We start from the raw sequence: 52,153 nt of genomic DNA, 5'->3' as shown, positions 1-52,153 counted from the left end.
TTTTGGGCTCTCCAAACTTGGCCTTGAATATCATAGGTTCAGATTCCTCAAAGGATTATAAAGCCCTTACCTAAAATAGGGTGGTGGTGCTATGATAGCTGAGGTTCTCACGATAGGTGATGAGCTTTTAACGGGGAATACCGTCGACAGCAACTCCGCTTATATAGCCCAAAAGCTGACCGAGAGGGGTTACCGGGTTAGGAGGATAACTACGGTTGGCGACGATGTTGAGGAAATAATGAATGTGATAAGGGAGATACTTGAAAGGAAGCCTTCAGTTCTCGTGATCTCTGGGGGTTTGGGGCCAACTCACGATGATGTAACTATGCTCGCCGTTGCAAAGGCCTTAGGTAGGGATCTTGTACTGTGTGAGGATTGCTTGGAGAGGATAAGGCAGTTCTATGAAGAGCTTCACAGGAAGGGGTTAATTGATGATCCAACGCTTAACGAGGCGAGAAAGAAGATGGCCTACCTCCCAGAAGGTGCAACTCCGCTAAAGAACACGGAAGGAGCTGCTCCTGGGGCCTACATAGAATATGGGGGAGTTAAAATTTTCGTTCTCCCCGGGATGCCCAGGGAAATGAAGGCCATGCTCGAGAGGGAAGTCCTCCCCAGGATAGGGGAGAGGAAGTTCGTCCAGAAGAAGTTCCTGGCAGAGATAACCGATGAGAGCAAGCTTGCTCCCATACTGAATGAGGCAATTGAGAGGTTTAAGGTCAAGATTCACTCCTCCCCAAAGGGTTTCGGTAAGTTCATTGGGATAATAATATTCGCCGAGGACGAGGCTAAGGTTAAAGAAGTGGTTGAGTTCATGGAGGGCAAGGGAATAAGGTTCATGGAAGGCTGGTAGCCATGCTTCCGGACAGCGTTCTTTCCATACTCAAGGAGATGAGGGAGGAGAGAATAAGGGGAGCAAGCTGGTTAGCAAAGAGAGGTGCTGAAGCCTTTCTAGTTCTCGCGAGGGAAATGGATGAATCGCTCCTGGAAGATGCAATCAGGGAACTTAAGGAGGAGATCGTGAGGGTAAACCCAAGCATGGCTTCCCTCCATAACCTTGCAAGATTCTTTCCGGTAACCAATGATAGGGAGAAGATAATTGCAAGGGCTGAGGAGTTCCTCAGGAGGATAGAGGAAGCAAAGAGGGAGCTCGCTTCTATAGGAGCCCAGCTCATCGATCCTGGGGATGTGATAATAACCCACTCGCTGTCTTCAGCGGTCCTCGAGATATTCAAGCTGGCAAAAACCCGTGGAAAGGAGTTTAAGGTAATTCTTACCGAGAGTGCCCCTGACTATGAGGGATTGAAGCTCGCTGAAGAGTTGAATTCCCTTGGGATAGATTTTGAGATAATAACTGACTCACAGATGGGCCTGTTCTGCAGGAAGGCTACGCTCGCCCTGGTTGGGGCCGATATGGTAACTAAAGATGGCTATGTTGTTAACAAGGTCGGCACTTATCTTCTGGCTCTAGCCTGCCATGAAAACAATGTTCCATTCTACGTCGCCGCCGAAACTTACAAGTTCCACCCAACTCAAAAAGCCGAAGATGTAGAGCTGGTGGAGAGGCCCCTTAAGAGGGGTAAATTCGAAGTTAGGAACGTTCTCTTTGACATAACCCCTTGGAGGTTCATAAGGGGGATAATAACTGAGCTCGGTATTATAGTTCCGCCGAGGGACTTGCAATGAAGCTCAGGGGAGATGCGAGGGAAATCTACAAGGCGATAAGAAAAATAATCCTTGAGAAAATTAAGCATGAGGAAGCAAAAAAGTTCCTTGACGATTTTGCCCCGACATCTAATAGGGAAGAGATCCTGCGAAGGCAGGAGTACTTGAGGGAAGGAATGGAAAAGGTCAGCGAAGATGTTAGGGGGTACATAGAAAGGATAAGGCCGATAAGGTTTAGGAGGGACTACCTGCACGATAGGATACTCATAGTCAGCGAAGAGGAAGTTGAGGAAGCTGAAAAGCTGAGTCTCTGCATGGTCTCAACGGAGCCAGTTGAAGGTTACGATTTAATTCTAAGTACAACTGGTTACGGCATTGAGGTAGAGTTAAAGCCCTATGATATTGCCCCCGAACTTTACGTAATGCCCCTGTGGGAGAACCGAGATGTTCTCAAGGCTTTAGCTAAGCTGTTCCCTGAAGGTGTGGCTGGAAAGATACTCGAAGCCTTAGAACCACTTAAAGATGTTATGAGGAGGAAAGAGAGCATTGAAAGGATTGGGGAGATAATAACTGAGGAAGAGAGAAAACTAAACGAGGCCATAGAGGAGAAGCTTGAGAGGTTCAAGCTAACGCTGAGCGGTAGGGATCTCGTTGAATTTTTAAAGGCTTTAAAGTCTGGAGACGTTGACTTTCTCCTCTCGAAGTTCTCAAGCCTAAACGATGAGATACTCGAGGAGATAAGGAAAGCTGAGGAGAGAATAAGCGAGAAGTTGGGAGTTTACGTCGAGGTCTTCCCCAGGGAGTACCCCATAGAGGTTAGCCCTGATGTTATTGAGGGAATAAGGAGGGAGCTTGAGAAGGAAGTGAAAGTTGAGCTGTACTTCAAGTCTAGGGAGATAGTTGAGGAAATTCTTCCCCTTCTCCCAAAGTTAAAAGACGAAATTAGGAGGGCTTATGAGCTCGAGTTTTTCCTCGCCGTAAAGGAGTTTTCCCGGGGCTTTGTTTTCCCCAGGATAGAGGGAGGTGGAATAGGGTTCGTTGAGGGGAAAAACTTGTTCATAGAGAACCCACAGCCGGTGAGCTATTTTATAGGCAAGGTCAAAGATCCCTTTAAAGGAATTCAGGAAGCGAATATCGTGGTTTTGACTGGTGCGAACAGCGGTGGTAAGACATCTCTGCTTGAGCTCACCCTTCAGGTAGTTATACTTGCCCACATGGGCTTTCCTGTTCCGGCTAGGGAAGCTTGGGTTGAACCTTTGGATGAGGTCTTCTTTTTCAAAAGGAAGAGGGCAGTTTATGGGGCTGGAGCCTTTGAGAACTCGCTTAAAGCCCTTGTTAGATCACTAAAGGGTAGGGGGAAGAAGTTGATACTAATAGATGAGTTCGAAGCTATAACCGAGCCTGGTGCAGCGGTTAAAATCTTGGCCGAGATGCTGAGGATAGCACATGAAAAGGCCTTCTACGTGGTAATAGTTTCTCACTTGGGGGAAGATCTCAAGAAAGAGCTCCCCTTTGCTAGGGTTGACGGAATAGAGGCAAGTGGCCTTGATGAAAACTTAAATTTGATAGTGGACAGGCAACCGAAGTTCGGAATAATCGGAAGGAGCACCCCCGAGCTTATCGTTGAAAGGCTTGCAAAAAAGAGGAAGGGAGAAGAGAGAAAGATATTACTAAGAGTGCTGAGTAAGTTCAGAAACGAAACCTAATTAAGGCATACATAAATACCTACACAAAATCTACTAATAATTTTTGCACAAATTTTGATAATGGGGTGGTGAGTGATGGTAGTGAGAGTGTCCCTTATTTCTCCCGTTATCCCTTTCATACTAACAATAGTTCCAGCTGCTATGGGTAATCTAGTGGGAGCGACGGTTGGAGGGATAATTGGTACTGGAGTAGCAATATATTTGAACAAGAGAGAAGCAGTACCCGTGGTATCGGGGGATGTCGAAGAGTTAAGAAAGAATCTCGAGAAAAGAATTGATGAAGTGGTTGAGATACTCGAGAGGATAGCTCAAGGAGATCTAAGCGTTGAAGATACGGAGATAAGCGGCGAGTTGACCAGGGTTAGAGAAGCAATAGAAAAGGTAAGGAGTTCACTAAGCCAGCTTGTCTTAAACGTAAAGAACGCCGCCATAGACGTCAAGAACCACACCAAAGTCATCAGAGAGAACATCGATCAAGTTGCAGATGCAATTAACCAGGTCGCGGAGGCCATAAACCAGGTTAGCATTGAGGCACAGAGGGAGCAGGAGAACATAAACAAGATGACTGATACGATGAGGTACATTGACGAGATCGGTAAGGAGACCGCGTCTACAATGGAGGAATTCGAGGCTTCAATGAGAGAGATGGCCAGCCTAGCCAAGGAAGGTGGAGAGAAGGGAAGGGAGGCAGTAACTCAGATAGAGGAGATAAGGAATATGATGGCCAAGATAGAGGAGACTGTAAGGGGAGTTGCAGAGATGGGTAAGAACATCGAGAACATAACCAACGTCATAAGCAACATTGCGGAGCAAACCAACCTACTCGCCCTAAACGCGGCAATTGAGGCTGCAAGAGCTGGAGAGGCCGGAAAGGGATTTGCGGTAGTTGCAGATGAAATTAGAAAGCTTGCCGAGGAAAGCAAGAAGGCCGCTGAAGATATAAGGGACTTGATCAAGCAGATCGTCGACAAGATCGGGGAGAGCGTTGAGGTAACTAAGCAAGGTGCTGAGGTAGTTGGAACTTCAACTGAAGTCATTAGGGAGAGCGTTGCCTACCTAACCCAGATTGCTGATATGATGGAGGAAATGGAAGCTAAAGCTGCGGAACTCAAGGAGAAGGTGATTCAAGAAGGAGAAAAGATTGATGAAGGTCTAAAGTTCCTTGAGAACCTTGCGGCAAGTGCCGAAGAAACTACTGCTGCAGCTGAGCAAGTCAGCGCTGCAGCTGAGGAACAGACCGCAGCACTTAATGAGGTCAGAGAGAGCGTTAAGGAGTTGGAGAGGCTCGTTAATATTCTTATGGAGCACATCGGTAAGTTCAAGTTAAGTCGAGAGCATGAAGAGCAGGTAAAAGAAATAGCTACGTGAGCCAGCTCCTTTCCCTGTACCTTCCTCTGAGTTCTATTTCCCTGATCTTTTCCTCTATTTCTCTCCTCTTCTCCTCCCCCCTGACCTCGGCGTACCCTTCTAGGATGGCCTTGAATCCCTCCTCAAACCACCTGTAGTGCGTGCTCTCCATGGCCCTCTTGAGCAAATGCAGATCAACCCCCTGGGCCTCCAGAGTATCGTCGAACTCTGCGAGGCCGAAGTCTATGAGATAAATCTTTCCTTCCCTCATTATCATGTTTGAAGTAGTGAGGTCGCCGTGAACTATTCCAGCCTCGTGTAGCTTCCCTATCTGTCTTCCAATTTCCCTGCATATTTCAAGCCTTTCTTTAAGTGAAATCTTCTCTAGGAGCTCCTTTAGCCTTTCCCCCTCAATGTACTCCATTACTATTATCATATTTTTCGTGTCCACCTCAAAAACATAGGGAACGTTGACGCCGAACTCCTTGGCCCTATGAAGTATTCTTGCTTCCCTTATAGTCCTCTCCTTCCTCAGCTTGGTGTCTATCTCTTCTATTCTATACCTCTTCCTAATCCTCTCCTTCACAATAACCCTAATTGGGTAATCGAAATAAAGCTCAGAAAACTCCGCGAGGTAAATCTTGGCTTCGGCACCCTGCTTTATGAGCTTCATTCCGATCTCCAAAACCCTTATATTTAACCCCAGCTAATAAAGTTTGAGGGATTATGAAGAGGTCCCAAACGGCTATAGAGTACCTTTTGATGCTTGCGGCAACACTGATTCTTGTGGTTATTGTGTATAGGGTAGTTATGGACAGTATGAGAACCCTGAGTAATTCGGTAGATGAGTACGTGAAGGTTATGCGCAAAAAACTACTTGAGAACCTATAATCAGCGGAGGTGAAGTAATGCTCCCCCTAATCCTGGGCACATTAGTGGGGATAGTTACTTCTTACACGGACATAAAAACAAGTTACATTTATGAGGAGCACTTCTTCCCCACGGTCTCCTTGCTATCAAAGTGGTGGTGTTCAAAGAAAGGTTGCGAGTATGAAGTCAAAGGGCCCTTCATCCCTATAGTGGAGATTGGGATACTGTACTACCTAATCCTCGGAGTAAAGAATGGAAACCTTCTTCAAGCTTTTTCAGGCATAATAGGCCTTTTTATCGGAGTTCTATTGGGAATGTTGCTCTATTATACGGGAGGATGGGCTAGCGGTGATGTAATAATTCTAGCTGCATTTTCGGGACTTTTGCCCTTTGCTCCTCTCTCTGTAAGGTATCCGGCCCCCTACTCAACCATGCTTCCCTTAAATGGCCTGACTATCCTATTCAATTCCCTCCTCTTGATCTTCCCACTATTGTTCATCTACGCGCTCTTTGGCTTGGTAATTAAGGGGAAGGTTAAGCATTTGATCCTATTGTTCAGGGAAGGCCTAAGGACAGTTGTAGAGGTTACCCTATGGATAACATTCTCAATCGTTGTCTTTGCGTTCATTCAGGTAAACCTTGGCATCACGATAAATCCGGTAATAAGGTGGGTACTAACCTTTCTTCTCCTAGCCATCTTCGCCAAGGTGAGGATTGTGGGGGATGTTCTTGGCCTAGGTGCTATAGTCTATGGCTTCTACCTCCTGGGTACCTCTTTCCTTTATCCTCTTGCAAAGCTTTTCTTAACATTATATGCATTTAAGCTACTTTTCTCGGCGGTTAGGCTCTTAAGAAAGGAAGTTCTCGTTGATGTAAAGAGGGTTGAGGAGCTCAGGGAAGGAGATGTGTTGGGGGAGAGGATAGTTAAAGTTGGTGATAAGATCGTTAGGGACAGGCAGGACTTCTTCGAGAAGCTCTCAAGGTTGCTTAAAGAGGGCAAGTACGAGAGCATTGAAGGTGAGGAGATAGCTGGATTCAGTGTTGAGGGCCTAACAAGGGAACAGATTGAGAAGTTGAGTGCTTTAGTTAAAGAAGGTAAGCTTAAGAACGAATTCCTGGTTAGAAAGGCCATGCCATTTGCTCCAGCCCTATTCTTGGGCTTTCTCACAAGCTACTTCTTTGGGGACATTCTTTGGTGGTTGATCCTGAAGGTCTCAGGCTTAGCATAGCATTTTTAACTTTACTTGAGAAGTTTAGCGCGATGAGAGTTTACCGCCTCTACCTTAGGGATGAATACTTGGAGATGATCAAGTCTGGAAAGAAAAAGATTGAAGTTAGAGTTGCCTACCCTCAGCTCAAGGGCATGAAGAAGGGGGATAAAATTATATTCAATGATACTATTCCAGCTGAGGTCTTAGAGGTCAAGCACTATGAAACATTCCGCCAAGTCCTTAGAGAGGAACCAATAGACAAGATTTTTCCCGACGAGCCAAGCTTTGAACGGGCCTTGAGGAGGTTCCACAATCTCTATCCTAAGTGGAAGGAGTACCGCTATGGAGTTCTCGCGATAAAGTTCAGAATCCTGGGGAGGGATAAGGAGTGAAGAACCTGAAGTTCGACGGAAGGTACAAGGATGACATACTCTCGGGAAGGAAGAAGGCCACGATAAGGCTGGGCAAGAAGATAAACCTAAGGCCGGGAGAGGAGGTTTTAGTTCACGCTGGAGGCTACGTCCTGGGAAAGGCCAAAATCACTAGGGTTGAAACAAAGACAGTAGCCGAATTAACGGATGAGGATGCAAAGAAGGACGGCTTTAGGAACAGGGAAGAGCTAATTGAGGCCCTAAGACAGCACTACAAGTTCGTTAAGCCTAACTCCCCCGCAACGATAGTGGAGTTTGAGATGGTTAAAGTACTTGACAAGCCAATTCTCTCGGCGGACTATCCCTATGAGGGCAACAATCCGATTGAAATTGCCGAACTCGCGTTAAAGCACTTGGATAACCTGAGCTTTGAGGAAGTTGCCCTGTTGAAGCTGTTCTTGAAGGAGGGCAGCCTTAGGAAGGCAGGGATGAAGCTTGGTGGGCTCAATAAGAGGTACAAAATAAGGGAAGTCCTAAGGAAGGCCTATGAGGAGCTGAAGAAGAGGGGCATTATGGAGCCTAAGATTTGAGGTATTCCTTTATCCTCATGATGACCTCCTTGTAGGGAATCTTACCCTTTCTCATGAGGATTACTTCCTTACCGATCTTGGAGAGCTTCTCAGCTAACAGCTCGTCGTTCGCTATTATTATCAAAGGCTCATCTAAAGCCTTGAGCTTCTCCAGCTTCCTCCTTATATACTCCCTCGTCCAGAAGCCGGCTATCTCGATGTACACTTTCCTCCCATTCTTCTCGACCAAGAAATCTGGAATGTAAACGTAGTCTCCGGCCTTAAGTATCCCAGGTTCATAAATTACGTTGGCCCCCAGGATCCTCCTAATCTTCCCGGCGAACTCCCTCTCGAGGGAAGAGTCATACTCCACATCAACTTCCATCCTGGGCAGTAAAACTTCATCCTCGCTTGAGAGCTCGAACTTATAAACTCTTTTATCCTCGAGCACCTCCGCAAATATCCACCATTCTTCGGCCTTTACTATCCCTGGGATAAGCTTTGCAAGTGAAGTTCCGTACTTCCTCGTGAGCTTTAGGAGGGAGGCTGGTCCAGTTACCTCTATCTTATCTCCGTAAATCTCGTACATTAATCCGAGCCTCTTTATGGCCCTAAAGACCTCTTTAAAGTTCGAGGAAATCTTAAAGGTCATCCTTAGGGCGTTGAACATAAGCGTTTGCAATAAGGAGAGGTTGTACCTCCTTATGAGCTCTTCCGGCGAGATATCGGGAACCTCCGCTAGTATCTTCTCCTCATCAAGGTCAGCGAACATTGCCCTTTCAACTTCCTCAACTTTAACTCCAAGACTTTTGGCAACCTCATGGAGAGCCTTGGCCCTCTCAAGCTCGCTTGTAACGTAACCCCTACCCCAAAGCAGCTTTCTAACCTTTACGGGGTCGAGAGGTGTTGGCCTTTCAAACCTGCACTCCCTTTCTATAATCTTTGCGAATCCCCTGACCTTTCTATAGTTTTCGGCCCTTTCCATATGACTTAACTTCTCCTGTAGCTCTCCATAGCTTTGACCAACACTTGATTTGAAGGCAACTATAACTGCTTTAGCTAGTTTTAGATGATCCTGGGTTGCAAAGTTTAGGTAAATCCTACCTCCCCTTCTCCTCGCATCTAGGAGATCCTTTGGAAGCATGCTAAAAGTTAAATTTGCCATAGTTAAAGGTTGTGAGGATGAAGCTCTACTATGAGAAGGGGACAATAAGGATAGAAGGGCAAGTTTATGTGCCTCACGCTAAGTGGGATCCCAGGTGTAAGTGCTACAGGGCCCTAGCTTACAGGTACAGGGACATAGTCGAGTTTCTAACCCAGGAAAAGATTGAATTCGAGGATCATGTCTTCGATAACGCAATTCCTTCTCCCGTTTATGATGACGTTGAGTTCGAGCTCAGGGATTACCAAGTTGAAGCCGTCGAGAGGTGGATGAAAGGTAAGAAGGGAATAATAGTCCTGCCAACGGGCTCTGGAAAGACGATAATTGCCATGGAGATCATAAGGAGATTGTCTCTCTCCACGTTAGTTGTCGTTCCCACCCTCGCCCTCCTGGAGCAGTGGAAGGAGAGGCTCAGCATTTTCGGTGAGGTTGGAGAATTCTCGGGAAAGAAGAAGGAGTTGAAACCTATAACGGTCACGACTTATGACTCAGCCTACATAAACGCTGAAACCCTGGGGGATAAGTTCTTCCTTATAGTGTTTGACGAATGCCACCACCTTCCCTCAGAGGCCTACAGGAATATAGCCCAGATGAGTGCTGCTCCCTATAGGTTAGGCTTAACGGCATTCCCCGAGAGGGCAGATAACCTCCACACCTTACTACCCGATCTCATAGGGCCCGTCGTCTACATGAGGAGGACGAGCGAGCTTAAGAAGTATTTGGCCCCCTACGAGGTCGTCAGGATAAGGGTTCCCCTAGCCAAGGAAGAGAGAGAAGAGTACAGGAAACAGTACGGCATTTACAAGAAGTACGTTGAGGAGAGTGGAATTAAAATTAGGGACGTTGAAGACTTTCAAAGAATCATCATGAAGACTGGGGTCGATAATAAGGCGTTCAAAGCCTTAAGGGCGCTGGAAAGGGCTAGACAGATAGCCATGGGATCAAGAAGAAAGATTGAGAAGCTCAGGGAGATACTTGAGAGGCACAGGGGTGAGAAGATAATAATATTCACGAGGTACAACTCCCTCGTTTATGAGATCTCAAGAAGGTTCCTCATTCCTGCTATAACCCACAAGACGGACAAGAAGGAAAGGGAGGAGATACTTAGGAAGTTCAGGAAGGGGGAGTACAAGGCTATAGTGAGTAGCCAAGTTCTAGATGAGGGGATAGATGTTCCTGATGCAAGCGTTGGAGTTATAATAAGTGGCACCGGTTCCCCTAGGGAGCTCGTCCAGAGGTTGGGCAGAATATTAAGGCCGGCCCCAGGGAAGGAGAAAGCAATTCTCTACGAGCTCATAACCCCAGGAACTTCGGAGGTTCACATAGCCAAGAGGAGAGGGAAGGGGCTTGAGCTCATGGGCTAATCAACTACTTCAATCTCAACCTCTTCTCCTTCACTGTTATATGCCTTGACGCTCTCGTACGTGAAGGGAAAGGCCACTATCAGGTGAACCCCTCCAAACTTGGAAAAGAAGTGCAGGTCTCCCTTGGACGGGAAGGGAAAGGGAGAGGGATGGGAGTGAACGGTTCCTTTAATGCTCTCATCGTGAGGAAGCAAGGTTAAGTCGAAGTACACGGACTTACTCCCGAAGTACCCCTTAGGGACTATTAGGACTTCCTCAAAAACTCCATTCTTTTCCCTCAGCAATCCGGCGAACTCATTCGGGTAAAATGACCTTGCAAGCTCGAGGAGGTAGTCAAGGAGCTCTCTCCTTATTTTTACTTTCACTTTGATCACTGCTCTCAAACTTTATAAGACCTAGTTAAAAAGGTTAAGTGGCGAGAGTGAGATGGGCGAGGAGAGAATGGATCTTGGAATTGAGTTTGAGACTACTGAGGAGATTCCCGTCCCCGAAAGGTTAATTGATCAGGTGATAGGTCAAGATCATGCTGTTGAGGTTATAAAAACTGCCGCAAAACAGAGAAGGCACGTCCTTTTAATAGGAGAGCCCGGAACGGGTAAGTCAATGCTTGGCCAGGCAATGGCCGAGCTATTACCTACGGAGAACCTTGAGGACATTCTCGTCTTCCCAAATCCAGAAGATGAAAATATGCCAAGGATAAAGACGGTTCCGGCCTGCCAGGGGAGAAAGATAGTTGAGGAGTACAGGAAGAAGGCGAAGGAGCAGGAAAATATAAAGTCCTACCTATTGTTCTTCGTGTTCTTCATAGTCGCAATGGCAATATTCGTGAGCAGGGGAGATCCAAACACAATCCTGCTGGGAGTTTTCGTGATTCTCGTAGCTTTGATGGCCGTAGCAAACATGAGGTTTAAGACTCAGGCTCTAGTTCCAAAGCTGTTGGTTGACAACTGTGGAAGAAAGAAAGCGCCCTTTGTCGACGCTACAGGAGCTCATGCGGGCGCTCTCCTTGGCGACGTGCGTCATGATCCGTTTCAGTGTTTTAGCGGTTATGAGACCGTATTTTTGAGAATAAATGGAGAAGAAAAGAGAATTAAGGTAAAGGAGTTCGTTGAAGAGGTTTTAAGATCACCATCTGGTGAGGGATTTGACGGAAGTATAAAGATAACCTATAAAGACCTCCAGAATGACAACGTTGAGATACTTACCGATAAGGGTTACGTTAAGTTGCTCTACGCGAACAAGAGAGAGGGAGAGCAGGAGATACTGAAGATAACAAATCTGGAAAAGGACTACTGGCTTTCTGTAACCCCAGATCACAAGGTCTACACTAGGGAGGGAATTAAGGAAGCTCAAGACCTGACTGAGAACGATGAAATAGTAAGGAAACCTGTAGTGATTCTTGACGAAGTCGACATTGGGAGAACCTATGGTGAGGAAGAAAAGCTTAAGGACTACAGAAGATGGGAGGAGTTTAAGGCCGAAAATCCTGGGGTTGGATATAAGAGAGCGGCAAAGGTTCTCAACATAAAAGAGAGCACCGTGAGATGGTGGGACTCCGGTTCAAAGCCCCAATCAGTTAAGCTTGTTGAGGAACTTAGGGCCCTCAACTTGCTACCTCTCAAAGATGACGATCCCAGGCTTCAAAAGATAGCCCTCATCCTGGGTGCCCTCTTCAGCGATGGAAGCATTGACAAGAACTTGAACACCCTAAGCTTCATCTCCAGTGAGAGGGAGGCAATAGACAGGTTTGTTTCAATATTGAAGGAGCTGTTTGGAGAGTTTGAGTTCGAGATTAAGGAGAATAGAGACTCCTACGGGAAGAGCATACTCTTTAGAACGTGGGACAGGAGAATAATAAGGTTCTTTGTGGCCTTGGGTGCCCCAGTCGGAAACAAGACTAAGATTAAGTTGACCCTACCATGGTGGGTTACACTAAGGCCTTCACTTTTCATATCATTCCTTGATGGTTTCTACAGTGGTGACGGCTCAGTTCCAAAGTTTGCTAAGTACCCTGATGGCATAAGGTTCCATGGAACAATGGAGGTAGCTCAAATAGCAGAGAATCCGAGGGATAAGGAGGAGTTCTTCGAGGAGATAGCTTGGTACCTTAGGTACCTTGACGTTGATGCGAGGGTGAGGGTCGATGCCCTCAACGACGGTAGGTACAAGGTCAGGTTGATGCTTTCGCACTCCCTTGAGAACGTGATGAAATTTGCTGAGCTTATTCCTCTGACACTTTCTCCCTCGAAGGGAGAGAGGCTCCTTAAAGAAATTGAAAAGTACCTTAGCGAGATAGGAGGCTCAAAGTACTCCGAAAGAGAGGTCGAACTGCAGAAGTGGTTCGAGAGGATAAAGAACGGCGAAAAGAAGAAGTTTATCGTCATAAAATCAAAGACTCCTATTACATACAATGTAACAACCGAGACCGGCAACCTCCTAGCTAATGGTTTGCTAGTTAAGAACTCCGGAGGTTTGGGAACCCCAGCCCACGAGAGGGTTGAGCCGGGAATGATACACAGGGCCCATAAGGGAGTCCTCTTCATAGACGAGATCGCAACCTTGAGCCTGAAGATGCAGCAAAGCCTACTTACTGCAATGCAGGAGAAGAAGTTCCCAATAACTGGGCAGAGCGAACTCTCAAGCGGAGCAATGGTTAGAACTGAGCCAGTCCCCTGTGACTTCATCCTCGTCGCGGCAGGTAACCTCGATACGATAGAGAAAATGCATCCTGCTTTGCGCTCGAGGATAAGGGGTTACGGTTACGAGGTCTACATGAGGACTACGATGCCCGACACCCCCGAGAACAGGAGAAAGCTAGTCCAGTTCGTAGCCCAGGAAGTCAAGAAGGACGGAAGAATTCCGCACTTCACGAGGGATGCCGTGGAGGAGATAATTAGGGAGGCCCAGAAGAGGGCTGGAAGGAAGGGTCATCTCACCTTGAGGCTCAGAGACCTCGGTGGTGTTGTCAGGGCTGCGGGTGACATTGCGGTGAGGAAGGGCAAGAAGTACGTAACCAGGGAGGACGTTCTCGAGGCTCTCAAGCTCGCTAAACCACTCGAGAAGCAGCTCGCGGATTGGTACATAGAGAGGAAGAAGGAGTACCAGGTAATAAGAGTTAAGGGCGGTGAGGTAGGTAGGGTCAATGGCTTAGCTGTAATTGGAGAGATGAGCGGTATCGTCCTTCCAATAGAGGCTATAGTCGCTCCAGCGGCGAGCAAGGAGGAGGGCAAGATAATAGTCACAGGAAAGCTTGGTGAGATCGCTAGAGAGGCAGTTCAAAATGTTTCAGCTATAATAAAGAGGTACAAGGGTGAGGACATAAGCCGCTATGATATCCATGTCCAATTCCTACAGACGTACGAGGGTGTCGAAGGTGACTCAGCAAGCATAAGCGTTGCCACCGCAGTAATCTCTGCATTAGAGGAAATCCCGGTGAGGCAGGACGTTGCAATGACGGGTTCTCTGAGTGTGAGGGGTGAAGTCCTGCCAGTTGGAGGTGTAACTCCAAAAATTGAGGCGGCAATAGAGGCTGGAATAAAGGAGGTAATAATCCCCAAGGCCAACGAGAAGGATGTCTTCCTAAGTCCGGACAAGAGGGCAAGGATTAAGATAATTCCTGTTGAGAGGATTGATGAAGTGCTTGAGATAGCCCTTGTGGAGAGCAAGAAAAAGAGGGAGCTGATTGAGAAGATAAGGAAGAGCCTTCCCATGGGGGTTGCCGAAAATGCTGGTGGCGAAGCCGTGCACGAGCATGGGGGGAGTTCTGGTTCAGCTGTACCTCTGGAAGGAGATAAAGCTTGACATATCAAAGCTCGCAAACGAGATGAAAGCTAAGGGGTACAAGGTGAAGACCTTAATCCCCGGGTTAATGCTCGTCGTTGAGTTCGAGGGTTATGAGGTCAGCGTTTACCCAAGTGGCAAGATAATAATTAAGGAACTTAAAGATGAAAAGAAGGCCGAAGAGATGGCGAGGAAGATATACGAGATGGCGGGGGTAAGTATTGAAGATTGAGCTTCTCCTTCTCTCGATAGTTTTTATCTGGGATGGCTACTTCTTCCTCCGCTATATCTTGGGTCTACTTAGGGGTTACAAGACGGTGAAGTGGAGTCCTACAGTTTCCGTGGTAATCCCGGCCTATAATGAGGAGGAGAACATAGAGAGAGCTATAAGAGCAGTTCTTGAGCAGGACTATCCCGTCAAAGAAGTCATAGTTGTGGATGATGGGAGCGAGGATGGAACTTACGAGAAGGCTAAATCCATTAATGATCCCAGGGTTAAAGTCGTAAGGGTTAAGCATGGAGGAAAAGTCTGGGCCCTTAATCAGGGTATCAAGCTCGCAACTGGGGAGGTAATAGTTACTACCGACGCCGATTCCTTTATGGCGAAGGATGCCGTAAGGAGGTTGCTTGAAAGGTTTTATTCTCCAGATGTTTTAGCTGTCGGTGGCCAGATAAGGGTTGTCATTGAGTCCTTCCTTACTCTAGTTCAGGACATAGAGCACCTAAGGATCGCAATGTACAGGAGGGCGAGGGAGCTTGAGGATCTAACTTTGGCACCTGGGCCCCTTTCCGCTTACAGGAGGGATGCTTTGCTTAAGATAGATGGGATAGTAAATAGTCAGGTTGAGGACTACGCAACGACTAAGACTTTAAAGAAGCTTGGCAAGGTTGTCTACGCCCCGAAGGCGAAGCTTTTCACTCGAATGCCGATAACACTTCGTGAGCTGTGGGAACAAAGGAAGAGGTGGTTTCTCGGGGATCTAGCTCACCTAGAGCCTAAGGATTATGCAATGCTATTCCTGGGAGACTTCATTGCTCTTTTAGATATAACCCTCCCAATAATTTTTCTAACAAAAGGTGAATATATATTCTTGCTAGCTTTTATAGTATTTGAAGTCTTTACAATGCTTCTTCCAATTATATTTGAGGGTGGAAAAGTCATTGAAGCTCTTCTTTTCCCGATAGTGCTTTGGTTCTTGGCCCTCTTCTATTTTACGTTGCACATGTATGGCTATTTGGCAAAGTTGAGCACAAAAACTTTTAAACACTTTTATTGAAATCACGTCACTGGGAGTGGTATAATCGGAGGGAGGCCCTATGAAGTTCTCAGTTCTGAAGCTTGATGTAGGGAAGAAGGAAGTGGAATTCAAGGAATTCGAGAAGGAAGATGTCTACGGTATAATCGACTACGGAATCCACGTTCACAACGAGCTCAAGACGTACGAAGTAGATCCCTATGATCCAAGGAACGTTGTAATAATGGGGAGAGGTCCCTTTGCCGGTTCAGCCCTCCCAGGATCTCATAGGTTGATGTTCTTCTTTAGATCACCCCTTTATGGAACTCTCTTTCCCTCGGCAATGGGTGGCGCGGCCTATCAGTTCCAGCACGTTGGTGTTGACTTCGTTGAAATTCACGGTAAGGCGGAGAAGCCCGTCGTTGTAATACTTAAGAACGATGGAGAAAACCTGAGCGTTGACTTCTATGAGATGGAGCTTGAGAAGGTCATGGAAATATGGAAGGACTACAAGGGCGAGGAGGGTGTTTATGCATTAACACAGTACCTCCTCGATAACTTCGCCGAGCAGTTTAAGGGGATGGAGTTCAGGATTGCCGTTGTAGGCCCTGCCGCCCTGAACAGCAACTATGGAGCAATATTCTCCCAAGCACTAAGGAATGGAAAGAGGATGGTTGGTAGCGAAGACTGGGCAGCGAGAGGAGGTTCAGGTAGCGTCCTTTTGAGGGCGCACAATGTTGTCGCAATAATCTTCGGTGGAAAGAAGAGGAAGAGGGAGTTCCCCGGGGAGAACATAGGTGACTTCAAGAATGCAAAGGGCATCGTTGAAGGAGTTCACAAGAAGCCCTACAATGAAGTCATAACAAATGCAACCGTCAAGTACAGGTTCAATCCTAAGCTCAACACCGGTGGTACCTTCGGCGGGAATTATCCGGCTGAGGGAGATCTAGTTCCGATCCTCAACTGGCAGATGCCCTACATCCCCAAGGAGGACAGGATAAAGATCCACGAGCTCATAATGAAGCACTACTGGGAGCCCTTCAACGAGGAATCAATAAAGCCCAAGAACTGGACGATGTGTGGGGAGCCCTGTCCTGTTGTCTGTAAGAAGCATAGAAAGGGCCATCATGTCGAGTACGAACCTTATGAAGCCAACGGACCTCTCAGCGGTAGCATTGCCCTACACGCTAGTGACATAAGCGTTCACGCTGTCGATGCTATGGGCTTTGATGCGATAGAGTTTGGAGGAACAGCCGCATGGGTTCTTGAGCTCGTCTATAGGGGATTGCTCAAGCCCGAGGAAGTTGGAATTAGCGCTAAGCCTGAATTCAGCAAAGATGCATTAATCCAGAACCCTGTGGAAACAAGTGAGCTTAATGCCAAGCTTGTCGCTGAGCTAGCTCATGCGGTTGCCTTCGCGAAGACTGAAATAGCTAAGATAATCGGTCTCGGCAAGAGGAAGGCGAGTGCAATTCTTGATGAGAAGTTCAAGGATAGGCTTAACTATGGCGAGTCATTCAAGGACTACGCCGTCTTTACGCCACTTGGAGAGGACGGAGAGATCAACCCAACGATGTACTGGGCAATTGGAAACTACATTCCATTACCAATACAGGGAAGGTACTGGACGTTCTATGAGTTTGGTGTCTTCCTAGAACCTGAGGAATTAGCAAGCAAGATCGTCTCCTCAGCCCTCTGGGAGTTCTGGTATGATAACATCGGCTGGTGTAGGTTCCACAGAAGGTGGCTGAAGCCTGTTCTTAAGGCCCTTTTCATGGAGGCTTATGGGATCAACGTTGATATGGAAGAGCACGCCAAGAAGCAGCTAAGGAAGCTAATAGAATACGCCAAGAGGGCTGGATACACTCCAGTCTTCTGGGATAGCATGAGGGTAATCGATCTGGTAGCTACCGGTAGCAAGGAGTTTGGTAACGAGAAGTGGGCCAAAAAGTTTGAGAAAGATAAGATAGGAACCGCTAGGGAGTACCTCAAGAAGGTTCTCGATGCGTACAGCCAGATACTTGGCGTTGATTGGAACATTTAATTTAAATATCCTTTATCTTTACCATTCTTGGTGATGCTATGATCAAGGCGGTATTTTTTGACTTCGTTGGGACTTTACTCAGCAATGAGGCTGAAGCTGAGACTCACCTTAAAATAATGGAAGAGGTCGTAAAGGGAACCAATATAGATCCAAAGGAGCTTCTCGGAAAGTATGAAAGGCTAACGAGGGAGGCCTTCTCAAGCTATGCAGGAAAGCCGTTCAAGCCAATAAGAGTAATAGAAGAGGAGATCATGGAGAGGCTTTCCCAGGAATATGGAATAAAGTTCCCTGAGAACTTCTGGGATATCCATTTAAAGATGCACCAAACTTATGGAAGGCTTTACCCAGAAGTGGTTGATGTCCTTAAGGAATTAAGGAGTAAGGGCTACCATGTTGGCTTGATAACGGATTCTGACAATGACTACCTTAAGGCCCACCTCGAAGCCTTGGGAATTCTTAACCTGTTTGATTCGATAACGACGAGCGAGGAAGCAGGCTTCTTTAAGCCCCATCCCAGGGTCTTTGAAGTTGCATTAAAGAAAGCTGGAGTCAGGGGAGAAGAAGCCATATACGTCGGAGATAATCCAGTTAAGGACTGTGGAGGGGCTAGGCAGTTGGATATGCTCTCAGTTCTAGTAGATAGGACGGGAGAAAAGAGGGAGCTTTGGAAGGAGTGTGAGTTCGTAGTTTCCGATCTAAGGGAAGTAATAAAAATAGTAGAAGAATTTAGCGGTCAGTAACGGCAGGGTTCATCACCTTTCAGGGGTAGCAAATTTCATCATTCCAACCTTTTCTTTGCTTCAATTATCCTCTGTATAAACGTTATCCATGCGAGTATTGCAACTAAGTATACCCCCACCCATACAGCGTTCAGTAGCGCTGTTACTATTATGATTATCAACCTTTCCCCCCTCTCCGCTATTCCCACGGCCAAGGTTCCAGAGCCGGCGAGCTCTGCTCTACATCTAGTATAGCTGACCATGTAAGATCCAATAAGGGCCAAAAAAGCTACCCTCCAATCTACTAATTCTCCCAGGGCTATTCCGAACAAGACTGCAGAATCGCTTAGCCTGTCTAGGGTTGAATCGAGGAAACCTCCAAACCTCGTAACTCTCCCGGTAAGCCTTGCAAGGGAACCGTCGAGGGCATCTACAAACGAGCCGAATATTAGTATTATCCCGGCGATAATCTGGTTGCCAAGGTAAAACTCATAGGCAGATAAGAGGGTTATTAAAAGGCCAACGATGGTCAGCTGATTTGGAGTTATCCCGACTTTAGCCATTGGACTTGCTATCTTCTCTAAGTACTTTCTTGTTACTGGTCTTAGCCTGCTCAGCATCTTCTTTAACCTCCACTACCTTCTTGCCCCTTGCCTGTGGGATTATCTTCAGCTTTGCGTTTTTAAATTCCTTTCTGAGCCCCTTGCCCTCTAGTAATCTGTCAAGGAAGACTGCCAAAGCTGCAACTTCACTGTGGGGCTGATTTCCTATGGCCACATTGTAGTCTGCTAGCTCGTAAACCTCCCTGGGAACTTTCTCGGCTCCTACTATTATCATGAAATCATGACCTTCCCTCAACTTCTCTTTCAGTTCGTCGATGACGTCATCTATGTGCAGTCCGTACATCGTTAGGTGAACCTTAATGCCATTAAACTCCTTCATTCTCTTCTTCCAACTCCTATCGAACTCTATAAAGAAGGGACCTCCCCATCTCCTGACTACGTCCTCAACACTCTCCTTTACCTTTTCATCTTTTTCCTCACTTATTATAACTACCCCATCGGCCCCAAAAGCCCTAGCAGTTAGAGCTACGTGGGTCGTTATCCTTTTGTCCCTCTCCGGCCTATGGCCAAGCCTCAGAACCACTATCATCGATAATCACCTGTACGTCATAAGGAGTTTCTCCCAGTAAACTCTAAAGTCTTCCTCCCATTTTATGTCATAGTAGAACTCATAAAATGCCTTAATCGTTCCACTGAGTTTTTCTACGCTAACGGTGTTTAATAGATTCTCAACCTCATCTGGGCTCCCAGAGGTAAATAAGAATAGTGCGAATATTCTTTCATTTTCAGAGTCGAGGAGTGCCAATAGCTCCTTTACCTTCATATAAGTCCTCTTGTCTAACCTGTTGTAGAGGGCATTTAGCAGGCTTTTCTTGGTTATGCCTAGGTATAGCTGTGTCAGTTGTTCGTGGTTATGGGGATCTCCTCCAGGTTCTATCGCAACAAGTTTGTTGTTGAATATCCCTATTTCTTGATAAATTGTCGGGAACCACCTGCTTGAAATGAATTCCTCTCTCGTCCCAAAGAACATGTGCTTGAAGTCTATAACGTACCATTTTCCGGAGATATAGGCTTCAACAAACGGGAATTCCGTACAATCTACGCCATTGTACACGCTAATTACCCTTGCCGGCACGTTGATTGATCTTAGGTAGGCCACCATTAGGAGGTTCGCCTCTATGGGCGATAGAGTTGTCGAATTTTGGAGTACCTGGGGGTTAAGGATCGAAACCCCCTTGTCTTCGAACGTGAAGTGCGTGAAAATATAATTAAAGATTGCTTTTGCTGCCTCTATATCGGACTTTGAACCATTTATTATGGGCATTATACTTTCCCTGAGTGCTTGCCTGTTAATTATTGATGTTGATCCATAAACGTTCTCCCAGTACCTGTCCACGATCGAGTCCATAAATACCCATTCCGATATATTCCCGTACGCCTCCCTTATTTCTTCCTCAGATAACATCCAGGGTTGCCATAGAACGGTAATCTCTTTTTCTGAAACCTTCTTTCCTATCCCCATTTGAGAACCGTACTCAAGGATAACAAATATTCTCGCCCTTTCAAATTCTGGGGGAGTCTTAACCTTAAGTAAAAATGTGTATGTGGAATTTGGGGGCACTGTGACTGATCCTTTTGGAGCCTCAATTATCTTCAGACCCCCTGCGTTCACCTCCAAGTTAATCACCCTAATGTCGGACTGAAGGTTATTGGTGACGGCAATTGGAATTGTTATTATCTTACCCCCGTACGTCTGATTTGGAGCTAGGATCCTTATATTGACCTTAGAATTCTTATCCGTCTTATTCACGACTTTTATCCTCGTCTCGTATATGTTTCCCCTCCAAGTTCTGTGAAGTTCATCCACTATATCTAAGTACACTTTGAGCGTGTAAGTTCCCGGGATTGCCGGTCCCTTAATAGTCCATATCAACTTAGTTGACTCTCCGACTTTAAGGGGGGAAGTAAGTTTGGGGGATCCCACTAGTATGAAATCATCACCCTCTATCTGAAGGTTCGCTGCCAGAATGCCAACCTTCCCTGTATTATTAATCGTTACTATTAAATGGAAAATGTCCCCTGGGCCTATAACGTTCGTATCAAGCTCAAACTTAACCTCAGCAGGGGGCTTTATCAGACATCCAAATGATAGTGATATCAATATTACCACGATAAGCTTTAAATGTTTCATAACTTCACCATATGATTTTTGGAGTGATGTTTAATAAAGTTTGTGAAGTTAAAGATACCGAGGGTGTGTTAACATGATAACCATAACAACGGACTTCGGCCTGAGAAACCCCTATGTAGGTGAAATGAAGGTTGCAATGCTGAGGATAAATCCAGAGGCAAAAATAGTCGATATCACGCATTCCATAACTAGGCACTCAATAGTTGAGGGCTCGTTTGTGATTGAGCAGGTTGTTAAGTACGCACCCCCAGGAACTATTCATGTTGGAGTTATAGATCCTGGGGTTGGAACCGAGAGGAGGGCAGTGGTAATAGAAGGAGAACAGTGGTTGGTAGTTCCCGACAATGGTTTGGCAACGCTACCAATGAAACATATAAAACCGAAGAAGGCCTGGGAGATTGATTTTGAAAGGATAAGGAAGTTTACCGGGTGGAAGATTAGCTCCACATTCCATGGTAGGGACATTTTTGGTCCAGCTGCTGCTTTGATCGATAAAGGTATCGGGCCGGAGGAATTTGCAAAAGAAATTCCTCTAGACAGCCTCCTAACTTTGAATCTAAAGCCGGAAGTTAATGATAATGTGTACACGCTTACCGTAATATACGTGGACGACTTCGGGAATGTAATACTCAACCTTGAAAATTATGAGAGGCCCAAGGAAGTCGAGCTCGTAGATTTTGGGTTGAAAATACCCTACCTGGACACCTACGCTCAAGCGGAAAAAGGAGAGCTCTTAGCACTTCCTGGGAGCCATGACTACCTGGAGATAGCCGTTAACCAAGGATCGGCCGCTGAGGTCCTGAACCTAAAGGTTGGAGATAAGGTTAGAGTTAAGCTATGGAGGTGAGAGTATGAGGGGTCTCTTCGTTGGAAGGTTTCAACCCGTCCACAATGGCCACATAAAAGCTTTAGAATTCGTCTTCTCTCAGGTGGATGAAGTGATAATTGGGATAGGAAGTGCCCAGGCAAGCCACACCCTTAAGAACCCCTTTACGACGGGAGAGAGAATGGAGATGCTCATAAGGGCCTTGGATGAGGCGGGCTTCAAGAAGAGGTACTACCTAATTCCCCTCCCAGACATAAACTTCAACTCCATATGGGTTCCGTACGTTGAAGCCATGGTTCCAAAGTTTGAGGTTGTATTCACGGGAAATTCACTAGTTGCCGAGCTTTTCAGGGAGAGAGGGTATAAGGTTATAGTTCAGCCAATGTTCAGAAAGGACATACTCTCCGCAACCGAGATAAGGAGGAGGATGATCGAGGGAGAGCCCTGGGAAGATCTCGTTCCCAAGAGCGTGGCCGAGTACATAAAGGAGATTAGGGGGGTTGAGAGAATTAGGATGCTCGCGACTAACTTGGAATCCTCGGAGAAAGAGCTCTAGGCCCCAATAAGGATTCCCGAGTATTAGGTGGTTGATATGGACGATATATATAGAAGGCTGAAGGAGATGTTAAGGGCCGATATAATAGACTTAGAGTTCGATGGGGAAAAGATAATAGTTTACGTCCCAAAGGATCAAGTTAGGATTGCAGTCGGGACTGGAGGTGCAGCGGTTAAGGCTGCAGAACTCGTCCTTGGCAGGAAAATCGAGGTGCGGGCGAGATGAGAAAGAGAGAACTTGAGGATTTGGCTATATCTTTCATCGTTTTATTGCTCATATTCTCAGACTTTAGGCCTAGGTTAATGCTATTCGTAGCTCCGGCCCTCTTCACGGCATTTGTCCTTCACGAACTTGCCCATAGACAGGTAGCGAGGCACTATGGGTACGTAGCATATTACAAGAGGTGGGACTTTGGAATAGCGGTGGCACTCGTTCTGGGGATGCTTTCCAAGCTCTTAACGGGATCTTCCTGGGTTTTCGCAGCCGTAGGTGCCGTGTACATCTACGCTCCCTACCAGTACTGGCAGGACAGAAGGAGCGAGGGTATGATAGCCCTGGCAGGTCCGTTAACTAACATTTTGGTCGCAATCACTGCTATAGCAATCCTTAAGGTAGTCTCAATGAATCCCTATGCTTGGCTACTCTTATCGTACATGGCCCACGTTAACGCTTGGCTAGCCTTCTTCAACCTCCTACCTTTTCCACCACTTGATGGGTTTAAGGTGTTCAAGTGGAACCCTGGTTACTGGGCGGTTCTTGAAGGCCTATCATTCATGCTTTACCATGTTTAAATGCTCCAACCTCCCAATCTTTCTAAAACCTTTTTAGCCATTTTAAGTCCAATGTTAACGCTTTCCTCTATTCCTTTCCCTTTAACCAAACCAGCCAAGAATCCACCCGCGAACGCATCCCCAGCTCCCGTTGGGTCTACAACCTTAGCGGGCAACGCTGGAAACTCTTGAAATTCCCCGTCATATACTAAAACACCTTTATTCCCCCTGGTTATCACAATAATCTCCGCACCCCAGGAGTGAAGTTCTTCTGCGGCCTTCTTAACCTCCTTATGTCCCGTGAGGATCTCAGCTTCGACTTCATTTGGAAATATCACATAGCTTTTCGATATTATCTCCTTAACGAGCTCCTTCTCTTTCCTGTAGTCTTCGTAGTAAGTTGGACTGAAATCCAAGCTTATCTTCCTCTCACTCAGTCTATTCACGAGTTTTAATTGTTCCTTTAGAGGAGTTGGGGCTATATGGAAGATCTTTGCCATTAGGTAATCCTGGGGAATTGAAACTTCTCCCATCCTCTCTGCAACTCCCACTTCAACTGGAGCTTCAACGCTTCCATCTTCCCTATAGATCATCCAAACGTGGAGCGTTTTACCAGGCAAAATCTGGACTCCTCTAACGTCCACATGCTTGGAGAGCTTCTCCAGCCATTCCCCTGGGAAATCCGTTCCTATCTTAGTCACTAAGCCAACCTTTGCGCCCGCTAGGGAGGCTGATATCGCTACATTGGCTCCAGCTCCTCCTGGGGTCTCGATCTTCTTTCCATCAGGTAGAATTATCGTGTCTATTGATAGATGACCTACAACGACAAGCTCTACCATTTTCCTTCCCCGTAGAACGTTTAGATTGACATTGAAAAGATTTTAAAGAGAGGCATTAAGAGTGTTTTGGTGGTTCCATGGAAGAAGTCTTCCAGAACGAGATAATCAAGGAGATCTTAGCTAAATACAGGAGGATTTGGGCTATAAGTCATGCACAAAGCGTTCTTAGCTGGGATCTCGAAGTAAACATGCCCAAAGAGGGAATTATGGAGAGATCAGTGGCCCAGGGAGAGCTCTCAGTCCTCTCCCAGGAACTCCTACTAAGGCCAGACTTCGTTGAGCTGGTTGAGAAGGCCAAGGATCAGGAGCTCAACGAGTACGAGAAGGGAGTAGTTAGGGTCCTCGATAGGTCTATTAGAATAACCAAGTCATTCCCACCCGAGTTCTTAAGGGAGGTAAGCGAAGTTACAGCCCAAGCCACAAAGGCCTGGGAGGAGGCTAAGGCCAAGGATGATTTCTCGAAGTTTGAGCCCTGGCTCGACAAGATAATTGACTTGGCAAAGAGGGCCGCTGACTACCTGGGCTATGAGGAAGAACCCTATGATGCTCTCCTTGACTTGTATGAGGAGGGACTAAGGACTAAGGACGTAATTAGGATGTTCGATAAGCTTGAGAAGGATCTCAAACCACTGCTCGACAAGATATTAGAGGAGGGCAAAGTTCCCAGGGAGCATCCCCTAGAGAAGGAGAAGTACGAGAAGGAGTGGATGGAGAAGGTTAACCTCTGGATCCTCGAGAAGTTCGGCTTCCCGCTTGGCACAAGGGCTAGGATAGACATTTCAGCCCACCCATTCACTACGGAGTTTGGAATCAAAGATGTGAGGATCACCACGAGATATGAAGGCTTCGACTTCAGGAGGACTGTCCTCAGCACGATCCACGAGTTTGGGCATGCCCTCTACGAGCTCCAGCAGGACGAGAGGTTCATGTTCACCCCCATCGCGGGAGGCGTTAGCCTGGGAATACACGAGAGCCAAAGCAGGTTCTGGGAGAACGTAATTGGAAGGAGCAAAGAGTTCGTCGAGCTACTCTATCCAGTGCTTAAGGAGAATCTCCCGTTCATTGAGGAGTACACGCCCGAGGATGTCTACCTGTACTTCAATATGGTGAGGCCTGACTTCATAAGGACTGAAGCCGATGTAGTTACGTACAATTTCCACATAATCCTGAGGTTCAAGCTCGAGAGGATGATGCTGAACGAGGGAGTTAAGGCCAAGGATCTTCCTGAGCTCTGGAACGAGGAGATGGAGAGACTCCTCGGCATAAGGCCGAAAACGTACAGGGAGGGAATACTTCAGGACATACACTGGGCCCACGGTAGCATAGGCTACTTCCCCACTTACAGCATAGGGACGATACTCGCGGCACAGCTCTACTACCACATGAAGAAGGATTTGGACGTTGAGGCAAAAGTTGCTGAGGGAGACTTCGAGCCGATAAAGGCATGGCTCAGGGAGAAGATACATCGCTGGGGCTCAATTTATCCGCCTAAGGAGCTACTTAAGAGGGCCATCGGAGAAGAAATGGATGCAGAGTACTTTATCAGGTGGGTTAGGGAGAGGTACCTCTAACCTTTATTTCTCTTTTTGGAGGGTGTGGACAGTGAATGAGAATTTTACAGATGTTACAGTAGAGTGGGCTCGAAAGTACATTGAGCGTTATCCCGAAAAGAGAGATAAAGTCATTGAGGGGCTTTGAACTACGCGAGGGGATATTATAAGGTTCTCACCGGAAAAGAATTGCCTCAAGACCTTGTGTTGGTTGTAGAAGAGAGGCTTAGGAAAGAATTTTAATTTTATGTGATTAATTAATGCTAGGTAATGCTTAAATATGATGCATGTGTTCAGTGTACTGGGTGCAGTAAAGTGGTGAAAACTATAACGATATCCGATGATGTGTATGAAGAGCTGGTTAGGATAAAGGGGAATAGATCATTTAGTGAATTACTTAGGGATCTTCTCAGAGAGAAGAAGGGGAATATAGATATTTTGAAGCATATTTGCGGTATCTTCAGTGAGGAGGAGTACGAGGAAACAAAGAAGAGGCTTAAAGAAATTGAGGAGGAGTTTGAGAAATGGGGGCAGTCCTTGATACGAACATAATACTCGAGCTTGGTAGAAAAGGTGGAGGAAGAGATATTTTCGAGAAAATATCATCTATTGACAATACTTTTTACATAACTTCTATAACAAAATTCGAAGTTCTTATAGGGTTCCCCAGAAAGGACGAACTAATGTGGTTGGAGTTACTTCCTGAGCTTCCTTTTGACGGTAAATGTGCTGAAGTGGCCTCTTATATACATAGAAAATTACGAGAAAGGGGAACTCCTTTATCCCTCCGAGATCTGTTTATAGCATCCATAGCAATCGCCAATAATTTGGCGTTAATAACAATGGACGAAGACTTTACCGTCTTGAGGGATATGGGATTCGAGATCCATCTTATAAAGGGGGAATTTTAATGAAGTTTAGCCACTTCATAAAATCTTTTAAGGAACCAATGATAGCCCTAAGCAACGCCCCCTACAGGGGAGGGCTAACCAAGGCTAACGGCTTCTTCTTCATGATGGTTCACGAGAACTACTCCGGAAACTACAAGAAAGATTGCAGAAGGTTCGAAGAGGAGCACAACCTCAAGAACTTCGTTGGCTTCATGACTGCGGCTGATGTGGAAAAGGTACTCGCGGTGGCAAAGAAGGGTAGCGTCACAGCTTACGTTACGGCCGGAATAACTAATCCCGCAATAGCCGGTGATGAACCTCCCCCTTGGAGCCCGGGAACCATAAATATTGCCTTGGTAATAGAGGAAGGACTAACGGTTGGAGCTCTCGTGAACGCGGTGATGACGGCTACGGAGGCAAAAACCTACACCCTCTTGACGATGGGCTATAAAGCCACTGGAACGACGAGCGATGGAATCGGGGTTTTCGCGTTTGAAGGGGATATTGAGTGGGCCGGAACTGCAACTAGACTTGGAATAAACATTGGAAAAGCAGTGAGGAAAGCTTTGGAGGAAAGCATAAAGAAGTGGTGCGAACTCTAACTCTTCGTCCTCATAAGCTTCTCGTACAGCTCTTCAACCTTTCTTGAGACGTCCTCAGGCGAAAATCCTGCCTTTACCGCTAACCAAGTGGCTCCTCCAGCTCCAACACCTTCCTTCACGTAGCCTCTTTCGTAATCCTGGAGCCCTTTGAACTTGCTATTAGAGAAGTCCAAGTCGGCCGAGTAAGTTATTATCCCTATCTCCCTAGCGGTCTCGACGAAGGTCGCACTTTTATCCTGAACTATCCACTTGGTGGTGGCTATCATGAACCTGTCCATGTCCTCCCCTAGAGCCTTTAACACGGCAGCAACAGCCAGCATCTGGGTTCCCCCGGCGAGCACTACGCTCTTTCTGAATCCTAGCGATAATCCAACAACTGTTGCGATCATTGGATCTCCGAACTGCCTTATCGCTTCTATTGGCTTATCCTTTAGGCTCCCTTTTTCCATTCCGACTCTCTTGAATCCCTCCTCTATTACCTTCCTCTTAAGTTCCTGGGGATTTGATGGCGAGGCTGAGGATGTTTTTGCTTCGTAACCTAGGGCCCATAGAACGGCCTGAGCGGTTGTTGTTCCTCCTGGGGTTGACTCCCCTATTACCAGCTCCTCTATGTTAGCCTTGTTCAGCTCTTCCCCAAGTAACTTGGCCCTCTCAATTATTTCCTCAACTTCTGGAAGTGCAGGTTCTCTCCTGAAGTCCCTCCCAACCTTGTCGCTGATGTGAACGTGGGGAAGCATCGGAGGCAGGTAAGTTCCTCCCCTAACCACGAGAATCGGAAACTTGGCAAGTTCCTTTGCTGCCTTGGTTATTATGGCTGGAGTTGGATGCCCCTCGGGGGTTACGGGTATCGCGTCTATAATCTTGGGCTTTTCATAGAAGAGGTACTCAGCATCTGCAGGAGGAGTAAGCTTTGTCAGCTCGGGAGTTGCTCCCGCAACGCTTATCCCAGGAATTAAGCTTATCTCAGTGTTCCCCAGGACTAGAACGAAGAGGCTCTTCATCCCACCACCGTTGGAGAAATTATCCAAGGATTTATATTCTTTGCTATAACTCATTTTGGGATGGGGAATGGGTAAGGCTTTAATGATCCTGGGGACTTCATCTGGAGCTGGAAAGTCCCTCTTGGCCACTGCCCTATGCAGGATTTTCTCGAATATGGGTTATGACGTTGTCCCCTTCAAGAGCCAGAACATGAGCCTCAACTCCGCGCCAACGATAGAGGGAGGGGAGATAAGCAGAGCCCAGTATTTGCAGGCAATCGCCTGCAGGAAGAAGCCCTCGGTAAAGTTCAACCCCATCCTCCTCAAACCAGAGGGGAACATGAGGAGCCAGGTAGTCTTCATGGGGAAGCCCATTGGAAGCGTTTCAGCAAGGGATTACATGCTGTCCCGGAAGGAGGAGTTGTTTAGGAAAGCAATGGCCGTTCTAGATGAGCTCAAGGAGAAGCACGACCTCGTGATAATTGAGGGGGCCGGGAGTCCCGTTGAGATAAACCTCAAGGACTACGACATAGCGAACACCAGGGTTATGCTCCACGCCAAGGCAAAGGGGATTCTCGTTACGGACATAGACCGGGGAGGCAGTTTTGCATCAATAGTTGGCACGATGGAGCTCCTAAAACCGGAGGAGAAGGAGGCGATAATAGGCTTCGTCTTCAACAAGTTCCGCGGAGATCCCTCACTCCTCGAGCCGGGCTTTGAGTACCTAGAGGAACGCTACGGGAAGCCAACCCTGGGGGTTATTCCCTACGTGGAGCACCGCCTTCCCGAGGAGGATTCTCTCGTGGAGTTTCCAAAGGTTAAGGGCGAGCTCCACATTCAAATTATAAAGCTCCTCCACATGAGCAACTTCACAGATTTTGAACCCCTGCATTGGGCCAATGGAGTTGACTACGTAACTAGGCCTGAGGAAATTAAGGGTGATCTGATAATAATCCCAGGGAGTAAGAATACCGTTGAGGATCTGCTCTGGTTAAGGCGAGAGGGTTTCGAGGATGCTATAATAGAGGCCCACCGCGAGGGTTCGTTCGTGGTTGGAATCTGTGGTGGCTTTCAAATGCTTGGGGAGAAGATAGTTGACAACGTTGAGTCCAAGCGTGGGGTTGTTAAGGGCATTGGTCTTTTGCCCGCAAAAACAGTATTCTCAAAGGTAAAGAGGACGAACCACCTTAAGGCTGAAATCCTGTGGGGGCCTGCCAAGGGTATGAGCGTGGAGGGCTACGAGATAAGGTTTGGTAGGAGCACCTCCAAGAGGCCTTTCTCCATTATAACTGCCGTAAACGGGGCAAAGGCTCTGGAACCCGAGGGTGCCGTTGGCGAGAGGGCGTTTGGAACATACCTCCACGGAATCTTCCACAACTTCTCCTTTACTGAGCGTTTCCTGAACTTCCTTAGGAGGGAGAAAGGTTTGGAGCCGGTATCAATTGAGGAGTGGAGCATAGAGGAGGAGATTGAGAGGTTTGCCAGAATCGTTGAGGAGAACCTTGACATAAAGGGAATTTTAGAAAGGTTAAGCCTATATTGAGTATGGAGCTTTCCTGAAGTCTTCGTCCATCGTGACAATTGTAAGTCCTTTTAGACTGGCTACCGCACATTGATATGTACCGTCAAAACCATTTTTCAAATGTGAATCAACCACAAGGCGATTCAACAATGACATTTGGCAATATGTCTTGGAGGAACTCTAAAAAAGTGTTAGGTTGTCCTAGTCTGGAGAGGATAATTCCAATGGAATGCAAGGTAAAATCGGTAATTGTGAGCTCTCCAGAATGTTCTTTTAGGAATTGTTTGGCTATTTCAGCTTTCCTCTGTTTTAGCAATATTTCAAGAAATACGTTGGTGTCAAAATCAGATATATTTACTCGCCACTCCAAGGCTTTGTGCTGGAGCTCTACTGAGCTCATATTCACGTCTTTTAACTTGCCTTCCCACGTAAATTTGAATTCGTGTCTCTTTTGTTTTCTATACTTTATTTGCATATTCTACGAGCTCTTTTGAGCCTCAAGAGGCAGTTGTGTGAAAATTTTTTAGATATCCTCCATTATTGCCACTTACAAGACTTTTATTCTCCTACTTCCTTAAATCCCTCACTGGACAATTGTCATAATTAAAAGCGTTCCCGCCCTAGTTATTTCGGCAACTGCACCTATGCAGTCTCCGTTAAGCCCTCCAAAGTTCTTAAGGGAAATGTGTATTGCATAAGCTCCTAAAACTAAGCCTAGAAGTGAAACTGTGGCCCTGGGATAGGACACTAAAATGAGGATCACAAGGATGATGTATAGGGCCGTTCCGACTACCATGCTTCTCCTGTTCATACCTTCCATGAAGTACGCTCCAAGTCCCTTTCCCAGGGGCCTCTTTGTCGCTAAGGCCAGTAGCATCGCGTACTTCGAGTTCAGCTCTCCCAAATACAGGGAGTAGAAGGGAGCCCTTTCAAGCGAGTACACCTGAACTAACAAAACAACAACTACCGCGAAAATACCGGCTATCCCTGTATTTACGTCTTTCATTGCCTTTATCTTCCTCTCCCTGTCTCCCTTGACCATTATCCCGTCGGCCCAATCCGCAAGGCCGTCAAGGTGAAGCAGGCCAATGGTGAAGTAGAGGGCCAAAACCGCAAGCAAATTCCCCATCGGCAGTTTGAGGTACAGGATTAGAGTTGGCAGAAGGGAGGTTATAACGGCAACGAGCGGAAAGGCCCAAACTTCCTCCCTGGCCTTTTCAAAGTCACCTTTAATTGGAATCCTCGTCAGGAATGGAGTCAGGTTTCGCATAGTCACTCAACCTCTTCCCCAGCGGACTTCATAATGCGCCTGATTATTGCATCAGAGATCCAGAATCCTTTCTCTCTCAGTTCCTTTAGAACAGGAAATACCTGTTTAATAATTCCTCTCTTTTTTGCCAATAATATCACACCTGCAGTTCCAATGATATTGAGGCCAAGATCCTCTGCAAACTTCCTGGCCTTTAAGTCATCAAGAATGATAATATCAGCATTCAGCTCGAGGGCTAGTGCAATGGCTTCTGCTTCTCCTTTTCCAAGTGAGTAAGAGAGTACTTTCACGAATTTTTCGTCTGAAACTGGTCTTACAATAACCCAGCTTGGGAGTTTTTCTCCGAATTCTTCGGCTACAGCGGGCGGTATTATTATCTCCTCGAAGAGTTTCCGCAAAATGTCAAGATGTCTTATATTTGATAGTCCAATAAGCGGGCTTGTATTGGAAACAACGATCATACAAGACCCTCGACAGTTTTTACGTCTTTTTCTGCCTCTTCTTCAGTGTAGTTAATTGGGATCTTTCTCTTTCTTAATTCATATAGGAATTCCCTAACAGTGAGACCAGCAAATTCAGCAGCTTTTCCTAGACTAAGCTTTCCTTCCCTATATAGTTCAATTGCGGCAAGCAACATTATTTCTTTCTCAGGCTTGGGTCCCAGCAGTCCTTTAATGTCCTCTGGTATTTCCATATTGTTCACCTAATCTTTGTTGTGACGTGTAATTTTATCAGCTTTTATCTTCAAAGAGCTTAGTCATGCACCCAGCTATTAAACCTCCTATCGCATCGTCGAGGAACGGTGGGAGCTCCTTTAATATACCCGGTTTTCTTGTATCGTAGTAGAAGAAGTTGAAGAGGGCGAACTTTCCCCCGATGTACTCGGCTATGTTTATCCCTATCAGTTCGTCCGCAATGAGATTAACGGGATCCCCCTCAACTTTGAAGTTCTCCTCAAGGAGGATTGCGGAAAGCAGGAGGGCTTGAACGTTTATATCTTCAAGGTACCTGAGGAGTAGGGAGTGTAGCTTTTCCTTGATTTTATCTTTGTCTTCCCCTATGTAGAGCTCTAGGGCAGTGTCTATGATTGCTTGTATGGTTATTCCTTTCTCCTCAAGTTTCCTTAAGATCATATTCATTTTCATGGCTTATTCCCCTAGAGTATCTTTAATAGTTCAGGGGGAGAATAAACGACAATCTTGTCTTTAAGGGCGTTCTTTAGTTTTAAATCTCCTGTTAATAAGGGGACTTTAAGTGCTATATAAGGAATACCTTCAGGGTCGGGAGTTATCGCTTTAGCTTCCTCTACTCCCAGCCTCACGATTTCATCCGGAACGGCAATAATTTGTGACTTGATTATATTGAAAATGATATCATATTCTTCTTCCTCTTTCTTCTTAAGCTCCCGCCAGAAGTAAGAGGGAACAAAGAATCTAACAGCTTGTGTAATATGGTTAACAAGGAATAACCTATACGAAACTCCTTTGTTATATAGAGCGGAGAATACGACATTATAATCTAAAGCAACATCCATCTAAATCACTCCATAATATTTTGCAACTTCCCTTGCTACCTCTTTTTTGAGCTTTTCTGCTTCTTCTTCGTCAGTTATTTTATCTTTTTATTATCTCTTCAAACTTTCTTGCCTCTTCTATGGGCTTTTCTAACTCCTCGATGACATCAACGATGAGCTTTCTCTCAAGGGCTTTTCTTAAGTCTTCGTCCCATTCATTTGGGATAGTTAACTTAAAGACTATTTCTCCCATTTTATTTTCACCCTGCACTATTCTTAATTTGTTATGTATATTTACGCTTTGTCTCTCTTAACTGCAATTTTAATAAATGGTGCCCATTTTTCCATCATGGACATTTTAATCTTCGCGCTACTCTGGGATCTGCTCTTGGGGGAGCCTCCCACCAAACTTCACCCGGTCGTGTGGTTTGGTCACTTAATTAGTGCACTTGACAGAAGATGGAAGCGTAGAAGTCCTGCCCTTGACTTCCTCGCTGGATGTTTAGTTGCGTTAGCCGTTATCGCTTTTGCCTTTGCTCTTTCGCTCCTTCCTGGGCATCTTCCGTCCCCCCTGAACTACTTCCTAGCGACTTACCTCCTTAAGTCCTCATTCGCCATAAGAAGCCTCTATGAGCACGTGGCAAGGACGATTACCGAGGATGTAGAGGAGATGAGAAGGGCAGTATCCATGATCGTGAGTAGAAATGTTAAATCACTTGATAGGCCCCACTTAATCTCGGCCTCAATCGAAAGCCTTGCAGAGAACTTGAACGATTCCGTAGTTGCCCCCCTGTTCTACTACCTCCTGTTTGGCCTTCCTGGGGCCCTAATCTACAGGGCGGTGAACACTTTAGATGCGATGATTGGTTATAGGAACGAGAGGTACGAGTACTTCGGTAAATTCTCTGCGAGGCTTGACGATGCCTTGAACTTCATCCCTGCGAGGATTACAGTTCTGCTCTTCCTTCCCTTTGGCCCCAGGAAGGTTATAAGGCACTATAAGCTCGCCAAGTATAAGATAAACTCGGACAAGCCGATAGCCGCGATGTCGGCTATCCTTGGGGTGTGGCTTGAAAAGCCTAGCTATTACAGGTTCCCTGGGAGGGAGCCCCAGCTTGAAGACGTGAAGAGGGCCCTGAGGGTTTACTGGTTAGTTGTGGTTGAGTGGCTACTCTTTGTCCTGCTTTTAAAAGAGTTGGTAGTTGGATTACCAAAATATTTTTAAAGTCTTGGTAGTGCAATTACCAACATGATTGAACACTTCAATCCATGGTGGAGGGGAAGGTTCGAGGATGATGAAGACTACCGAAAGTGGAAGGAGAGTGAGATTAAATGGATACCCAAAGAAATTAGTGAGATTTCTCTTGACTCTTTCTCCCTGAATTTCCTGTTTGGGCCCAGACAAGTTGGCAAAACCACTCTCCTAAAACTCCTGATAAAAAAGCTTCTTGACGAAGAAGTTGACCCAATGGCGGTATTCTACCTGAGGTGTGACTATATTGAGGATTATAAGGAGTTAATTAATGTCTTGGATGAATATTTTGAGATGAGAGAAGTTGAAGGTATTGAAAGCTCTTACATATTCTTGGATGAGATAACGTTCCCAAGGGAGTGGTTTAGAGCGATAAAGCTGTACGTAGACATGGGCAAGTTTAGAAACGATGTCCTGGTTTTGACTGGATCCGTTAGCATGTACCTGAAGGGAGAAGTTGAGACTTTCCCTGGGAGAAGGGGGAAAGGAAGGGATATTATTATGTATCCTTTGAGCTTTAGGGAATTCGTTCGCGTAGCATCTCCTGAAGTCTACAAGAACATCCCGCGGGTTAGCGATCCCTTTGAGGCGGATGAGTGCATCGATGCTAAACCTTGGACTAATGAGCTTCGAATACTTTTCTCCCTTTACTTGAAGAGTGGTGGGTTTCCTAGGGCTGTCAAGGATGTTCTCAAGTCTGGCAGGGTCAGCGAAGAAACCTACGAAACGTATTTGGCGTGGGTTAGGGGAGATATCTTGAGGCTTGGAAAGAGCGAGTGGGTAGTTAAGAGGATTATAAAGGCGATACTTGAGAAGGCTCCATCTCCTCTTGGCTGGAATACGTTGGCAAAAGAAATTGACGTTGGTTCTCATAAGACCGTTTTTAGATACATAGAGTTCCTTGAGAAGGCTTTTATTGTGAAAGTTTTGCCGTATCTTGACCCAAACACGCTCGAGCCGAACTATAAAAAGGAGAAGAAGGTTCATCTGACTGATCCCTTTTTGTATCACCTCTTCTCAAAGTGGTGCCTTGTCGAGGAGCCTGGGATTGATAAGATAGTTGAGGGTGTCGTTGCCTCTCACCTTGCTAGGAGGTACGAGGTTGGCTATTGGAGGAATAGCAGTGAAATTGACATAGTAACTAGGGAAGGAGTTGGCTTTGAGGTTAAGTGGAGGAAAAATCCTGGGGCTTCAAAAGCTCATGTTGGGAAGATACGGGAGGTTATCACGCTATCCAAAGAAGGATTTTCACGGGATCCTCTAATGATTCCTGCTTATGTCTTTCTTGCATGCTTTGATGTATAGTCTCTCTAGAGTAAGATTTCGGGACTACAAGTTTCGTGTAAGTTTGAGTTGAAATACAAACTCAATATAAGAAACTGTTAAAAACTCTAGAAGTGAATATAAGGAAGGGGAGAGATATGGGGGTTGAAACATTGCTTGAAAAAAAGTTCTGGGAGACGAGGAAGCAACACAGGGAAAACATAATCGCGGCACTCAATGAGTTCATATCAGGGCCGACGAGGGAAGGTCTGATTAAACTGGCAAGTGAAATCTGGGCCCTGAGGTTTACCTACAGTGACATTGGGTGGTACGTTGATGCGAGAGTCTTAAAGTACATGGCCCTCGAAGAGCTGGCCAAAGCTTTCGCCTTGTTAATAGACGAAAGCGTTCCAATATCGGAGAGGCTCAAGGTGAAAATCCCTGGGTTTGGATCTGGAGCAGTTTCCGAGATACTGTTTTCCGTTGACCCTAACAAGTATCCAATATATAACAAGAAGTTCGTAGTTGGTGCAAAGGCCCTTGGCTATGAAATTGGGGAGCTGGAGCATGTTATCCGACTAACCCCAGGAATCCTCGAGAAATTAAGGAACGTTCACGAGAGAATTCTTCACGACTTCTCAAAGCTTTGGGATCATGTCCGGAGAGAAGTTGGGATGGAAATCCCAAAGTTTGATTTTACGGATGCTCTGCTCTGGAAGGTTGCCCAAGAGGAAATTTTGGTCAGCGATTTATTGCCTTGGAGGGAGAAGCCGAGCGTGCCCAATGAGGAGGAGATCATGGAGATTATGGGTATCCTGGGGAAGGGAGTTGAAAAGTACTTAGAGCTTGTTAATAAGGGAGAAAATAGAGAGAGGGCAATTGAAAAGGTAACGTTCTACGTCGAGGGCATGATTGAGGCTAGAGGAATTGGGAGGAACGTAGGGGAGGTGATAAAGGCTCTCAATGATCTAGTTTCGAACATTCTTGAAGTACTCTACTAAATCTCCGCTCTCTACTTTTGCTCCATCGACTTTGCTGGGCCACTCCCACAGCACGGCCTTTCCAAATTTCGTGTTTATCTCGATCGGTTTATATCCACTCTCTATCTCCATCTCGTTAATAGCCCTAAAGGTCTCTTCGTTAACCTCGTACACTTCAACTTTTATCCTTCCCTTTCCTCGAACTGCCTTTGGAAGGTATTTAAAGTAGAGCTCAAATCCCTCTATCCAGTCTTCACCTAGGAACTTGGCCCCCGTTAGGTACCCATGGAGAGGCATTCCCTTTCGTAGTGTTCCGTAGACCGCTATTCTCATGTCACTCACCGACTAAATTGCAAAAGTACTCGATGACCTCATCTATCTCTTGGGAGGGCTTTACTTTGCATTTTTCGTGGAAATACTTCCTTATCTCTTCACATGACTCAAGACCCGCCACCTGCCACACCAAGCTATCGAGCTGGATCATGGTTACTCCTTCAACTTCGATGTTCCTTAACACGAGCTCCCAGAACTTCCTGACATCTTTTTCATCAACTTCCTTCCCCAGGATTTTCTGAGTTATGTTCTTCACCCTGCTGTCTACGGGGATCGGTATTCCGGTAAAGTCGAAGTCTCTCCTTCCGGCCAGTATTAGGCACTCCCCAATAACCTTCATCGCAAACACTATGGTTTTAGCATCTCTCCTTTGGCTCATGGTCTTTGCTAATTCGTGCCATATCTGCTTGAAGTTTCTGGCGACGGAGTCCGGCGTTGAGTTCCAAAGCTTCTTTGCTAGACTGCTTTTAAGGAACTTGTGGAGTCTTTTGATCTTCGCGGTCTTTGCCATTTCTTTAAGGTAAAATTGCTCTAGTATTGGGATCAAGTCTTCGGGGTTCTCCGGGACAGGGTTTTTACTGATTATCTCGTGAAGTGGAGGCCAGTAATACTTTTCAGCAGGACCCTTAAGCCTGTAATCGTTGAGCGCGAGCATCGTCATTAGGGTAACGAACTTTCCGAACCCATACCTCTCGTACTGATCTTTGAACATAAGCTCAGGTTCACCATGCACAAGGCACTCCCAGAACTCCCCTGGGAGCTTTGAAAGTACCCTACCAACTTCGGCCGCCTTAGCCTCAAACCCTGGGGTCATAGTTCTCACCGTTATTGATTTCATAATTGAGTTTATAAACCTATCGCTTATTGAGTTCATCATTGAGTTGATAACCACAACATTTATAAACTCACGGATAGAGTATTGTACGGTGGTCACCCATGAGGTGCCTCTGCGTTGCCACCTGTGGGAGAAGGAAGATATGGGACGTCGATCCCAACGCCCCGAGGTTTGTTGAGGCTAGGAGTGCATACATTGGCCCGCTCTCAAAGTTGACAATTAAATACGCTCAAAAGTTTCATCCAAATGATTACGTGATCCTTTCAGCCAAGTACGGCTTCCTGTTACCTCATGAAAAGATAGAAAACTACGATGCTTACTGTAACAGAAATCCGTTGATCAAAATAAGTGAGCTCAAGCGCCAAATACATGAGAAGAGAACTTACTCCGGACTGCTATTGTCCGAGTACGACAAGGTAATAGTCCTCGGTGGTAGGTGCTACTGCAATTGGGTGAAGAAGGTATTTGGCGAAGACAAAGTCGAGTGTCCTATAACTGGTCTTGCCATTGGAAAAATGATGAAGAAAATAAGTGATGCAATAAAGTCGGGAGTTCCTTTGGTCTCTTGTCCTTGATTTTCTTTTACTGAAAAATTTATCAAGTTAGTTACCATGATGGTAACTATATGATGAAAAATTACTACTTGACTAGGGCTGAGCAGGAAATAATAAGGGTTATCAAGGGAGAGCTGACATCATAACAATTGAAGAGGTTAGGGCAATTTTTCCCGAGGTAAGCCGATCTATGATAAAGAAAAATCCTCCACAGCCTCGCCAAGAAAGGCTATCTCTTCAGGCTAAAAAGGAATAAGCAGGTGGAAGGTAATAGACAACCTCGGGAAAGCAGGATTTTGGAGTGGGCGTATGGATGGAGGTCTTGATGGCAAGGTAATTTTCACCAAACGGTTAGAGTTAGAACGTCGGAACCTTAATATAGTAGGTTGCAATATCTACTAGTTAGGTGTGGTGTACTATGGGCGTCACTAAAGTTACTAGAAATTACCAGATAACCATTCCTGCTGAGATCAGGAGGGCTCTCGGGATAAAAGAGGGAGAGCTCCTTGAAGTGTACCTTGAAGGAGATAAGATAATCATTAGAAGATTCGAAAGAAGAAGAAAAAGGCTTAGACTTGGAAAGAAACTTCCCCCAGAGGAAATTGAAAGGATCATAGAGGAGGGCATGAAAGAATGCGCGGAGTGATTGATACCAATGTTTTCATATATGACACCTTCGAAGATTCTGAGTTCCACAAAGAGGCAGAAAAAAATTTTAGAATCTCTCGATGTTTGGTACGTGCCAAGCATAGTTCTTCAGGAATTTGTTTGGTTTTTCAAAGGCGCTGAGTTTTCCGTTACTGAAACTTGGGAAGTTCTGAATGGTTACATTAGGGATCCGAGGTTTAGAGGGCTTAATGATACTCCAAAAGTTGTGGAAAATGCTCTCAGAATTTTAATTGAAGAGAATCTTTCCCTGTCACGCTTCAATGATGCGATAATATTAGTTCATGCCATCGAAAAAGGTGCTTTGGTGACCTTCGATTCGAAATTCAGAAAATTAGCCAAGAGACGAGGGGTTAAAGTTCTTCCATAAATCTTACCTCTTGCGAAACCTATATTAACTTGCAGGGGTGCAAGTTGTTGTTTTCCCCGTATCCAAAAACAAAAAGGGAAGAGCTATTTGACAGGAAAATGAGCTGAAGGATGTTATAGAGGCAGTTGATATGGGAGAAAGGCTTATTTTAATCTTGGGCCCCAGGAGACTCGGCAAGAGCTCACTGCTGAACGTCGTGCTTAATGAAATTGAGTATCCATCAATAAAGGTCGACGTTAGAGAAACCTACTCTGAGTTCTCCTCCGTGAATAGGTACGTGATTGGCAGGATGTTATTGTCATCACTAAGTGGCAGGAAGAGGCTCCTAGAGGAATTGGAGAGGAACGTTAAAGGCCTCTCAGTTTCTGGCGTTAGGATTGAGATAGCAAAGGATTTCTCAATAGTCGAGTTGTTTGAGGCACTAAACGAGTACGGAAGGTTTATTATAACGTTCGACGAGGCTCAGTACTTAAGATTTGGGGGAGCAACCCGCTACGATGGTGTTTTGGCCTACGCGGTTGACAACCTTGAGAACCTGACCTTTATCCTAACCGGCTCTGAGGTTGGAATGCTCTTTGACTTCCTTAGGTTTGACGATCCGAGAGCTCCTCTCTTCGGGAGGTACCATCATGACGTGGTTTTAAGCAGGTTCTCCCAGGATTTAAGCCTTGAATTCTTGAAGAGTGGGTTCAGGGAGGCTGGTATAAGGATTAAAGAGGAGGAGCTTGAAGATGCCGTTAACACCTTTGATGGCGTTGTTGGCTGGCTGACCCTCTATGGCTACCTAAGGGTAGCGAGAGGGCTAGATCACGGTAAGGCTTTAGAAGAAGTCTTCAGGGAGGCCAAGGCTATAGTTGAGAGTGAACTTTCGAGGCTCTTCTCTTACAGTCCCCGCTATAAGGTTATGCTCAAGGCGATAGCCCTTGGATACTCCCGGTGGAGGGATATAAAGGATTATGTAACGCTTAAGCTCGGCTATATAAACGATTCAAACTTTTCAAAGCTCTTGGAGAACCTCGTAAAGTCTGGTTACGTTGAAAAGAAGGGATGTAGGTACTACATTTTTGACCCGGTGATTGAAAGGATATTCAGGGGAGGGGTAGCATGCTCGAGCCGGTAAACTTCAAGGCCAAGCACGGCGGGGCTAAAGAAGAGGGGCTGATAGACTTCTCGGCCTCTGTGAACCCCTATCCTCCGGAGTGGGTAGAAGAGATGTTCGAGAGGGCCAAGGAGATAAGCGGAAGGTACCCTTACTGGGACGAGCTTGAAGAGAAGCTTGGCGATCTCGTTGGGGAGGAGGTGACGGTAACGGCCGGGATAACCGAAGCTTTGTACCTCCTGGGCCCAGCCCTCAAGGGTAAAACCGTGATAATTCCGAGGCACACTTACGAAGAGTACGAGAGGGTCTCGAGGATATTCGGGGCTGAGGTAGTTAAGGGGCCAAACGATCCTGGGGAGCTTGCCAAGCTTGTGACTCAAGGTTCAGTGGTTTTCTTCTGCAACCCCAATAATCCGGATGGGAAATTCTACAGGGGTAGGGAGCTGAAGCCTTTAATTGATGCCGTTGAAGATACAAATTCTCTGTTAATCCTAGATGAGGCCTTCATAGACTTCGTTAAAAGGCCAGAAAGCCCCGAAGGGGAGAGCATAGTGAAGCTGAGGACGTTCACAAAGAGCTACGGGCTACCTGGGATTAGGGTGGGCTACGTTATTGGCTTCCCTGAGTACTTCAGGAGCGTCAGGATGCCTTGGAGCATAGGCTCCACGGGAGTTGCCTTCCTTGAGTTCCTGCTTGAGGATGGGTTTGAGCACCTGAAGAGGACAATGCCCCTAATATGGAAGGAGAAATCTCGGTTGGAGAGGGAACTGGGAGTTAGGAGTGACGCGAACTTCTTCATAATGAGGGTTGGAAACGCTAGGGAATTCGTCGAGAGGGTTAAGTCTAGGGGCATCTTAGTTAGGGACTGCAGTAGCTTCGGCCTTCCAGAATTCGTAAGGTTCTCCGTTAGGAGGCCCGAGGAGAACGATATCCTCCTTAAGATTTTGAAAGATGTTATTCAACGTACCTAGCTTTAATCCCGAGTTTGAGTGCAACATCCCATTGCCTTTCATCACTTGTTAAAAGGGGGACTCCATATCTCTTCGCCTGGGCTAAATAGAGGGCATCATAAATAGGAATCCTCTCGCTCATTGATATGTCCATTGCCATGCCAAGGTAATTCTCGAACGGTTCAAAAATCACCACATCCTCCCTGAGCTTTTTCAAGGCGGTAAATATTATTTCGACTTCTTTTCTAGAAATCCTCTTGTATAGGGTGTGATGTTTCCAAATAGCATTTGAGATTTCAGCTAAGGCCAATGTTAAGGAATAGGGTTCATCTAGGAGGTATCCTCTAACTTTCTCCCAGTTTTCCTCCCTTAGTATGTACTTGGCAAGGGAAGATGCATCAATTACTATCACGATCCTCCCTCACGTATCTTTTTGCAGTTCCTTTTTCGGCTTTTGGAAGGTTTGAGAGCATTGCATCAATTTCCTCCAATGCTTTCCTCCTTTTGTACTCCCTGACCTTGGCCTCAATAAACTTCCTAATCTCCTCACTCCAGTTAATGTCAACTTCCTTCATGCTTTTCTTGAGCTTCTTTGGGATCCTAAAACTAACAACTTCCATAATACGACACCTGAATACATAATTGAATACACATATATAAACATTTTTGTATCACAACCTGTCCCTTTTTACGGGAGTGCAAAATGTTTCGGGCAGATTTTAAGGCCAAAGATATTTAAAGATGAAGTTTAATTCATGCACATGTACGAGCTCTATACGGTCTTGGCTAAGTATTACGACTCAATATACAGGAGGAGGGCCCAGGAGATATCGAGGGAAGTTGATTTCCTTGAGGAGATCTTCAGGAAAGACGCTAAGAGGGAAGTTCGAGACGTTTTGGATTTGGCCTGTGGAACGGGAATACCAACAGTTGAACTCGCTAATAGAGGTTACAACGTTACCGGCATTGACCTCCACGAGGAGATGCTTGAAGTTGCCCGCAGGAAAACAGATAAGGTCAAGTTCATTCAAGGAAATGCCCTTGAGATTAACTTCAGGGAAGAGTTCGATGCTGTAACGATGCTCTTCTCGAGCATCACCTATTTTAACGAGGAGGAGCTAATGGTACTGTTTAGAAAAGTTCATGAAGCTCTAAGGCCGGGCGGAGTGTTCGTAGCTGACTTCCCCCAGTGGTTCGTGGTGAGGAATCTGGGCCCCTTCGTGTGGGACGAGGTTCATGGGAAGGAGAGGCTTATAATCACGGACTGGAGGGAGGTTTTGCCTGGAGTGCAGAAGGTTAGGTTCAAGAGACTCGTGCAGATTTTAAGGCCGAACGGTGAAGTTAGGGCATTCTTCGTTAACGATGGGCTCAATATATACACTCCCAGGGAGATTAGACTTCTGGGAGGGGAGGTCTTTGGGGAAGTGAAGGTGTACTCTGACTATGAAAGGAAGCTCAGGGAGAACGCTAAGAGGTTCTGGGCCGTTATGGTCAAGTGACTCACTGAGTGAGAAGGAGCTTATAGCTATTTAGTCAAAATGTTTTTATTTACTGATTGATTTACCTAGTCTTAGTGGGAGGTATGCAGGAGATAGAGAAAGTTGTTTGGGAATTTCCTCTCTTTAAGACTTACGAGGAAAAGGAGAAGTTTTTTAAGGTGTTGGGGTTACTCGTTTCTCACCAAATAACATTTGAAAAAGCTGCTGAACTTCTCAAGCTTGATAGGGAAAAGCTGGCATTTCTTTTAGATCTACTTGGAGTTGAATACTCATTTTTAGATGAGGAAGAGGCCAAATTAGAAAAAGAGGCCGTCAAAAGGCTCTTGGAGGAGCTGGGAAGTGAAGGCAATCTTTAATACATCGCCTCTAATCTCTTTAGGAAAGCTGGGATATCTAGACAAAATTTTTGGAATCTTTAGCGATGTTATTATCCCGAAGGCAGTTTATGAAGAAGTTATGGTAAAGAATGACGAAGTTTCAAAGAAAATTAGGGAATTAGTTAAGACAGGAAAGATCAAAGTTCTTGAAGTAAATGCGGAGAATATCCCAGGCTTGCACAGAGGAGAAATCGAAGCGATTGTTCTGGCAAAGATAAATAATTGCTGGGTAGTTTTGGACGATTTAAAAGCTAGAAAAGTTGCTAGGGGTGAAAATGTTAAAGTCATCGGAACGCTGGGTATCTTAAGGCTTCTAAAAGATCTTGGCTTAGTCGAGTTTGAACCTAAAGAGCTTTTTAAAGAGCTAACTAAAGTTGGCTTTAGAATCAAAAAAGAACTGTTCTTTGAAATTCTTGGGGAGCAATCTTGAAAAAATCTTAATTACCCTTGCCCTTCAGGGTGGGGATACAGTAAACTGCCTAGCGGGCCTTGAATCAGCGAAAACCCTTCTTAGAATGGGTTTTGCGTGTCCTCCCGTTATTGGGAGGATGGTGCTGTTAGGCGTCCTCTCAACCGATAACCCCGAGCCCGGTTGGGTGGGGAGAGGTGACTTTAGGCCGGGCCCGCAGGCTGAACAAAGGTGATGTGTCCGCTATAACGGCGATGCGATAACTTCAAGAAAATCGACTTCCTTAAAGTCTTCATCGAAGGTAGCTATTCTCTTAATCCCGTAATATTTGCAGGTGGCAACTATTATTGCATCGTTGGTTAAAAGAGCGTATTTCTCCCCAATTTCTGCAGATAACCTTAGTATCTCCCAGTTGATTTCAACTACCCTCAAGAGGCCATTCTTTATCAGTTGCTCGATCGATTCTCTGACTTTTCCATAAACCCAGGCATATCTATCCAAGTGCTTTTTGAGATCATAAACACCCTTCAATCCACCCGAATGGCTAATGTGAACATAACTTTGTATACTGTTTCAGAGAAAACGATTGGGTTTATAACTAAGGTAAACCCTCTTTCAATCAACGACTTCACTAATGCCTTTGCTCTCTCATCACCGAGGTTTAATCCTACCAGAACAGAAGAATCTACAAAGACTTCAGAGTGATTCATAATAAGCCTCCTTAAGCTTCTTATAATCTATGCCCTCAACTTTCTCGATAACCATGGAATCCAAGATTTTCTCAACATCTATTATCTTGATGATGACCTTTGAGTGCTCTTTGAGCTTTAGCTTTTTCAGGGGCTTTAACACTCCATCCTCATAAATTGCCTCAATAACTTGCACAACTCCCACCATGAGGAATTCTATCATTGGGAGATTTAAGGTTTTGGGGCGTTCTTCGTTAACGATGAGCTCAACATATACACTCCCAGGGAGATTAGACTTCTGGGAGGGGAGGTCTTTGGGGAAGTGAAGGTGTACTCTGACTATGAAAGGAAGCTCAAGGAGAACGCTAAGAGGTTCTGGGCTGTCATGGTTAAGTGACCATCTCTCGGTTAAAATTCCGCCCATATATTATTCCCTCCTCCTTCTCCTAAAACGATTGTTGACCAAATTTCGAGTTTTTATCTTATTAACCCAGGTGAAAAAATATGCAGAAAGAAGTGTATCAAGTGTTGAACCTATTGGTTTCCCATCAGATAACGTTCGAGAAAGCTGCTGAGTTTCTCAAGCTTGATGCAGAAAAGCTGGCACATCTCTTGGATCTCCTCGGAGCTGGGTATTTATTTTTAGATGAGGAAGAGGCCAAATTAGAAAAAGAGGCCGTCAAAAGGCTCTTGGAGGAGGTTGAGGAGTGAGGATTAAACCAAAAACTTGAGCGTCTCTACCACCTTTCGTGGCATTCTCGATCTTGTTATATAGATCCCTTTACTGCCTTAATGCCTCACTTCTCGTTGTTTGATCTCTGTAAATCTACTACGCGGTTGTTGGCTCTACATTTCTGATTTTGCCTAAATTGTTTAAAATGTGGTCGCGTAACCTTTCTAAAAACTTTTTGAAATCTTCGACATTAAAGGAAACATTCAGCAAAAATAATTCATCTTTTGCTGAAGTGGTATCAAGGAACGACAATGAATCTATGGTCTTTTGAAAGTTAATGGAGTACCTTTCAAATTTCAGTGCAAATAAAAGCTTTTGAGCTATCTCCTCAGTATAATCTTCAACCCTTAGACCCGCTTCTTTTTCAAGATAATATAAGTCGTAGATGTCCCTGAATTTCAAATTCTTTCGAGTTAAAAGTGCCCTGACTTTCTCTGTTAGGATTTCTCGGAGATCATATGCAGAAACAACGACATCAGAATAATCTTCAAGGAACTCAAAGAAATATACTTTCTCCTAATCATTTAGTTTGACTTCTGAAAGTAAGGATTTAGCACTGACTTTTTAGGCTCAAAAAGGAGCGTTTCTACGAAGTTAACTTGAATCTTTATCATTTCGCGCATCACCTCTTCAGGATAATACAGCTTAAAGGTGATCATCCTTGAGCCTCCCCCAAATTCTACATAATTCCTGTCCCTCAAATCTGCTTTAAATTCTAGACTCCTTTTGTTGGCAATACCCTCAATTAGCTCTGCAAGTTTTATAGCTTCAGCTTTGAGTTCCCTTTCCCGGTTTCGTCTTGAAAGTTCCAGCCACATTTGAGGATTTCTACTTGTGAAATCCAGATCAACACTAAAGCGGTAGTAGCCGAGATAACATTTAATTAGGCATGTCCCTCCTTTGAAGAGATAGTTATCAGAAAAGTGATCGTTTGAGTACAACTCTCTCAAGATTGAGTGAAGGATTATATCCTTTCGTATAAGGTCTCTCTTTTTAATTCCAGTTTTTTGGACTATGAATTCAGCAAATTCCCTCTCGTTCATACTTTAAAACCTCCCTTTGTACGCTTTTTGGATATTTTTGTAAATAATTACACAAGATAACCCAGTTAATCTTGTCTTTGTATTCTACTAAAACTCCCTCTGCGCGTGGTTTGAGTTTCTTGTTGTACCTTGAGAGATATACGAAGTCCAAGATCGTTTTTTCAAGATCTGAGAACCTTACCTCATCACTTTTAATTATTCCAAAAGAGGCTAGATCAGGTTTTATTTTTATGAATTTGACGTTTTCTCCAAGAATTTCAACGGTTTTTGATCGAACTACTTTATCATTGAGAACAAATATTGTGTTGAAGTATTCGTGGGTTATGCCATTTAGCCTCAGGGCAGTGAACAACCCGTAGTACCACCTTAACTTGAGCTTGTTGAGGCCTTTGGCAATAGCTCTAAACACGTTAGGAGCCAGTTTTAACCCGATTTCTTCAATAGTTCTAACATAGTACACGCCCCTTAAGATTCTGATTATGTAGCCTTGAGATAGCATGTAGTTGACAAAATAGTCAATATCAATGCCAAACCTCTTACTAATATCTTTCAGCTCCTCTTTTGTAATAGCATTTCCTCCAAATCTTGAGACTACATACCTAATTGCAAGTTGTCTCATGTTTCAAGTTGTTAAACAACCATATAAAAAATTATTGATTGTTTAACAAAACACGGGTTCATTACTATATAGTGTTTAAATTAAGTGAACACGGGAACATCACATCTTAAAACTACTGGAGAATTTTGATCAGCTGAGTTTAGACTTAAATTCTGAGAAATACATACCAAATGGTCTTTGGAATTATTATCTCACCAAAAAGTTCCTTTAGGACTTTTAACTTTCCAATCTTGGCTAGGACTGTCAGAGACATTAATTCTACCATCATAGTAATCTCTCCAAGGTTTTCACATCTTCTCTTAGATCCTCCTCACTATACTGGAGAGGTATGCCTTTTGAAGCCAGAATCTCCATCATTTCCCATTTACTAACTCCAGCTATTTCGGCTGCTTTTCCAAGGCTAACTATTCCCTCACGGTAAAGTTCAATCGTTAGGTATACCTTCACCAGTTTTGGGAGTTCCGTTTCCTTCCGCACCTATTTTGTTGCAGGCAGCGACTGATAATTACAAACGCATCCCTGTGGTGCGGGAGGTTGATCTCAACCACCAGCATCACCGGGGTCACCGACCCCTCCACTGGTGGTTCATCAACCTCCGGGCCGAACGGAAACGGCCCCAGAGATTGTCTGTCTTCGGGAAACCCTCCGACGCAGTGCGTCATCACCGGGCTTAACCCACACACCCAACTACCTGTACAAAAACAAGAGTATATTTAAATATTACTAGAGAACAGCCTAAGGATTATGGCCAAGTCTTGGGGAATAAATACTAAGATTTCGCTCATCCTCTCTCCCTACCTAAATACCAAACAAATCAATGTTTAAATAAAAAGTAATTATTAAATACGCCCAGGAATACCAACCCCTATGCCCAAGCCCAAGGAGATAGTCCTGAAGAAGAGCGAGGAAATAGAGGGAACTCCAATCGAGGGTCCCTGGCTTGACGACACCGATAGTTTGGAGGAAGTCCTCGACTATTACGAGAGGATAGGCTTTCAGGCAACTCACCTTGGGAAGGCGATAGAGATATGGAGGAAGGTCGAGGAGAAGCGCGCCAGAGGAGAGGAGGTTAGGGTTTTCCTGGGCTACACGTCGAACATAATATCATCTGGCTTGCGCGAGATAATTGCGTGGCTCGTGAAGGAGGGTAAGGTTGACGTTATCGTGACAACAGCTGGAGGGGTTGAGGAGGACTTCATAAAGGCCCTTAAGCCCTTCATCTTAGGTGATTGGCACGTTGACGATTCCCTCTTGAGAGAGAAGGGCATAAACAGGATTGGTAACATTTTCGTCCCCAACGACCGCTATATAGAGTTCGAGAAGTACATGATCCCCTTCTTTGAGCGCATTCTCGAGATGGAGAAAGAAGCTGGAAGGCCTTTAACGGCCAGCGAGTTCATCTACGAGCTCGGAAGATACATGGACGAAAAGCTAGGTAAGGAAAAGGAGAAGAGCGTAATTTACTGGGCCTACAAGCGGAACATTCCAATCTTCTGCCCGGCGATTACAGATGGATCTATAGGGGACATGCTCTACTTCTTCAAGGAGGAGCGCGGTGATAGGGAGTTGATAATAGACATAGCCAACGACATCGTAAAGCTCAACAACTTAGCCGTTACGGCCAAGGAGACAGCGTCGATAATTTTAGGCGGCTCCCTCCCGAAGCACGCGATAATAAACGCGAACCTCTTCAGGGGCGGGACTGACTATGCAATATACATAACCACTGCCGTCCCATGGGACGGGTCTTTAAGCGGTGCGCCGCCGAGCGAGGGTGTAAGCTGGGGGAAGATAAAGGCTAAGGCCGATTACGTGGAGATATGGGCCGATGCAACCTTAGTGTTCCCCCTTTTGGTTTGGAAGGTCTTTAAATGATTGATAATGCAAGTCCAACCTTTTCCTCTATCCTCCTCGCCATTATTCCGTAGTGCTTCTCCCAGCCCTCAAGCTTTAATAGCTCGGACTTCCTCTTTAGGTCCTTTAGGATTCTCTCTGCTTCTTTCCCGCTTAAGTCCTTCCACTTCACCTCTACAAAGAGGACTTTCCTCTCCCTTTCGTTTAGGGCAACTATATCTATCTCCTCCCCCTTATGCCACCACCTACCAATCTTCGTTATGCGGAAGGGCAACTTTCCTTCCCTGCTTAGGTCTATCAAAACCTGCCTCGCTATCTCTTCAAACGCAAAGCCCAGGTAATCATTAAACTCAGCCTTAAAGTCCTCGATCGCACCTTCATTGAACCCACTCTCTATTTCCTCAAAATGGGGAGCGACGAACCGGAACCAGAAGGCGAAGTAAAGATCCTTGAACCTGTATATTCCCCTCTTCGCCTTCCTGCATACTGGGAATTCCCTCTTCAGTATTCCAATGTCCTCAAGTATCCTAAGGTACCTCGCGGTGTTCTTTGGCTCAATAAAGGAGTACTGGGCGATTTCATTGACCCTAGTTTTCCCCTTTGCGACCGCCTCAAGTATCGTGTAATAGGTTTCAGGCTCCCTCAATTCCTCCTCTAAAAGCTCTTTTGCCTCTCTAAACAGGAAAGAATTTGGATTGAAGAAGTTTTCAATTATTTCTTTCTCTACTTTGTTTCCCCTAAAGAACTCCAGGTAGCGAGGTATTCCTGAAGTCACCGAGTATATTTTGACCGCATCTTCGGGGCTTATCCCAGGAAACCACTCGAATATATGCCTGAATCTTAAAGGTTGAAGGTTAATAACCGCGTCGCTCCTGCCGTAGAGTGGAGCGGAATACTCGAAGAAACTTCTCCTAACAGAGGAAGCTGAAAGTATTAGCATTAAATTTGAGTTCTGCAACACCTCGTCAACTATGCTCTGGAATTCTGCTTCGATGTCTGAATACCTAAGGAGATAAGAGAACTCATCCAAGAATACTATTAGCCTTTTCTTAGTTTGGGATGCTATGAACTTAAAAGCGTCGTAGAATGTGGAAAAGTTTGGGGTTGGGATGTTGAAGTATTCGCTTATCGCGACGTTAAATTTTCTAAGGTTGTACTTCCAAACTCTTTTCTCAAATTGGACTGCGATAGCGTCTTTATCCTTTATGAACTCCTGAACTAGCCTACTCTTCCCTATTCTCCTCCTTCCAGTAACCAGAATCAGCTTAAAACCGTCCTCTCCATACAGCCTGTTCAGCGTTTCAAGTTCGTTCTCCCTATTGACGAATTTTCGACTCTTCATAATATAATCGTGAGTCGAAAAATTATAAATAGCTTTCCGTTAATTTAAAATGGTCTTCTTAAAGTCATCTAAGTCCCACACTAGCCACCTCTCCTCCCTTAATTCTCCCTTTCCTCTTATTCTCTTGGCAACTAAACCGTAAAACTTCTCCCATCCCTCCACTCCTATGAGTTTGCTCTTCCTCTCTAGATCTTTTAATATCCCTTTCGCTTCCTTTCTGGTTAGATCCTTCCACTTGACCCCAATGAACAGAGCCTTCTTCTCCCTCTCCTTTAATGCAACTATATCGATCTCCTCACTTTTGTGCCACCACCTTCCAATCTTAGTAAACTTGAAGGGCAGTTTTTTGGCCCTGTTTAGCTTAACAATGAACTCCTTGGCAACTTCCTCAAACCGGAGTGAGAAAACCCTCTGAAGATCATCTTCAACGTCCTCCCAGGAAATTATTCCGGCTTCAATAGCACCCCTATTCGGGTAGACGATTGAGAACCATGTCAGGAGCATTGCATCTGCTATCCTGTAGAGGCCCCTCTTCTCCTTCCTGCCCACGGGGAGCTCCCTCTCCACGAAGCCAAGCCTCATGAGGTTCTCAAGGTAGGGGTAGATTTTTCTGCCCTCAACACCTATGTAATTAGCTATCTCCGAGGGGCGCCTCTTTCCCGTGGCCATGGCAAGCAAAAGGGAGAAGTAAAAGCCGAGCTCCCTTAATTCCTGGGACAGAACGATGTAGGGCTCGTCATAGAAGAATCCCTGGGGCGACAGAAACTCTTCTTCGACGAGATCCTCTATTGATGTATACTTTGAGGCGATAAGCAGATAGGCAGGAACTCCGCCGAGGAGCATGTAAGCTTTAAGTCCGACCTCAAAGCCCCTGAAAAAGCGGAGGGAATCGAAAAGACTCAAGGGCTTTAACTTGAAGCCCGCGGTTCTCCTTCCATAGAGTGGGGAGGAGTAGCTCAAAACTTCCTCTTCCATCATGCCCATGAGCGAGCCGGAAATCACGAGCATAACATCCTTCGAGCTTAAATCATGATCCCACGCCCTCTGAAGGGCACTTAGAATTGTCCTATCGGCTTTTACTGCATATGTGAACTCGTCAAGAATTATCAAAGTTTTCTCCTCGATTTTCGAAGCTAGGTACTTGAAGAGCCTGTACCAGTCATTCAAACTCAGGAAAATTTCATCTCCAAAGAATTCTGCCAGTCCCTCACGCAGGGACTTAATCTGACTCTCCCTTGTTCCCTCTAAGAATGTGTGAAAGAAAGTCTTTTTTATCTCGTGAAAACTCCAATAAAAGCCTGGTTTTCCCGATTCTTCTCCTGCCGTATATGACAACGAAGGAGGGAGTATTCTTCCATTCCCTCTCCAAAATTTTGATTTCCCTCTCCCTGTCAACAAATTGACTAATCATGATTAGTACTAAGCCTGATTAGTACTTAAAGATTATGCCTTCAAATATAGAGGGGAGGTATAATTTCACGTCTTCAAATTCTTTTAGGAGGTAAAATGCATTTACATTTTTCTTTTGAAAGCCTCCCCTTTAGGGCGGGGATGCAGTAATTGGAGGTTTTAGTCCATTTAGGCAGAAACTGAAAATTGGAGCTCGATATATCATAGTTTATGGCCAGTTAATTTAATAGCAATATTTTTAATCATTAAATGCAAAAGCTAAGTTGGTGATATTAAAATGTCATCAACTACAAAAATCGTCCAAACTGAGGTTGATATGGAGACTTACGAAATTCTCAAAATGCTCGCAATAAAAAAGAGGATACCTCTAAAGGCTGTCCTGAGAGACATTCTTACTGAGTATGCAAAGAAATTGAAAGAAGACATTGAAAAGGAGATATATAAAGATCCAATTTGGAAGGGCATTGGGTTACTTGACATTGAAGATACAAAAGCCAGTGAGAGAGATGACTGGGGTGTAGTTGAATGGCGAAGCAAGTAAAGCCAGAGATGATTTATATGGACACAGGAGCCCTAATAGCATTTTTTAATACAAAGGATGAAAATCACGCTAAGGCCGTTGCATTCTTTAAGGAGAGCGTCACTAAGGGAATAAGATTCGTTGTAGGTCGTCCAGTTCTAATGGAGTTTCTTAACGGCACCTCTAAGCGAGTAGGGAAGAGGACTGCACTTGAATTAAAAAATATTATACTCTCAAGTGGGTTCATAATAATTGAAAATGAAACAGAGGAAGATTGGAATAAGGCTTGGAAAATCTTTGAAAAATTTGAAGACCATGATGGTATGGATCTAGTTGATTGTCTCAGCTTTGCGATAATGGAGCGTCTCAGGATAATAACGGCTTTCACCTTTGACCATGACTTCGAAATATATGGCTTCTATAGAGTCCCCTGATTCTTGAGTCCCATCAATTTTTGATTTAAAACAAAAGTTAAGGTTATAACTTCTGGAGGAGAAGTTAACTTCTGGGGGTGAAGTCTTGTACTTCGATCTAAGACCAAAAACAAAGAGAGAGGATTTATTCGACAGGAAAAGGGAGCTTGAAGAGTTCATAACTGCCTTAGAGTCTAAAAGGCCCTTAACGGTTATAACGGGGATAAGAAGGTTAGGGAAAACTTCGCTTTTGCTCGTGGGTCTTAACGAAGCCAATGCCCCCTACATTCTCGTGGACATGAGGGGCGTCAACCCGAGCTCGGAGTTTGACCTCTACAAGAGGATAGAGGCGGGCCTTAACAGGTTAATTAGGGAGAGAAAGGACATAAAAACTAAGATTAAAGAGATACTTTCCCACATATCTGGAATCCAAATTCTTGGTTCTGGAATATACCTCTCTTGGGGGGAGAGGGGAGTAGATCTCCTAGAACTATTTGAAACCCTCGAGAGGCTCGACGTTGTAATCGCGTTCGATGAGGTGCAGTACGCTAAGGGCCCAATCGGGAGAAAGTTAACCGGTCTAATAGCCCACCTCTACGATTACACCGAGCTTAGGATAGTTGTCACGGGAAGCGAGGTCGGCCTCCTCTACGACTTCCTGGGCATTGAAGATCCAAACGCCCCCCTATTCGGGAGGTACTTTGAGGAAATCACCCTCTCAAGGTTCAGCGAAGAGCAGAGCAGGGAGTTCCTCAGGATAGGATTCGAGCAGTGCAACGTTAACGTTGCCGATGAAACGATAGGAGAGGCAGTTAGGGCATTGGATGGAAT

General features: G+C 45.4%; 69 protein-coding genes, 1 other RNA gene and 1 pseudogene (2 of these 71 only partly in view). 39 read left to right on the top strand and 32 right to left on the bottom strand.

The features are described from left to right. Positions 1 to 34 carry the beginning of an alpha/beta hydrolase gene (locus P8X24_RS05285; protein WP_372914406.1) on the bottom strand. Its footprint begins 737 nt before the window's first position, so 34 of the gene's 771 nt are visible here — the first part of the coding sequence; it begins with the start codon at positions 32 to 34; its stop codon lies off the left edge, out of view. 57 nt (positions 35 to 91) lie between these two features. Here P8X24_RS05285 and P8X24_RS05280 point away from each other — a divergent pair, with 57 nt between their 5' ends. From P8X24_RS05280 to P8X24_RS05265, 4 genes are all read left to right on the top strand, one after another. Next, positions 92 to 850 carry a molybdopterin-binding protein gene (locus tag P8X24_RS05280; RefSeq protein ID WP_372914405.1) on the top strand — a complete coding sequence of 253 codons (759 nt, stop codon included), beginning with the start codon at positions 92 to 94 and terminating at the stop codon, positions 848 to 850. 2 nt (positions 851 to 852) lie between these two features. Continuing rightward, positions 853 to 1,683, top strand: coding sequence for a translation initiation factor IF-2B subunit alpha (locus P8X24_RS05275; RefSeq protein WP_372914404.1), 831 nt, complete (start codon positions 853 to 855; stop codon positions 1,681 to 1,683). Beyond that, a complete protein-coding gene (locus tag P8X24_RS05270; protein WP_372914403.1) occupies positions 1,680 to 3,368 on the top strand; it encodes an endonuclease MutS2 in 1,689 nt (562 codons plus the stop codon). The genes P8X24_RS05275 and P8X24_RS05270 overlap by 4 nt, the downstream gene beginning before the upstream one ends. A gap of 75 nt (positions 3,369 to 3,443) precedes the next feature. Continuing rightward, the gene (locus tag P8X24_RS05265; RefSeq protein ID WP_372914402.1) at positions 3,444 to 4,736 is read left to right on the top strand and encodes a methyl-accepting chemotaxis protein; all 1,293 of its coding nucleotides are present in this window, start codon (positions 3,444 to 3,446) and stop codon (positions 4,734 to 4,736) included. On the opposite strand, the gene P8X24_RS05260 is transcribed toward P8X24_RS05265, so the two are convergent. Continuing rightward, positions 4,729 to 5,388, bottom strand: coding sequence for a Kae1-associated kinase Bud32 (locus P8X24_RS05260; protein WP_372914401.1), 660 nt, complete (start codon positions 5,386 to 5,388; stop codon positions 4,729 to 4,731). The two genes, P8X24_RS05265 and P8X24_RS05260, sit on opposite strands and share 8 nt — an antisense overlap. A gap of 53 nt (positions 5,389 to 5,441) precedes the next feature. Here P8X24_RS05260 and P8X24_RS05255 point away from each other — a divergent pair, with 53 nt between their 5' ends. From P8X24_RS05255 to P8X24_RS05240, 4 genes are read left to right on the top strand one after another with little or no spacing between them, the layout of a single operon-like run. Next, positions 5,442 to 5,606: a class III signal peptide-containing protein gene (locus P8X24_RS05255; RefSeq protein WP_372914400.1), complete on the top strand. Its 165-nt coding sequence runs from the start codon at positions 5,442 to 5,444 to the stop codon at positions 5,604 to 5,606. Positions 5,607 to 5,623: 17 nt separating this feature from the next. Next, complete coding sequence (locus P8X24_RS05250) at positions 5,624 to 6,814, top strand: A24 family peptidase C-terminal domain-containing protein (RefSeq protein ID WP_372914399.1); 1,191 nt, start codon at positions 5,624 to 5,626, stop codon at positions 6,812 to 6,814. 32 nt (positions 6,815 to 6,846) lie between these two features. Then, the gene (locus P8X24_RS05245; RefSeq protein WP_372914593.1) at positions 6,847 to 7,188 is read left to right on the top strand and encodes an ASCH domain-containing protein; all 342 of its coding nucleotides are present in this window, start codon (positions 6,847 to 6,849) and stop codon (positions 7,186 to 7,188) included. Further along, positions 7,185 to 7,757: an ASCH domain-containing protein gene (locus P8X24_RS05240; protein ID WP_372914398.1), complete on the top strand. Its 573-nt coding sequence runs from the start codon at positions 7,185 to 7,187 to the stop codon at positions 7,755 to 7,757. Before P8X24_RS05245 ends, P8X24_RS05240 begins: the two co-directional genes overlap by 4 nt. On the opposite strand, the gene P8X24_RS05235 is transcribed toward P8X24_RS05240, so the two are convergent. Beyond that, positions 7,747 to 8,880, bottom strand: a complete 1,134-nt coding sequence (locus tag P8X24_RS05235; protein ID WP_372914397.1) for a DUF790 family protein — start codon at positions 8,878 to 8,880, stop codon at positions 7,747 to 7,749. The two genes, P8X24_RS05240 and P8X24_RS05235, sit on opposite strands and share 11 nt — an antisense overlap. A gap of 38 nt (positions 8,881 to 8,918) precedes the next feature. Between P8X24_RS05235 and P8X24_RS05230 the strand changes: the two genes are divergently transcribed. Beyond that, positions 8,919 to 10,262: a DEAD/DEAH box helicase family protein gene (locus P8X24_RS05230; protein WP_372914396.1), complete on the top strand. Its 1,344-nt coding sequence runs from the start codon at positions 8,919 to 8,921 to the stop codon at positions 10,260 to 10,262. Here P8X24_RS05230 and P8X24_RS05225 read toward each other — a convergent pair. Then, positions 10,259 to 10,627 (bottom strand): Mov34/MPN/PAD-1 family protein, encoded by a 369-nt coding sequence (locus P8X24_RS05225; RefSeq protein WP_372914592.1) that lies wholly within the window; start codon positions 10,625 to 10,627, stop codon positions 10,259 to 10,261. The two genes, P8X24_RS05230 and P8X24_RS05225, sit on opposite strands and share 4 nt — an antisense overlap. A 61-nt stretch (positions 10,628 to 10,688) precedes the next feature. On the opposite strand from P8X24_RS05225, the gene lonB reads away from it, so the two are divergent. Genes lonB through P8X24_RS05200 form a run of 5 tightly spaced genes read left to right on the top strand, consistent with a single transcriptional unit; the run spans position 10,689 to position 18,061 of the window. Beyond that, entirely contained in the window at positions 10,689 to 14,063 is a 3,375-nt protein-coding gene (gene lonB, locus P8X24_RS05220; RefSeq protein ID WP_372914395.1) for an ATP-dependent protease LonB, read from the top strand. Further along, a complete protein-coding gene (locus tag P8X24_RS05215) occupies positions 13,987 to 14,274 on the top strand; it encodes a hypothetical protein (RefSeq protein WP_372914394.1) in 288 nt (95 codons plus the stop codon). Before lonB ends, P8X24_RS05215 begins: the two co-directional genes overlap by 77 nt. After that, a complete protein-coding gene (locus P8X24_RS05210; RefSeq protein ID WP_372914393.1) occupies positions 14,264 to 15,319 on the top strand; it encodes a glycosyltransferase in 1,056 nt (351 codons plus the stop codon). The genes P8X24_RS05215 and P8X24_RS05210 overlap by 11 nt, the downstream gene beginning before the upstream one ends. 40 nt (positions 15,320 to 15,359) lie before the next feature. Further along, positions 15,360 to 17,321, top strand: a complete 1,962-nt coding sequence (gor, locus tag P8X24_RS05205) for a glyceraldehyde-3-phosphate:ferredoxin oxidoreductase (protein WP_372914392.1) — start codon at positions 15,360 to 15,362, stop codon at positions 17,319 to 17,321. Between the two features lie 38 nt (positions 17,322 to 17,359). Beyond that, positions 17,360 to 18,061, top strand: coding sequence for a TIGR02253 family HAD-type hydrolase (locus P8X24_RS05200; RefSeq protein ID WP_372914391.1), 702 nt, complete (start codon positions 17,360 to 17,362; stop codon positions 18,059 to 18,061). Here the strand turns inward: P8X24_RS05200 and P8X24_RS05195 are convergent. From P8X24_RS05195 to P8X24_RS05180, 4 genes are all read right to left on the bottom strand, one after another. Next, positions 18,052 to 18,107, bottom strand: an RNA gene (locus tag P8X24_RS05195) — C/D box small nucleolar RNA. The two genes, P8X24_RS05200 and P8X24_RS05195, sit on opposite strands and share 10 nt — an antisense overlap. After that, the gene (gene pgsA / locus P8X24_RS05190; RefSeq protein WP_372914390.1) at positions 18,100 to 18,660 is read right to left on the bottom strand and encodes an archaetidylinositol phosphate synthase; all 561 of its coding nucleotides are present in this window, start codon (positions 18,658 to 18,660) and stop codon (positions 18,100 to 18,102) included. The genes P8X24_RS05195 and pgsA overlap by 8 nt, the downstream gene beginning before the upstream one ends. Further along, positions 18,596 to 19,192 carry a tRNA (cytidine(56)-2'-O)-methyltransferase gene (locus tag P8X24_RS05185; RefSeq protein ID WP_372914389.1) on the bottom strand — a complete coding sequence of 199 codons (597 nt, stop codon included), beginning with the start codon at positions 19,190 to 19,192 and terminating at the stop codon, positions 18,596 to 18,598. Before P8X24_RS05185 ends, pgsA begins: the two co-directional genes overlap by 65 nt. Positions 19,193 to 19,198: 6 nt before the next feature. Then, the gene (locus tag P8X24_RS05180; protein WP_372914388.1) at positions 19,199 to 20,794 is read right to left on the bottom strand and encodes a transglutaminase domain-containing protein; all 1,596 of its coding nucleotides are present in this window, start codon (positions 20,792 to 20,794) and stop codon (positions 19,199 to 19,201) included. A 73-nt stretch (positions 20,795 to 20,867) separates the two neighbouring features. Between P8X24_RS05180 and P8X24_RS05175 the strand changes: the two genes are divergently transcribed. Genes P8X24_RS05175 through P8X24_RS05160 form a run of 4 tightly spaced genes read left to right on the top strand, consistent with a single transcriptional unit; the run spans position 20,868 to position 22,967 of the window. Then, on the top strand, positions 20,868 to 21,641 hold the full coding sequence (locus P8X24_RS05175; RefSeq protein ID WP_372914387.1) for an SAM hydrolase/SAM-dependent halogenase family protein: 774 nt from the start codon (positions 20,868 to 20,870) through the stop codon (positions 21,639 to 21,641). A 4-nt stretch (positions 21,642 to 21,645) separates the two neighbouring features. After that, positions 21,646 to 22,176 carry a nicotinamide-nucleotide adenylyltransferase gene (locus tag P8X24_RS05170; RefSeq protein ID WP_372914386.1) on the top strand — a complete coding sequence of 177 codons (531 nt, stop codon included), beginning with the start codon at positions 21,646 to 21,648 and terminating at the stop codon, positions 22,174 to 22,176. A gap of 36 nt (positions 22,177 to 22,212) precedes the next feature. Further along, positions 22,213 to 22,401, top strand: a complete 189-nt coding sequence (locus P8X24_RS05165) for a transcription elongation factor NusA (protein ID WP_372914385.1) — start codon at positions 22,213 to 22,215, stop codon at positions 22,399 to 22,401. Next, positions 22,398 to 22,967, top strand: coding sequence for a site-2 protease family protein (locus P8X24_RS05160; RefSeq protein WP_068320590.1), 570 nt, complete (start codon positions 22,398 to 22,400; stop codon positions 22,965 to 22,967). Before P8X24_RS05165 ends, P8X24_RS05160 begins: the two co-directional genes overlap by 4 nt. On the opposite strand, the gene P8X24_RS05155 is transcribed toward P8X24_RS05160, so the two are convergent. After that, positions 22,964 to 23,785, bottom strand: coding sequence for a carbohydrate kinase family protein (locus tag P8X24_RS05155; protein WP_372914384.1), 822 nt, complete (start codon positions 23,783 to 23,785; stop codon positions 22,964 to 22,966). The two genes, P8X24_RS05160 and P8X24_RS05155, sit on opposite strands and share 4 nt — an antisense overlap. 77 nt (positions 23,786 to 23,862) lie before the next feature. Between P8X24_RS05155 and P8X24_RS05150 the strand changes: the two genes are divergently transcribed. The 4 genes from P8X24_RS05150 (at position 23,863) to P8X24_RS05135 (ending at position 26,827) form a co-directional block, all read left to right on the top strand. After that, positions 23,863 to 25,356: a carboxypeptidase M32 gene (locus P8X24_RS05150; RefSeq protein ID WP_372914383.1), complete on the top strand. Its 1,494-nt coding sequence runs from the start codon at positions 23,863 to 23,865 to the stop codon at positions 25,354 to 25,356. A gap of 294 nt (positions 25,357 to 25,650) precedes the next feature. Further along, on the top strand, positions 25,651 to 25,887 hold the full coding sequence (locus tag P8X24_RS05145) for an antitoxin VapB family protein (RefSeq protein WP_372817590.1): 237 nt from the start codon (positions 25,651 to 25,653) through the stop codon (positions 25,885 to 25,887). Next, positions 25,860 to 26,246, top strand: a complete 387-nt coding sequence (locus tag P8X24_RS05140) for a type II toxin-antitoxin system VapC family toxin (RefSeq protein ID WP_372914382.1) — start codon at positions 25,860 to 25,862, stop codon at positions 26,244 to 26,246. The genes P8X24_RS05145 and P8X24_RS05140 overlap by 28 nt, the downstream gene beginning before the upstream one ends. Next, the gene (locus P8X24_RS05135; RefSeq protein WP_372914381.1) at positions 26,246 to 26,827 is read left to right on the top strand and encodes an adenosylcobinamide amidohydrolase; all 582 of its coding nucleotides are present in this window, start codon (positions 26,246 to 26,248) and stop codon (positions 26,825 to 26,827) included. Before P8X24_RS05140 ends, P8X24_RS05135 begins: the two co-directional genes overlap by 1 nt. Here P8X24_RS05135 and cobT read toward each other — a convergent pair. Continuing rightward, positions 26,824 to 27,828, bottom strand: coding sequence for a nicotinate mononucleotide-dependent phosphoribosyltransferase CobT (gene cobT / locus P8X24_RS05130; RefSeq protein ID WP_372914380.1), 1,005 nt, complete (start codon positions 27,826 to 27,828; stop codon positions 26,824 to 26,826). The genes P8X24_RS05135 and cobT overlap by 4 nt on opposite strands. Before the next feature lie 67 nt (positions 27,829 to 27,895). Between cobT and P8X24_RS05125 the strand changes: the two genes are divergently transcribed. Continuing rightward, the gene (locus tag P8X24_RS05125) at positions 27,896 to 29,350 is read left to right on the top strand and encodes a cobyric acid synthase (RefSeq protein ID WP_372914379.1); all 1,455 of its coding nucleotides are present in this window, start codon (positions 27,896 to 27,898) and stop codon (positions 29,348 to 29,350) included. 106 nt (positions 29,351 to 29,456) lie between these two features. Here P8X24_RS05125 and P8X24_RS05120 read toward each other — a convergent pair whose 3' ends face one another. From P8X24_RS05120 to P8X24_RS05090, 7 genes are all read right to left on the bottom strand, one after another. Further along, entirely contained in the window at positions 29,457 to 29,804 is a 348-nt protein-coding gene (locus P8X24_RS05120) for a hypothetical protein (RefSeq protein ID WP_372914378.1), read from the bottom strand. Between the two features lie 108 nt (positions 29,805 to 29,912). Continuing rightward, the gene (cobS, locus tag P8X24_RS05115) at positions 29,913 to 30,599 is read right to left on the bottom strand and encodes an adenosylcobinamide-GDP ribazoletransferase (protein ID WP_372914377.1); all 687 of its coding nucleotides are present in this window, start codon (positions 30,597 to 30,599) and stop codon (positions 29,913 to 29,915) included. 2 nt (positions 30,600 to 30,601) lie between these two features. After that, entirely contained in the window at positions 30,602 to 31,060 is a 459-nt protein-coding gene (locus P8X24_RS05110; RefSeq protein ID WP_372914376.1) for a DUF3368 domain-containing protein, read from the bottom strand. After that, a complete protein-coding gene (locus P8X24_RS05105; RefSeq protein WP_372914375.1) occupies positions 31,057 to 31,293 on the bottom strand; it encodes a UPF0175 family protein in 237 nt (78 codons plus the stop codon). The genes P8X24_RS05110 and P8X24_RS05105 overlap by 4 nt, the downstream gene beginning before the upstream one ends. Positions 31,294 to 31,330: 37 nt before the next feature. Then, positions 31,331 to 31,744: an alpha-ribazole phosphatase CobZ gene (gene cobZ, locus P8X24_RS05100; protein ID WP_372914374.1), complete on the bottom strand. Its 414-nt coding sequence runs from the start codon at positions 31,742 to 31,744 to the stop codon at positions 31,331 to 31,333. An 11-nt stretch (positions 31,745 to 31,755) separates the two neighbouring features. Further along, complete coding sequence (locus P8X24_RS05095) at positions 31,756 to 32,133, bottom strand: PIN domain-containing protein (protein ID WP_372914373.1); 378 nt, start codon at positions 32,131 to 32,133, stop codon at positions 31,756 to 31,758. A gap of 79 nt (positions 32,134 to 32,212) precedes the next feature. Continuing rightward, entirely contained in the window at positions 32,213 to 32,365 is a 153-nt protein-coding gene (locus P8X24_RS05090) for a hypothetical protein (protein ID WP_372914372.1), read from the bottom strand. A gap of 96 nt (positions 32,366 to 32,461) precedes the next feature. On the opposite strand from P8X24_RS05090, the gene cbiB reads away from it, so the two are divergent. The 3 genes from cbiB (at position 32,462) to P8X24_RS05075 (ending at position 35,628) form a co-directional block, all read left to right on the top strand. Next, positions 32,462 to 33,337 (top strand): adenosylcobinamide-phosphate synthase CbiB, encoded by an 876-nt coding sequence (cbiB, locus tag P8X24_RS05085; protein ID WP_372914371.1) that lies wholly within the window; start codon positions 32,462 to 32,464, stop codon positions 33,335 to 33,337. A gap of 24 nt (positions 33,338 to 33,361) precedes the next feature. Further along, positions 33,362 to 34,669: an ATP-binding protein gene (locus P8X24_RS05080; RefSeq protein WP_372914370.1), complete on the top strand. Its 1,308-nt coding sequence runs from the start codon at positions 33,362 to 33,364 to the stop codon at positions 34,667 to 34,669. 116 nt (positions 34,670 to 34,785) lie between these two features. Beyond that, the gene (locus P8X24_RS05075; protein ID WP_372914369.1) at positions 34,786 to 35,628 is read left to right on the top strand and encodes a hypothetical protein; all 843 of its coding nucleotides are present in this window, start codon (positions 34,786 to 34,788) and stop codon (positions 35,626 to 35,628) included. On the opposite strand, the gene P8X24_RS05070 is transcribed toward P8X24_RS05075, so the two are convergent. Next, complete coding sequence (locus P8X24_RS05070; protein ID WP_372914368.1) at positions 35,596 to 35,940, bottom strand: gamma-glutamylcyclotransferase family protein; 345 nt, start codon at positions 35,938 to 35,940, stop codon at positions 35,596 to 35,598. The genes P8X24_RS05075 and P8X24_RS05070 overlap by 33 nt on opposite strands. 1 nt (position 35,941) lies before the next feature. Continuing rightward, positions 35,942 to 36,754: an N-glycosylase/DNA lyase gene (locus P8X24_RS05065; RefSeq protein ID WP_372914591.1), complete on the bottom strand. Its 813-nt coding sequence runs from the start codon at positions 36,752 to 36,754 to the stop codon at positions 35,942 to 35,944. Positions 36,755 to 36,876: 122 nt separating this feature from the next. Here P8X24_RS05065 and P8X24_RS05060 point away from each other — a divergent pair, with 122 nt between their 5' ends. The 5 genes from P8X24_RS05060 (at position 36,877) to P8X24_RS05040 (ending at position 40,435) form a co-directional block, all read left to right on the top strand. Next, positions 36,877 to 37,350, top strand: coding sequence for a DUF6884 domain-containing protein (locus P8X24_RS05060; RefSeq protein ID WP_372914367.1), 474 nt, complete (start codon positions 36,877 to 36,879; stop codon positions 37,348 to 37,350). Positions 37,351 to 37,747: 397 nt separating this feature from the next. Beyond that, positions 37,748 to 37,975 carry an AbrB/MazE/SpoVT family DNA-binding domain-containing protein gene (locus tag P8X24_RS05055; RefSeq protein ID WP_372914366.1) on the top strand — a complete coding sequence of 76 codons (228 nt, stop codon included), beginning with the start codon at positions 37,748 to 37,750 and terminating at the stop codon, positions 37,973 to 37,975. Between the two features lie 93 nt (positions 37,976 to 38,068). Then, the gene (locus P8X24_RS05050; RefSeq protein ID WP_372914365.1) at positions 38,069 to 38,365 is read left to right on the top strand and encodes a PIN domain-containing protein; all 297 of its coding nucleotides are present in this window, start codon (positions 38,069 to 38,071) and stop codon (positions 38,363 to 38,365) included. Positions 38,366 to 38,495: 130 nt separating this feature from the next. Continuing rightward, positions 38,496 to 39,485, top strand: a complete 990-nt coding sequence (locus P8X24_RS05045) for an AAA family ATPase (protein ID WP_372914364.1) — start codon at positions 38,496 to 38,498, stop codon at positions 39,483 to 39,485. Beyond that, positions 39,470 to 40,435, top strand: coding sequence for an aminotransferase class I/II-fold pyridoxal phosphate-dependent enzyme (locus P8X24_RS05040; protein WP_372914363.1), 966 nt, complete (start codon positions 39,470 to 39,472; stop codon positions 40,433 to 40,435). The genes P8X24_RS05045 and P8X24_RS05040 overlap by 16 nt, the downstream gene beginning before the upstream one ends. Here P8X24_RS05040 and P8X24_RS05035 read toward each other — a convergent pair. Both P8X24_RS05035 and vapB read right to left on the bottom strand, forming a co-directional pair. Then, positions 40,419 to 40,826 (bottom strand): type II toxin-antitoxin system VapC family toxin, encoded by a 408-nt coding sequence (locus tag P8X24_RS05035; RefSeq protein ID WP_372914362.1) that lies wholly within the window; start codon positions 40,824 to 40,826, stop codon positions 40,419 to 40,421. The two genes, P8X24_RS05040 and P8X24_RS05035, sit on opposite strands and share 17 nt — an antisense overlap. After that, the gene (gene vapB / locus P8X24_RS05030) at positions 40,813 to 41,034 is read right to left on the bottom strand and encodes a type II toxin-antitoxin system VapB family antitoxin (RefSeq protein ID WP_068320883.1); all 222 of its coding nucleotides are present in this window, start codon (positions 41,032 to 41,034) and stop codon (positions 40,813 to 40,815) included. Before vapB ends, P8X24_RS05035 begins: the two co-directional genes overlap by 14 nt. Positions 41,035 to 41,175: 141 nt before the next feature. Here vapB and P8X24_RS05025 point away from each other — a divergent pair, with 141 nt between their 5' ends. The 3 genes from P8X24_RS05025 to P8X24_RS05015 all read left to right on the top strand — a co-directional run bounded on the left by P8X24_RS05025 (position 41,176) and on the right by P8X24_RS05015 (position 42,720). Continuing rightward, entirely contained in the window at positions 41,176 to 41,913 is a 738-nt protein-coding gene (locus P8X24_RS05025; protein WP_372914361.1) for a class I SAM-dependent methyltransferase, read from the top strand. An 83-nt stretch (positions 41,914 to 41,996) separates the two neighbouring features. After that, complete coding sequence (locus P8X24_RS05020; RefSeq protein WP_372818037.1) at positions 41,997 to 42,269, top strand: hypothetical protein; 273 nt, start codon at positions 41,997 to 41,999, stop codon at positions 42,267 to 42,269. Then, positions 42,253 to 42,720 carry a DUF3368 domain-containing protein gene (locus P8X24_RS05015; protein ID WP_068320879.1) on the top strand — a complete coding sequence of 156 codons (468 nt, stop codon included), beginning with the start codon at positions 42,253 to 42,255 and terminating at the stop codon, positions 42,718 to 42,720. Before P8X24_RS05020 ends, P8X24_RS05015 begins: the two co-directional genes overlap by 17 nt. Before the next feature lie 222 nt (positions 42,721 to 42,942). On the opposite strand, the gene P8X24_RS05010 is transcribed toward P8X24_RS05015, so the two are convergent. Genes P8X24_RS05010 through P8X24_RS05000 form a run of 3 tightly spaced genes read right to left on the bottom strand, consistent with a single transcriptional unit; the run spans position 42,943 to position 43,596 of the window. Beyond that, the gene (locus P8X24_RS05010) at positions 42,943 to 43,230 is read right to left on the bottom strand and encodes a PIN domain-containing protein (RefSeq protein WP_372914360.1); all 288 of its coding nucleotides are present in this window, start codon (positions 43,228 to 43,230) and stop codon (positions 42,943 to 42,945) included. Continuing rightward, positions 43,227 to 43,409, bottom strand: a complete 183-nt coding sequence (locus P8X24_RS05005; RefSeq protein ID WP_372914359.1) for a PIN domain-containing protein — start codon at positions 43,407 to 43,409, stop codon at positions 43,227 to 43,229. The genes P8X24_RS05010 and P8X24_RS05005 overlap by 4 nt, the downstream gene beginning before the upstream one ends. Continuing rightward, positions 43,396 to 43,596, bottom strand: coding sequence for an antitoxin AF2212-like protein (locus tag P8X24_RS05000; protein ID WP_372914590.1), 201 nt, complete (start codon positions 43,594 to 43,596; stop codon positions 43,396 to 43,398). Before P8X24_RS05000 ends, P8X24_RS05005 begins: the two co-directional genes overlap by 14 nt. Positions 43,597 to 43,892: 296 nt before the next feature. Here P8X24_RS05000 and P8X24_RS04995 point away from each other — a divergent pair, with 296 nt between their 5' ends. Continuing rightward, entirely contained in the window at positions 43,893 to 44,099 is a 207-nt protein-coding gene (locus tag P8X24_RS04995) for a hypothetical protein (RefSeq protein WP_372839186.1), read from the top strand. 118 nt (positions 44,100 to 44,217) lie between these two features. Here P8X24_RS04995 and P8X24_RS04990 read toward each other — a convergent pair whose 3' ends face one another. The 5 genes from P8X24_RS04990 to P8X24_RS04970 form a co-directional block, all read right to left on the bottom strand. Further along, a complete protein-coding gene (locus tag P8X24_RS04990; RefSeq protein WP_372914589.1) occupies positions 44,218 to 44,565 on the bottom strand; it encodes a nucleotidyl transferase AbiEii/AbiGii toxin family protein in 348 nt (115 codons plus the stop codon). 80 nt (positions 44,566 to 44,645) lie between these two features. Continuing rightward, positions 44,646 to 45,164, bottom strand: coding sequence for a nucleotidyl transferase AbiEii/AbiGii toxin family protein (locus P8X24_RS04985; RefSeq protein WP_372914358.1), 519 nt, complete (start codon positions 45,162 to 45,164; stop codon positions 44,646 to 44,648). Next, a complete protein-coding gene (locus P8X24_RS04980) occupies positions 45,142 to 45,783 on the bottom strand; it encodes a type IV toxin-antitoxin system AbiEi family antitoxin domain-containing protein (RefSeq protein ID WP_372914357.1) in 642 nt (213 codons plus the stop codon). Before P8X24_RS04980 ends, P8X24_RS04985 begins: the two co-directional genes overlap by 23 nt. A gap of 145 nt (positions 45,784 to 45,928) precedes the next feature. Continuing rightward, the gene (locus P8X24_RS04975) at positions 45,929 to 46,051 is read right to left on the bottom strand and encodes a hypothetical protein (protein ID WP_372914356.1); all 123 of its coding nucleotides are present in this window, start codon (positions 46,049 to 46,051) and stop codon (positions 45,929 to 45,931) included. Then, positions 46,048 to 46,260, bottom strand: coding sequence for a UPF0175 family protein (locus tag P8X24_RS04970; protein ID WP_372914355.1), 213 nt, complete (start codon positions 46,258 to 46,260; stop codon positions 46,048 to 46,050). The genes P8X24_RS04975 and P8X24_RS04970 overlap by 4 nt, the downstream gene beginning before the upstream one ends. Before the next feature lie 390 nt (positions 46,261 to 46,650). On the opposite strand from P8X24_RS04970, the gene P8X24_RS04965 reads away from it, so the two are divergent. Then, complete coding sequence (locus tag P8X24_RS04965) at positions 46,651 to 47,658, top strand: deoxyhypusine synthase (protein WP_372914354.1); 1,008 nt, start codon at positions 46,651 to 46,653, stop codon at positions 47,656 to 47,658. On the opposite strand, the gene P8X24_RS04960 is transcribed toward P8X24_RS04965, so the two are convergent. The 3 genes and pseudogenes from P8X24_RS04960 to P8X24_RS04950 form a co-directional block, all read right to left on the bottom strand. Further along, entirely contained in the window at positions 47,651 to 48,979 is a 1,329-nt protein-coding gene (locus tag P8X24_RS04960; RefSeq protein ID WP_372914353.1) for an ATP-binding protein, read from the bottom strand. The genes P8X24_RS04965 and P8X24_RS04960 overlap by 8 nt on opposite strands. Positions 48,980 to 49,018: 39 nt before the next feature. Next, on the bottom strand, positions 49,019 to 49,561 hold the full coding sequence (locus P8X24_RS04955) for a DUF234 domain-containing protein (protein ID WP_372914588.1): 543 nt from the start codon (positions 49,559 to 49,561) through the stop codon (positions 49,019 to 49,021). A gap of 30 nt (positions 49,562 to 49,591) precedes the next feature. Then, positions 49,592 to 50,390 (bottom strand): annotated as a pseudogene (locus P8X24_RS04950) (AAA family ATPase); the annotation flags it as partial. Positions 50,391 to 50,666: 276 nt separating this feature from the next. On the opposite strand from P8X24_RS04950, the gene P8X24_RS04945 reads away from it, so the two are divergent. The 3 genes from P8X24_RS04945 to P8X24_RS04935 all read left to right on the top strand — a co-directional run. Continuing rightward, positions 50,667 to 50,930 carry a hypothetical protein gene (locus P8X24_RS04945; RefSeq protein WP_068320863.1) on the top strand — a complete coding sequence of 88 codons (264 nt, stop codon included), beginning with the start codon at positions 50,667 to 50,669 and terminating at the stop codon, positions 50,928 to 50,930. After that, on the top strand, positions 50,915 to 51,343 hold the full coding sequence (locus P8X24_RS04940; RefSeq protein WP_372914352.1) for a type II toxin-antitoxin system VapC family toxin: 429 nt from the start codon (positions 50,915 to 50,917) through the stop codon (positions 51,341 to 51,343). Before P8X24_RS04945 ends, P8X24_RS04940 begins: the two co-directional genes overlap by 16 nt. Before the next feature lie 85 nt (positions 51,344 to 51,428). Further along, positions 51,429 to 52,153 carry the 5' portion of an AAA family ATPase gene (locus P8X24_RS04935; protein ID WP_372914351.1) on the top strand. It continues 355 nt past the right edge of the window, so only the first 725 of its 1,080 coding nucleotides appear in the window; the start codon lies at positions 51,429 to 51,431; its stop codon lies beyond the right edge, outside the window.

This window comes from Pyrococcus kukulkanii (genome assembly GCF_041647995.1).
Classification (GTDB): domain Archaea; phylum Methanobacteriota_B; class Thermococci; order Thermococcales; family Thermococcaceae; genus Pyrococcus.
This window is presented reverse-complemented; position numbering and strand designations above follow the sequence as displayed.

Excerpts from the sequence above, each read along its gene's own strand:
- cbiB (WP_372914371.1), top strand. The coding sequence starts at position 32,462 with ATGGACATTTTAATCTTCGCGCTACTCTGGGATCTGCTCTTGGGGGAG.
- pgsA (WP_372914390.1), bottom strand. The coding sequence starts at position 18,660 with ATGCTGAGCAGGCTAAGACCAGTAACAAGAAAGTACTTAGAGAAGATA.
- P8X24_RS05075 (WP_372914369.1), top strand. The coding sequence starts at position 34,786 with ATGGGGGTTGAAACATTGCTTGAAAAAAAGTTCTGGGAGACGAGGAAG.
- P8X24_RS05150 (WP_372914383.1), top strand. The coding sequence starts at position 23,863 with ATGGAAGAAGTCTTCCAGAACGAGATAATCAAGGAGATCTTAGCTAAA.
- P8X24_RS04960 (WP_372914353.1), bottom strand. The coding sequence starts at position 48,979 with ATGAAGAGTCGAAAATTCGTCAATAGGGAGAACGAACTTGAAACGCTG.
- cobZ (WP_372914374.1), bottom strand. The coding sequence starts at position 31,744 with ATGAAAATGAATATGATCTTAAGGAAACTTGAGGAGAAAGGAATAACC.
- P8X24_RS04995 (WP_372839186.1), top strand. The coding sequence starts at position 43,893 with ATGCAGAAAGAAGTGTATCAAGTGTTGAACCTATTGGTTTCCCATCAG.
- P8X24_RS05040 (WP_372914363.1), top strand. The coding sequence starts at position 39,470 with ATGCTCGAGCCGGTAAACTTCAAGGCCAAGCACGGCGGGGCTAAAGAA.
- P8X24_RS05275 (WP_372914404.1), top strand. The coding sequence starts at position 853 with ATGCTTCCGGACAGCGTTCTTTCCATACTCAAGGAGATGAGGGAGGAG.
- P8X24_RS05260 (WP_372914401.1), bottom strand. The coding sequence starts at position 5,388 with ATGAAGCTCATAAAGCAGGGTGCCGAAGCCAAGATTTACCTCGCGGAG.
- P8X24_RS04955 (WP_372914588.1), bottom strand. The coding sequence starts at position 49,561 with ATGAGGCTTGGCTTCGTGGAGAGGGAGCTCCCCGTGGGCAGGAAGGAG.
- P8X24_RS04980 (WP_372914357.1), bottom strand. The coding sequence starts at position 45,783 with ATGAGACAACTTGCAATTAGGTATGTAGTCTCAAGATTTGGAGGAAAT.
- P8X24_RS05160 (WP_068320590.1), top strand. The coding sequence starts at position 22,398 with ATGAGAAAGAGAGAACTTGAGGATTTGGCTATATCTTTCATCGTTTTA.
- P8X24_RS05045 (WP_372914364.1), top strand. The coding sequence starts at position 38,496 with ATGGGAGAAAGGCTTATTTTAATCTTGGGCCCCAGGAGACTCGGCAAG.
- P8X24_RS05270 (WP_372914403.1), top strand. The coding sequence starts at position 1,680 with ATGAAGCTCAGGGGAGATGCGAGGGAAATCTACAAGGCGATAAGAAAA.
- gor (WP_372914392.1), top strand. The coding sequence starts at position 15,360 with ATGAAGTTCTCAGTTCTGAAGCTTGATGTAGGGAAGAAGGAAGTGGAA.
- P8X24_RS05025 (WP_372914361.1), top strand. The coding sequence starts at position 41,176 with ATGTACGAGCTCTATACGGTCTTGGCTAAGTATTACGACTCAATATAC.
- P8X24_RS05165 (WP_372914385.1), top strand. The coding sequence starts at position 22,213 with ATGGACGATATATATAGAAGGCTGAAGGAGATGTTAAGGGCCGATATA.
- P8X24_RS05140 (WP_372914382.1), top strand. The coding sequence starts at position 25,860 with ATGGGGGCAGTCCTTGATACGAACATAATACTCGAGCTTGGTAGAAAA.
- P8X24_RS05105 (WP_372914375.1), bottom strand. The coding sequence starts at position 31,293 with ATGGAAATACCAGAGGACATTAAAGGACTGCTGGGACCCAAGCCTGAG.
- P8X24_RS04945 (WP_068320863.1), top strand. The coding sequence starts at position 50,667 with ATGTCATCAACTACAAAAATCGTCCAAACTGAGGTTGATATGGAGACT.
- P8X24_RS05265 (WP_372914402.1), top strand. The coding sequence starts at position 3,444 with ATGGTAGTGAGAGTGTCCCTTATTTCTCCCGTTATCCCTTTCATACTA.
- P8X24_RS05215 (WP_372914394.1), top strand. The coding sequence starts at position 13,987 with ATGCTGGTGGCGAAGCCGTGCACGAGCATGGGGGGAGTTCTGGTTCAG.
- P8X24_RS04965 (WP_372914354.1), top strand. The coding sequence starts at position 46,651 with ATGCCCAAGCCCAAGGAGATAGTCCTGAAGAAGAGCGAGGAAATAGAG.
- P8X24_RS05065 (WP_372914591.1), bottom strand. The coding sequence starts at position 36,754 with ATGACCCCAGGGTTTGAGGCTAAGGCGGCCGAAGTTGGTAGGGTACTT.
- P8X24_RS04975 (WP_372914356.1), bottom strand. The coding sequence starts at position 46,051 with ATGATGGTAGAATTAATGTCTCTGACAGTCCTAGCCAAGATTGGAAAG.
- P8X24_RS05055 (WP_372914366.1), top strand. The coding sequence starts at position 37,748 with ATGGGCGTCACTAAAGTTACTAGAAATTACCAGATAACCATTCCTGCT.
- P8X24_RS05230 (WP_372914396.1), top strand. The coding sequence starts at position 8,919 with ATGAAGCTCTACTATGAGAAGGGGACAATAAGGATAGAAGGGCAAGTT.
- P8X24_RS05185 (WP_372914389.1), bottom strand. The coding sequence starts at position 19,192 with ATGATAGTGGTTCTGAGGCTTGGCCATAGGCCGGAGAGGGACAAAAGG.
- P8X24_RS05125 (WP_372914379.1), top strand. The coding sequence starts at position 27,896 with ATGGGTAAGGCTTTAATGATCCTGGGGACTTCATCTGGAGCTGGAAAG.
- P8X24_RS05170 (WP_372914386.1), top strand. The coding sequence starts at position 21,646 with ATGAGGGGTCTCTTCGTTGGAAGGTTTCAACCCGTCCACAATGGCCAC.
- P8X24_RS05060 (WP_372914367.1), top strand. The coding sequence starts at position 36,877 with ATGAGGTGCCTCTGCGTTGCCACCTGTGGGAGAAGGAAGATATGGGAC.
- P8X24_RS05200 (WP_372914391.1), top strand. The coding sequence starts at position 17,360 with ATGATCAAGGCGGTATTTTTTGACTTCGTTGGGACTTTACTCAGCAAT.
- P8X24_RS05120 (WP_372914378.1), bottom strand. The coding sequence starts at position 29,804 with ATGCAAATAAAGTATAGAAAACAAAAGAGACACGAATTCAAATTTACG.
- P8X24_RS05235 (WP_372914397.1), bottom strand. The coding sequence starts at position 8,880 with ATGCTTCCAAAGGATCTCCTAGATGCGAGGAGAAGGGGAGGTAGGATT.
- P8X24_RS05020 (WP_372818037.1), top strand. The coding sequence starts at position 41,997 with ATGCAGGAGATAGAGAAAGTTGTTTGGGAATTTCCTCTCTTTAAGACT.
- lonB (WP_372914395.1), top strand. The coding sequence starts at position 10,689 with ATGGGCGAGGAGAGAATGGATCTTGGAATTGAGTTTGAGACTACTGAG.
- P8X24_RS05095 (WP_372914373.1), bottom strand. The coding sequence starts at position 32,133 with ATGGATGTTGCTTTAGATTATAATGTCGTATTCTCCGCTCTATATAAC.
- cobT (WP_372914380.1), bottom strand. The coding sequence starts at position 27,828 with ATGAAGAGCCTCTTCGTTCTAGTCCTGGGGAACACTGAGATAAGCTTA.
- P8X24_RS05255 (WP_372914400.1), top strand. The coding sequence starts at position 5,442 with ATGAAGAGGTCCCAAACGGCTATAGAGTACCTTTTGATGCTTGCGGCA.
- P8X24_RS05090 (WP_372914372.1), bottom strand. The coding sequence starts at position 32,365 with ATGGGAGAAATAGTCTTTAAGTTAACTATCCCAAATGAATGGGACGAA.
- vapB (WP_068320883.1), bottom strand. The coding sequence starts at position 41,034 with ATGGAAGTTGTTAGTTTTAGGATCCCAAAGAAGCTCAAGAAAAGCATG.
- P8X24_RS05250 (WP_372914399.1), top strand. The coding sequence starts at position 5,624 with ATGCTCCCCCTAATCCTGGGCACATTAGTGGGGATAGTTACTTCTTAC.
- P8X24_RS05000 (WP_372914590.1), bottom strand. The coding sequence starts at position 43,596 with ATGGTGGGAGTTGTGCAAGTTATTGAGGCAATTTATGAGGATGGAGTG.
- P8X24_RS05280 (WP_372914405.1), top strand. The coding sequence starts at position 92 with ATGATAGCTGAGGTTCTCACGATAGGTGATGAGCTTTTAACGGGGAAT.
- P8X24_RS05135 (WP_372914381.1), top strand. The coding sequence starts at position 26,246 with ATGAAGTTTAGCCACTTCATAAAATCTTTTAAGGAACCAATGATAGCC.
- cobS (WP_372914377.1), bottom strand. The coding sequence starts at position 30,599 with ATGCGAAACCTGACTCCATTCCTGACGAGGATTCCAATTAAAGGTGAC.
- P8X24_RS05180 (WP_372914388.1), bottom strand. The coding sequence starts at position 20,794 with ATGAAACATTTAAAGCTTATCGTGGTAATATTGATATCACTATCATTT.
- P8X24_RS05245 (WP_372914593.1), top strand. The coding sequence starts at position 6,847 with ATGAGAGTTTACCGCCTCTACCTTAGGGATGAATACTTGGAGATGATC.
- P8X24_RS05070 (WP_372914368.1), bottom strand. The coding sequence starts at position 35,940 with ATGAGAATAGCGGTCTACGGAACACTACGAAAGGGAATGCCTCTCCAT.
- P8X24_RS05110 (WP_372914376.1), bottom strand. The coding sequence starts at position 31,060 with ATGATCGTTGTTTCCAATACAAGCCCGCTTATTGGACTATCAAATATA.
- P8X24_RS05005 (WP_372914359.1), bottom strand. The coding sequence starts at position 43,409 with ATGAATCACTCTGAAGTCTTTGTAGATTCTTCTGTTCTGGTAGGATTA.
- P8X24_RS05155 (WP_372914384.1), bottom strand. The coding sequence starts at position 23,785 with ATGGTAGAGCTTGTCGTTGTAGGTCATCTATCAATAGACACGATAATT.
- P8X24_RS04985 (WP_372914358.1), bottom strand. The coding sequence starts at position 45,164 with ATGAACGAGAGGGAATTTGCTGAATTCATAGTCCAAAAAACTGGAATT.
- P8X24_RS04940 (WP_372914352.1), top strand. The coding sequence starts at position 50,915 with ATGGCGAAGCAAGTAAAGCCAGAGATGATTTATATGGACACAGGAGCC.
- P8X24_RS05080 (WP_372914370.1), top strand. The coding sequence starts at position 33,362 with ATGATTGAACACTTCAATCCATGGTGGAGGGGAAGGTTCGAGGATGAT.
- P8X24_RS05175 (WP_372914387.1), top strand. The coding sequence starts at position 20,868 with ATGATAACCATAACAACGGACTTCGGCCTGAGAAACCCCTATGTAGGT.